This is a genomic window from Nostoc sp. CCY 9925 (assembly GCF_963920935.1).
GTDB lineage: Bacteria > Cyanobacteriota > Cyanobacteriia > Cyanobacteriales > Nostocaceae > Nostoc.
On the sequence record NZ_CAWUDO010000007.1, the window covers coordinates 57,672 to 113,208 of the forward strand.

60 protein-coding genes and 1 pseudogene (2 of these 61 only partly in view) are annotated in these 55,537 nt (G+C 40.6%); 37 read left to right on the forward strand and 24 right to left on the reverse strand.

Annotated elements, in window-relative coordinates; translation table 11 throughout:
• The 4 genes from ACM0OY_RS05795 to ACM0OY_RS05810 all read right to left on the reverse strand — a co-directional run.
• Positions 1–324 carry the start of a hypothetical protein gene (locus ACM0OY_RS05795; RefSeq protein ID WP_414567937.1) on the reverse strand. Its footprint begins 435 nt before the window's first position, so the window shows 324 of its 759 coding nt (coding positions 1–324); it begins with the start codon at positions 322–324; the stop codon falls past the left edge of the window.
• Positions 297–1,121 (reverse strand): hypothetical protein, encoded by an 825-nt coding sequence (locus tag ACM0OY_RS05800; protein WP_414567938.1) that lies wholly within the window; start codon positions 1,119–1,121, stop codon positions 297–299. Before ACM0OY_RS05800 ends, ACM0OY_RS05795 begins: the two co-directional genes overlap by 28 nt.
• A gap of 152 nt (positions 1,122–1,273) precedes the next feature.
• On the reverse strand, positions 1,274–1,711 hold the full coding sequence (locus ACM0OY_RS05805; protein ID WP_414567939.1) for a hypothetical protein: 438 nt from the start codon (positions 1,709–1,711) through the stop codon (positions 1,274–1,276).
• A 5-nt stretch (positions 1,712–1,716) separates the two neighbouring features.
• Entirely contained in the window at positions 1,717–2,361 is a 645-nt protein-coding gene (locus tag ACM0OY_RS05810; RefSeq protein WP_414567940.1) for a hypothetical protein, read from the reverse strand.
• 124 nt (positions 2,362–2,485) lie between these two features.
• Between ACM0OY_RS05810 and ACM0OY_RS05815 the strand changes: the two genes are divergently transcribed.
• Positions 2,486–3,049: a Uma2 family endonuclease gene (locus tag ACM0OY_RS05815; protein WP_414567941.1), complete on the forward strand. Its 564-nt coding sequence runs from the start codon at positions 2,486–2,488 to the stop codon at positions 3,047–3,049.
• Between the two features lie 172 nt (positions 3,050–3,221).
• On the opposite strand, the gene ACM0OY_RS05820 is transcribed toward ACM0OY_RS05815, so the two are convergent.
• Together ACM0OY_RS05820 and ACM0OY_RS05825 are read right to left on the reverse strand one after the other, a co-directional pair.
• The gene (locus ACM0OY_RS05820) at positions 3,222–3,800 is read right to left on the reverse strand and encodes a siphovirus Gp157 family protein (RefSeq protein WP_414567942.1); all 579 of its coding nucleotides are present in this window, start codon (positions 3,798–3,800) and stop codon (positions 3,222–3,224) included.
• 2 nt (positions 3,801–3,802) lie between these two features.
• A complete protein-coding gene (locus ACM0OY_RS05825) occupies positions 3,803–3,994 on the reverse strand; it encodes a hypothetical protein (RefSeq protein ID WP_414567943.1) in 192 nt (63 codons plus the stop codon).
• Positions 3,995–4,134: 140 nt separating this feature from the next.
• Between ACM0OY_RS05825 and ACM0OY_RS05830 the strand changes: the two genes are divergently transcribed.
• Together ACM0OY_RS05830 and ACM0OY_RS05835 are read left to right on the forward strand one after the other, a co-directional pair.
• Positions 4,135–4,386 carry a hypothetical protein gene (locus ACM0OY_RS05830; RefSeq protein ID WP_414567944.1) on the forward strand — a complete coding sequence of 84 codons (252 nt, stop codon included), beginning with the start codon at positions 4,135–4,137 and terminating at the stop codon, positions 4,384–4,386.
• 55 nt (positions 4,387–4,441) lie between these two features.
• Entirely contained in the window at positions 4,442–5,065 is a 624-nt protein-coding gene (locus tag ACM0OY_RS05835) for a hypothetical protein (RefSeq protein WP_414567945.1), read from the forward strand.
• A gap of 162 nt (positions 5,066–5,227) precedes the next feature.
• Here ACM0OY_RS05835 and ACM0OY_RS05840 read toward each other — a convergent pair whose 3' ends face one another.
• From ACM0OY_RS05840 to ACM0OY_RS05855, 4 genes are all read right to left on the reverse strand, one after another.
• Positions 5,228–6,583, reverse strand: a complete 1,356-nt coding sequence (locus ACM0OY_RS05840; protein WP_414567946.1) for a hypothetical protein — start codon at positions 6,581–6,583, stop codon at positions 5,228–5,230.
• 90 nt (positions 6,584–6,673) lie between these two features.
• A complete protein-coding gene (locus ACM0OY_RS05845; protein ID WP_414567947.1) occupies positions 6,674–8,179 on the reverse strand; it encodes a relaxase/mobilization nuclease domain-containing protein in 1,506 nt (501 codons plus the stop codon).
• Positions 8,176–8,550 (reverse strand): plasmid mobilization protein, encoded by a 375-nt coding sequence (locus tag ACM0OY_RS05850; protein WP_223265518.1) that lies wholly within the window; start codon positions 8,548–8,550, stop codon positions 8,176–8,178. The genes ACM0OY_RS05845 and ACM0OY_RS05850 overlap by 4 nt, the downstream gene beginning before the upstream one ends.
• Positions 8,551–8,579: 29 nt before the next feature.
• The gene (locus ACM0OY_RS05855; protein ID WP_414567948.1) at positions 8,580–8,756 is read right to left on the reverse strand and encodes a hypothetical protein; all 177 of its coding nucleotides are present in this window, start codon (positions 8,754–8,756) and stop codon (positions 8,580–8,582) included.
• A gap of 629 nt (positions 8,757–9,385) precedes the next feature.
• Between ACM0OY_RS05855 and ACM0OY_RS05860 the strand changes: the two genes are divergently transcribed.
• From ACM0OY_RS05860 to ACM0OY_RS05880, 5 genes are all read left to right on the forward strand, one after another.
• Positions 9,386–10,534: a ParM/StbA family protein gene (locus ACM0OY_RS05860; protein ID WP_414567949.1), complete on the forward strand. Its 1,149-nt coding sequence runs from the start codon at positions 9,386–9,388 to the stop codon at positions 10,532–10,534.
• A gap of 2 nt (positions 10,535–10,536) precedes the next feature.
• Complete coding sequence (locus tag ACM0OY_RS05865; protein ID WP_414567950.1) at positions 10,537–11,079, forward strand: hypothetical protein; 543 nt, start codon at positions 10,537–10,539, stop codon at positions 11,077–11,079.
• Between the two features lie 45 nt (positions 11,080–11,124).
• Positions 11,125–11,895, forward strand: coding sequence for a mobilization protein (locus ACM0OY_RS05870; protein WP_414567951.1), 771 nt, complete (start codon positions 11,125–11,127; stop codon positions 11,893–11,895).
• A gap of 184 nt (positions 11,896–12,079) precedes the next feature.
• Positions 12,080–12,865, forward strand: coding sequence for a DUF6753 family protein (locus ACM0OY_RS05875; protein WP_414567952.1), 786 nt, complete (start codon positions 12,080–12,082; stop codon positions 12,863–12,865).
• A gap of 152 nt (positions 12,866–13,017) precedes the next feature.
• A complete protein-coding gene (locus ACM0OY_RS05880) occupies positions 13,018–13,563 on the forward strand; it encodes a hypothetical protein (RefSeq protein WP_414567953.1) in 546 nt (181 codons plus the stop codon).
• A gap of 78 nt (positions 13,564–13,641) precedes the next feature.
• Here the strand turns inward: ACM0OY_RS05880 and ACM0OY_RS05885 are convergent, their stop codons facing one another.
• The 3 genes from ACM0OY_RS05885 to ACM0OY_RS05895 all read right to left on the reverse strand — a co-directional run bounded on the left by ACM0OY_RS05885 (position 13,642) and on the right by ACM0OY_RS05895 (position 15,382).
• Positions 13,642–13,965: a hypothetical protein gene (locus tag ACM0OY_RS05885; protein ID WP_094353315.1), complete on the reverse strand. Its 324-nt coding sequence runs from the start codon at positions 13,963–13,965 to the stop codon at positions 13,642–13,644.
• Positions 13,966–14,150: 185 nt separating this feature from the next.
• The gene (locus ACM0OY_RS05890) at positions 14,151–14,582 is read right to left on the reverse strand and encodes a hypothetical protein (protein ID WP_069069520.1); all 432 of its coding nucleotides are present in this window, start codon (positions 14,580–14,582) and stop codon (positions 14,151–14,153) included.
• A gap of 173 nt (positions 14,583–14,755) precedes the next feature.
• Positions 14,756–15,382 (reverse strand): primosomal protein, encoded by a 627-nt coding sequence (locus ACM0OY_RS05895; protein ID WP_414567954.1) that lies wholly within the window; start codon positions 15,380–15,382, stop codon positions 14,756–14,758.
• A 306-nt stretch (positions 15,383–15,688) separates the two neighbouring features.
• Here ACM0OY_RS05895 and ACM0OY_RS05900 point away from each other — a divergent pair, with 306 nt between their 5' ends.
• Positions 15,689–17,353 carry an AAA family ATPase gene (locus tag ACM0OY_RS05900; protein WP_414567955.1) on the forward strand — a complete coding sequence of 555 codons (1,665 nt, stop codon included), beginning with the start codon at positions 15,689–15,691 and terminating at the stop codon, positions 17,351–17,353.
• Position 17,354: 1 nt separating this feature from the next.
• Positions 17,355–17,489, forward strand: coding sequence for a hypothetical protein (locus tag ACM0OY_RS05905; RefSeq protein WP_414567956.1), 135 nt, complete (start codon positions 17,355–17,357; stop codon positions 17,487–17,489).
• A 93-nt stretch (positions 17,490–17,582) separates the two neighbouring features.
• Here the strand turns inward: ACM0OY_RS05905 and ACM0OY_RS05910 are convergent, their stop codons facing one another.
• Both ACM0OY_RS05910 and ACM0OY_RS05915 read right to left on the reverse strand, forming a co-directional pair.
• The gene (locus ACM0OY_RS05910; protein ID WP_104902259.1) at positions 17,583–17,873 is read right to left on the reverse strand and encodes a hypothetical protein; all 291 of its coding nucleotides are present in this window, start codon (positions 17,871–17,873) and stop codon (positions 17,583–17,585) included.
• A 2-nt stretch (positions 17,874–17,875) separates the two neighbouring features.
• Positions 17,876–18,838: a ParM/StbA family protein gene (locus ACM0OY_RS05915; protein ID WP_414567957.1), complete on the reverse strand. Its 963-nt coding sequence runs from the start codon at positions 18,836–18,838 to the stop codon at positions 17,876–17,878.
• Between the two features lie 585 nt (positions 18,839–19,423).
• Here ACM0OY_RS05915 and ACM0OY_RS05920 point away from each other — a divergent pair.
• The 3 genes from ACM0OY_RS05920 to ACM0OY_RS05930 all read left to right on the forward strand — a co-directional run bounded on the left by ACM0OY_RS05920 (position 19,424) and on the right by ACM0OY_RS05930 (position 21,012).
• The gene (locus ACM0OY_RS05920; protein WP_104902300.1) at positions 19,424–20,188 is read left to right on the forward strand and encodes a ParA family protein; all 765 of its coding nucleotides are present in this window, start codon (positions 19,424–19,426) and stop codon (positions 20,186–20,188) included.
• Positions 20,181–20,639 (forward strand): hypothetical protein, encoded by a 459-nt coding sequence (locus tag ACM0OY_RS05925; protein WP_104902257.1) that lies wholly within the window; start codon positions 20,181–20,183, stop codon positions 20,637–20,639. Before ACM0OY_RS05920 ends, ACM0OY_RS05925 begins: the two co-directional genes overlap by 8 nt.
• A 244-nt stretch (positions 20,640–20,883) precedes the next feature.
• Positions 20,884–21,012: a hypothetical protein gene (locus ACM0OY_RS05930; RefSeq protein WP_292841474.1), complete on the forward strand. Its 129-nt coding sequence runs from the start codon at positions 20,884–20,886 to the stop codon at positions 21,010–21,012.
• A 76-nt stretch (positions 21,013–21,088) separates the two neighbouring features.
• Here the strand turns inward: ACM0OY_RS05930 and ACM0OY_RS05935 are convergent, their stop codons facing one another.
• Complete coding sequence (locus tag ACM0OY_RS05935; RefSeq protein ID WP_414567958.1) at positions 21,089–21,745, reverse strand: hypothetical protein; 657 nt, start codon at positions 21,743–21,745, stop codon at positions 21,089–21,091.
• A gap of 379 nt (positions 21,746–22,124) precedes the next feature.
• Here ACM0OY_RS05935 and ACM0OY_RS05940 point away from each other — a divergent pair, with 379 nt between their 5' ends.
• Genes ACM0OY_RS05940 through ACM0OY_RS05950 form a run of 3 tightly spaced genes read left to right on the forward strand, consistent with a single transcriptional unit; the run spans position 22,125 to position 27,407 of the window.
• Positions 22,125–24,707, forward strand: coding sequence for a Mu transposase C-terminal domain-containing protein (locus ACM0OY_RS05940; protein ID WP_414567959.1), 2,583 nt, complete (start codon positions 22,125–22,127; stop codon positions 24,705–24,707).
• Complete coding sequence (locus ACM0OY_RS05945) at positions 24,701–25,840, forward strand: AAA family ATPase (RefSeq protein ID WP_414567960.1); 1,140 nt, start codon at positions 24,701–24,703, stop codon at positions 25,838–25,840. Before ACM0OY_RS05940 ends, ACM0OY_RS05945 begins: the two co-directional genes overlap by 7 nt.
• The gene (locus tag ACM0OY_RS05950) at positions 25,830–27,407 is read left to right on the forward strand and encodes a TniQ family protein (protein WP_414567961.1); all 1,578 of its coding nucleotides are present in this window, start codon (positions 25,830–25,832) and stop codon (positions 27,405–27,407) included. The genes ACM0OY_RS05945 and ACM0OY_RS05950 overlap by 11 nt, the downstream gene beginning before the upstream one ends.
• Before the next feature lie 558 nt (positions 27,408–27,965).
• On the opposite strand, the gene ACM0OY_RS05955 is transcribed toward ACM0OY_RS05950, so the two are convergent.
• Positions 27,966–30,944 carry a Tn3 family transposase gene (locus ACM0OY_RS05955; protein WP_414567962.1) on the reverse strand — a complete coding sequence of 993 codons (2,979 nt, stop codon included), beginning with the start codon at positions 30,942–30,944 and terminating at the stop codon, positions 27,966–27,968.
• Positions 30,945–30,967: 23 nt separating this feature from the next.
• Positions 30,968–31,435 (reverse strand): double zinc ribbon domain-containing protein, encoded by a 468-nt coding sequence (locus ACM0OY_RS05960; RefSeq protein ID WP_414567963.1) that lies wholly within the window; start codon positions 31,433–31,435, stop codon positions 30,968–30,970.
• 87 nt (positions 31,436–31,522) lie between these two features.
• On the opposite strand from ACM0OY_RS05960, the gene ACM0OY_RS05965 reads away from it, so the two are divergent.
• From ACM0OY_RS05965 to ACM0OY_RS06000, 8 genes are all read left to right on the forward strand, one after another.
• Positions 31,523–32,416, forward strand: coding sequence for a tyrosine-type recombinase/integrase (locus ACM0OY_RS05965; protein WP_414567964.1), 894 nt, complete (start codon positions 31,523–31,525; stop codon positions 32,414–32,416).
• 195 nt (positions 32,417–32,611) lie between these two features.
• Positions 32,612–32,827 carry a hypothetical protein gene (locus ACM0OY_RS05970; protein WP_414567965.1) on the forward strand — a complete coding sequence of 72 codons (216 nt, stop codon included), beginning with the start codon at positions 32,612–32,614 and terminating at the stop codon, positions 32,825–32,827.
• 7 nt (positions 32,828–32,834) lie between these two features.
• A complete protein-coding gene (locus ACM0OY_RS05975) occupies positions 32,835–33,371 on the forward strand; it encodes a hypothetical protein (RefSeq protein ID WP_414567966.1) in 537 nt (178 codons plus the stop codon).
• Complete coding sequence (locus ACM0OY_RS05980; protein ID WP_414516046.1) at positions 33,358–33,687, forward strand: hypothetical protein; 330 nt, start codon at positions 33,358–33,360, stop codon at positions 33,685–33,687. The genes ACM0OY_RS05975 and ACM0OY_RS05980 overlap by 14 nt, the downstream gene beginning before the upstream one ends.
• A gap of 18 nt (positions 33,688–33,705) precedes the next feature.
• The gene (locus ACM0OY_RS05985; RefSeq protein WP_414567967.1) at positions 33,706–33,912 is read left to right on the forward strand and encodes a hypothetical protein; all 207 of its coding nucleotides are present in this window, start codon (positions 33,706–33,708) and stop codon (positions 33,910–33,912) included.
• 13 nt (positions 33,913–33,925) lie between these two features.
• Positions 33,926–34,159: a hypothetical protein gene (locus ACM0OY_RS05990; protein WP_414567968.1), complete on the forward strand. Its 234-nt coding sequence runs from the start codon at positions 33,926–33,928 to the stop codon at positions 34,157–34,159.
• A gap of 161 nt (positions 34,160–34,320) precedes the next feature.
• Complete coding sequence (locus ACM0OY_RS05995; protein WP_414567969.1) at positions 34,321–34,692, forward strand: hypothetical protein; 372 nt, start codon at positions 34,321–34,323, stop codon at positions 34,690–34,692.
• 109 nt (positions 34,693–34,801) lie between these two features.
• Positions 34,802–34,933 carry a hypothetical protein gene (locus tag ACM0OY_RS06000; RefSeq protein ID WP_414568022.1) on the forward strand — a complete coding sequence of 44 codons (132 nt, stop codon included), beginning with the start codon at positions 34,802–34,804 and terminating at the stop codon, positions 34,931–34,933.
• A gap of 142 nt (positions 34,934–35,075) precedes the next feature.
• Here ACM0OY_RS06000 and ACM0OY_RS06005 read toward each other — a convergent pair whose 3' ends face one another.
• From ACM0OY_RS06005 to ACM0OY_RS06020, 4 genes are read right to left on the reverse strand one after another with little or no spacing between them, the layout of a single operon-like run.
• Positions 35,076–35,837 (reverse strand): TniQ family protein, encoded by a 762-nt coding sequence (locus ACM0OY_RS06005; protein ID WP_414567970.1) that lies wholly within the window; start codon positions 35,835–35,837, stop codon positions 35,076–35,078.
• Positions 35,827–36,129 (reverse strand): hypothetical protein, encoded by a 303-nt coding sequence (locus tag ACM0OY_RS06010; RefSeq protein ID WP_322690394.1) that lies wholly within the window; start codon positions 36,127–36,129, stop codon positions 35,827–35,829. The genes ACM0OY_RS06005 and ACM0OY_RS06010 overlap by 11 nt, the downstream gene beginning before the upstream one ends.
• Positions 36,078–36,938 (reverse strand): ATP-binding protein, encoded by an 861-nt coding sequence (locus ACM0OY_RS06015; protein ID WP_414567971.1) that lies wholly within the window; start codon positions 36,936–36,938, stop codon positions 36,078–36,080. Before ACM0OY_RS06015 ends, ACM0OY_RS06010 begins: the two co-directional genes overlap by 52 nt.
• A complete protein-coding gene (locus ACM0OY_RS06020; protein ID WP_414567972.1) occupies positions 36,938–39,706 on the reverse strand; it encodes a DDE-type integrase/transposase/recombinase in 2,769 nt (922 codons plus the stop codon). Before ACM0OY_RS06020 ends, ACM0OY_RS06015 begins: the two co-directional genes overlap by 1 nt.
• A gap of 396 nt (positions 39,707–40,102) precedes the next feature.
• Between ACM0OY_RS06020 and ACM0OY_RS06025 the strand changes: the two genes are divergently transcribed.
• The 5 genes from ACM0OY_RS06025 (at position 40,103) to ACM0OY_RS06045 (ending at position 43,266) form a co-directional block, all read left to right on the forward strand.
• Positions 40,103–40,522, forward strand: coding sequence for a four helix bundle protein (locus ACM0OY_RS06025; protein ID WP_414567973.1), 420 nt, complete (start codon positions 40,103–40,105; stop codon positions 40,520–40,522).
• A 169-nt stretch (positions 40,523–40,691) separates the two neighbouring features.
• A complete protein-coding gene (locus ACM0OY_RS06030) occupies positions 40,692–41,027 on the forward strand; it encodes a XisI protein (RefSeq protein WP_414567974.1) in 336 nt (111 codons plus the stop codon).
• A gap of 56 nt (positions 41,028–41,083) precedes the next feature.
• Positions 41,084–42,106 (forward strand): tyrosine-type recombinase/integrase, encoded by a 1,023-nt coding sequence (locus ACM0OY_RS06035; RefSeq protein ID WP_414567975.1) that lies wholly within the window; start codon positions 41,084–41,086, stop codon positions 42,104–42,106.
• 3 nt (positions 42,107–42,109) lie between these two features.
• The gene (locus ACM0OY_RS06040) at positions 42,110–42,577 is read left to right on the forward strand and encodes a hypothetical protein (RefSeq protein WP_414567976.1); all 468 of its coding nucleotides are present in this window, start codon (positions 42,110–42,112) and stop codon (positions 42,575–42,577) included.
• A 2-nt stretch (positions 42,578–42,579) separates the two neighbouring features.
• A complete protein-coding gene (locus ACM0OY_RS06045) occupies positions 42,580–43,266 on the forward strand; it encodes a hypothetical protein (RefSeq protein WP_235116378.1) in 687 nt (228 codons plus the stop codon).
• An 84-nt stretch (positions 43,267–43,350) separates the two neighbouring features.
• On the opposite strand, the gene ACM0OY_RS06050 is transcribed toward ACM0OY_RS06045, so the two are convergent.
• Positions 43,351–44,277, reverse strand: coding sequence for a hypothetical protein (locus ACM0OY_RS06050; protein ID WP_414567977.1), 927 nt, complete (start codon positions 44,275–44,277; stop codon positions 43,351–43,353).
• Between the two features lie 269 nt (positions 44,278–44,546).
• Here ACM0OY_RS06050 and ACM0OY_RS06055 point away from each other — a divergent pair, with 269 nt between their 5' ends.
• The 5 genes and pseudogenes from ACM0OY_RS06055 to ACM0OY_RS06075 form a co-directional block, all read left to right on the forward strand.
• Complete coding sequence (locus ACM0OY_RS06055; protein ID WP_414567978.1) at positions 44,547–44,816, forward strand: anthrone oxygenase family protein; 270 nt, start codon at positions 44,547–44,549, stop codon at positions 44,814–44,816.
• Between the two features lie 635 nt (positions 44,817–45,451).
• The gene (locus ACM0OY_RS06060; protein WP_414567979.1) at positions 45,452–46,546 is read left to right on the forward strand and encodes a cysteine synthase family protein; all 1,095 of its coding nucleotides are present in this window, start codon (positions 45,452–45,454) and stop codon (positions 46,544–46,546) included.
• 29 nt (positions 46,547–46,575) lie between these two features.
• Positions 46,576–47,901: a hypothetical protein gene (locus ACM0OY_RS06065; protein WP_414567980.1), complete on the forward strand. Its 1,326-nt coding sequence runs from the start codon at positions 46,576–46,578 to the stop codon at positions 47,899–47,901.
• A 177-nt stretch (positions 47,902–48,078) separates the two neighbouring features.
• Positions 48,079–48,723 carry an acetyltransferase gene (locus ACM0OY_RS06070; RefSeq protein ID WP_289794644.1) on the forward strand — a complete coding sequence of 215 codons (645 nt, stop codon included), beginning with the start codon at positions 48,079–48,081 and terminating at the stop codon, positions 48,721–48,723.
• A gap of 88 nt (positions 48,724–48,811) precedes the next feature.
• A pseudogene (locus tag ACM0OY_RS06075) lies at positions 48,812–48,958 on the forward strand (IS5/IS1182 family transposase); the annotation flags it as partial.
• A gap of 17 nt (positions 48,959–48,975) precedes the next feature.
• Here the strand turns inward: ACM0OY_RS06075 and ACM0OY_RS06080 are convergent.
• Entirely contained in the window at positions 48,976–49,197 is a 222-nt protein-coding gene (locus ACM0OY_RS06080; RefSeq protein WP_414567981.1) for a hypothetical protein, read from the reverse strand.
• 178 nt (positions 49,198–49,375) lie between these two features.
• Between ACM0OY_RS06080 and ACM0OY_RS06085 the strand changes: the two genes are divergently transcribed.
• The 3 genes from ACM0OY_RS06085 to sigB all read left to right on the forward strand — a co-directional run.
• A complete protein-coding gene (locus ACM0OY_RS06085; protein WP_414567982.1) occupies positions 49,376–51,073 on the forward strand; it encodes an efflux RND transporter periplasmic adaptor subunit in 1,698 nt (565 codons plus the stop codon).
• Positions 51,074–51,360: 287 nt separating this feature from the next.
• Entirely contained in the window at positions 51,361–54,516 is a 3,156-nt protein-coding gene (locus ACM0OY_RS06090) for an efflux RND transporter permease subunit (protein ID WP_414567983.1), read from the forward strand.
• 520 nt (positions 54,517–55,036) lie between these two features.
• Positions 55,037–55,537, forward strand: partial view of a sigma-70 family RNA polymerase sigma factor SigB gene (gene sigB, locus ACM0OY_RS06095; protein WP_069068044.1) — the beginning only. 504 nt of this gene lie beyond the right edge of the window; 501 of the gene's 1,005 nt are visible here — the first part of the coding sequence; it begins with the start codon at positions 55,037–55,039; its stop codon lies beyond the right edge, outside the window.

Consider the following 55,537-nt stretch of genomic DNA (forward strand, 5'->3'; position numbering starts at 1 on the left):
GCTTGGTGCTATGAATTTTACCAAATATGTGTCTGTACTGCCCGTACCCCAGCGCACAATTCCTGGTTCCATCCAACCAGTATCAATTGGTTCATTGCTAAAAGCAATTCTCAGGGCTGCCGGTGAGATACATTTGTAAATATGAGCATCGGCAATTTCTTTGTCTCGGTGATGGAAGATGTAAATGCCATCCAAAAACAGCAATTCTGCTTGAATTACTGGAGATTTTCGGGGAGGGTCTGCCAAAATTGCTCGTAGAATCTGGCTGGATAGAATTGCTGTAGATGTAACGTCGATTAACGTGGTTTCAATGCTTGTTTCCATAGTTTTAATAGGATTTGAGCATGAGGTTTTAAGTCTGCTTCTAGCCAATCAATTAAGTTGGCTGCACAGTTTAGCATTCGGTCGGCTTGCTGCCATTTTCTGGTGAGTAAATCAATAGATGCTTTTGACCAAGGTAGAGAGGCGCAGTAAGGTTGGTAGTAATAATCTTCCGCGTACTCATCCAACCAAAGGTTTTTAGTTTCATGGTCTAGCAGCTTTAAAGTTAAAGGCAGAAACTTTAAAGGATTATCTAAGTGATGACACTGCCGTTTTAGTTTTTTGTGGTCAATTTTGTCTGGGTGGTCGATGTCACTGTACGTAATTTCGTAAATTCCAAATTCACTATCAAACCAATCGCTAGCTTCTGGGTGTATGTCATCAAGCCAACGGCGACTGTCATGGCTAAAAGGTAAAAGTAGCTGCCAACCATCTTTGAGATGTTCAATTTCTCCATCCATTGTCCAGTCAATACCCATTGGGGTAATAGGAATGCTATGCAATCTTTGTTCGTAGGCTGTTTCTACAGTCCAGTGAGATAACGGAAACAGATGAGTGTAAATCAGTACAATGAATTCCAGTTCTCTGGGACTATGGCAATCTACATCTGTAGGTGGGTAAATAGTGGCTTGGCTGGCTTTCCATTCGGTGGGAAAGTAGTGCTGATACAGTGCTAGTAAGGAGTAAATGTTGAGTTGGGTTTCCAGATAATCGAGTGATTCTTTGGCATCTAAGGTAAACTGGCACTGATAAAGACTATAAATTGCCTCTGCCATAGTGAGGGGTACGAGGTGAGACATATTTTAGTGCAACTCGTTATTTATGGGGGTCGGAATTGAATAAGAAAGAGACAGAGGTAGGATGTGGGGTCTACTTCAATCGAAATGCAAACTGCTGTAATTTGGACAATCATTTATCCCTCAAGTCAATTTCCAATCCCTTTTGTCAGCATTCAAAAACCTTCAGGGATAACGCTAGATGTCGGAGTGCAGGCTATTAGGGATTTTAGGGTTTGGTTGAGTGACTCAGAAAATTCTGTTCCAGCTGCGATCGCCTCTTCAATTTGGACTGATAGCTGTCCTGCATTTTGCCAGTCAATTCCAGTGATGACCTGACGTTGACGCATTTGGTAGCACATTTGGACTGCGGGGTTGATTTCTTCAGGAGCCACTATCAGGCAATCTAGAGGAGAAGTACCTTTTTTACCGGGCTTCTTGATGATATGAATGGGTTCTCCTGGTTGACGCTCAATGTCTGCGTTTGCCAGTTCAGCACAAAGAGGAGTAAAGGCATCCCGTAGTAATTGGTCGTCAACCGCGATCGCTTCTGGAATCCAGTGCTGTTGACCTTCGTAGATAACAAGTAATTTGTTACTATTTCTAGTAGTCATGGCATTTAAAACAGGGAAATTTGCGTAGTATTACTGGCTAGTTTAGTAATATCTGAGCTAGCAGTTTCAGTGCGAATTGAAGTTTGGGTAGTGGGCGGTTTATTGGTTTTGACAGCTTTAGTCTGGGCTATATTCCGGCGAATTTGGCGATTAGGAAAATCGGCTTTCAGTTCGTCCAATAGTTGAACAATTGCAGGTGGTAAATCACCGAGTTCTTCTTGATTGAGCATGGTAACTACAGGGAAATCACCGTGACTGCTGGCAGCAATCATTACAGGTCTATCTCCTATTTGTTCTGTAGGTAGTAAAGTGATGACAATTTGAACTTTGCATTGCTCGAAAATAAATGGTTCTAGTTGATTTACCTTGTTGCTAGCAGATATTTCTATGTCATCGTCGTCTAACTGATGAGAGTCGATTTCATCTTCGGCATAGCTATTTTCTTCATTTACGGGTTCTAAAAGTTGCAAGAAGTTAGGTTTACCTGCACGCAAGCGTTCCCTGTCAAATAGCAATCCTAAAGCTTGGAATTGTTCTTCAGCAGTGGTTTTTCCCTGTTGTTCTGAAATGTAAGATTTTAAAGTTTCAGATGTAACAGTGAGGTTTGCTTTGACAATGGCCTGTTCTAGTGTTAGCCATTTTGCGGTCATAGCTTTTTTGGCCTTGTTAACTGGTGTGCAAGCGGTTGTGGCGGTAGCCAGAAGTAGAAACTGTTTTTGAGAGTAGGGTACTGCTAGACTAAAACATATCCCCTTTGCTTTTCTCGACTGAGCCATGTCTACGGTAATTACCCAATCCCTGACTCTGGAGGAGTTTCTCAAGCTACCAGAAACAAAGCCTGCAAGCGTTTACATTAATGGTGACATTATTCAAAAACCAATGCCAAAAGGGAAGCATAGGCGATTACAGTTAAGGTTGTGCAACAGTATCAACGATGTTGCCGAAAGCCTTCATGTTGCTTATGCCTTTCCAGAACTGCGCTGTAGTTTTGGTATCCGTTCAATAGTACCTGATGTAGCGGTTTTCAACTGGTCGCGTATTCCCTTTGCTGCTGATGGGGAGGCACCTAATGATTTTTTGCTTTCTCCAGACTGGACAATTGAAATTCTTTCTCCCGAACAAAGTTCAAATCGAGTTACAGGCAATATTCTCTATTGCTTAGATCATGGTTGCCAATTAGGTTGGTTAATAGACCCAGAAGATCGTTCCATTTTGGTCTTCCGTCCAAATCAACAACCAGAACTTTTACAGGGTGATGAGCGTTTGCCAGTGTTAGCCGGGATCAACTTAGAGTTAACTGTAGCTCAGGTGTTTGGTTGGCTAAAAATGAGCAGTTAGAGAAACGAATGAAACACTATTTATTTTAGAAACCAGGCTTAATTCAGTTACGTTTGAACATATTTGACTTTCATAGTGCCAACCTACTTAAGTATCAAAAAATAGTTATAAGTAGCAGCCAACAAAACAGTAAAATCCCTGCTGTTGGCTGATAAATCAGTTAAAGCTATTGTTAAGTTAAAAGCGAGTCTTTGAAGTCGTGAATTGCCGTTGCTGTCAAAGCATAGATAACTCGGCGCTTACGCATGATGTGAGTGCCATCTACAGGAATACCTTTCTTCCAAGCAGCAATAATAGCTTTCTTGTCTGCTGAGTAAACAGTCTTTTCTCTGCGGTATTTTGGAGACAATTGTTCTGCATCTATCAGCACCTCACAACTTGGCGGATTTTCTTGAATCGTGATGCGAAGTGAATTACCAATCATTTGCTCAGGTAGAATTCCTGCGGCGGTTTGTTCTAAAATAGTTTCATCTAATTTTTGTCGCCAGCGTTCTAGTCTTAATAGTGCTGATTGATGTACAGCTTTTAGATGTTCTAGTCGTTGCTTAATAGCCGCTATTTCAGCATCCAGTTGCAATGCTAATTCTGCTTGGATATCAACAACTTCTTCCTGAACTTCCTGAGTTTCCCAAATAGCGGTGATGATCTCAGCTTCTTCTTCAGGAGTCTGGCAATTAGTTAGCTGTTCCCAGAGATGAGCAGCAGTTTGGGAAAGTCCTGCTAAGGATTGTTGAGCGAGTGCTAAATTCATGACTACCACTCCTCACAAGCTTGGTAATATTCATATTCAGCTTCAATCTGTTCTAAGATAGCTATAGTGCCTGAATCTAAATTAGTATTGAAAGATAAATTGGAAGCATTTTCTTGTGTAGGCTGAAAATTTAAAATCGGAGGAGCAACAAATTTAGGTTTAAGTTTCGTTAAAATGGCTATTAATTGTTGCATTGTTTTGGTTGTGTAACGCCATCAATTTTGGCGCGATAGCGCACCTATCTGTGTTGGTATTCTCCCAAATTTTTAGGAATTAACTTAATTTCAGATTATTGTTATTTTGTCAATGTCAAGCGTTAAAACTACAAATAGATATGAAACTCATCAAAAAATCGGAAAAGCTACTGCAAGAAACAAAAATCACAGAGGAAACACAAGAACAGAATTGTCAAATTGATATTATTAATGTACAAGAATCAATGCTTGAAGAACAGCCACAAATAGGTGGAAGTAATAAGGAAGCTAACTATATTCCAGCGCATGATAATCCTATAGTCCTTTCTGTTGGTAAGACGGGATGGCAAGTTTCTGATATTTGGAAGGATATTAGATTAGATAATTTCTAGTTATTGTCTTAATTTTGTTCTTCTTGATTGCTAAAAGTTTAACAAACGTGTGGTTATGTTTACTGGGTACTATCCAATTATTCTTTATCCACCACTAGTGAGACGTTTATACACTAAAGATTCTACAAGTCAGGAGCATTTGAAAGCTTCGTTTCAAGGATGCGTTCAATTACCAAATGGAAATGGTACGGCCAAGCAAGGTGTCAGTGAAAAGCAATTTTTTCGCCATTTACTGTGTGCTTTTCTAGAGAATCTTATCTGTCAAGCGGTGGAATTTGAAATTCCTGGTTCGTCTCGACGTTACTCGGCTGATTTTATCCTTTACCATCGGTTTTCTGGGTTAACTCTTGATATTGAGATTGATGAACCTTATGCTGGAGATACAGGTAAACCTCACCACTGCATTGATGTTGATGACGATAAAATCCGTAACCGTTTTTTCTTAGAGCGCAATTGGGGTGTGGTGAGATTTGCAGAAGTTCAGGTGGTGCGTCATCCTTGGAGTTGTTGTAAGGCGATCGCTCAAATCATCGCTCGGTTGACTGGAGATGATAGTGTATTCATATTATTACAAAGATTGGCTGATGTCCCTTTACAAAAACAGTGGACAAAGCGTGAGGCTAGGCTGATGGCCAAGAACAATTATCGTCAGTCTTATTTACCAAAAATGGCAAAGTAAAACTAGAGATAGTACTTTCAATACTCATCTTTAATAGTCATATAGTCTCCCTGGAATAGGGCTACCGTGTACACACAAGTATTTTGGAGTTGTCCCACACCGTTTTAATCCTGTACAAAGATATGTGTACACGGTAAATTATGGGTAGAAATTGGAAGGGTATTACATCGATTTTGTCAATCTCTCGTTAATTAATCTTTTTGGTTTTCTTACGCATTGCTTTTTTGATTTGCGGTGTAACTTCCACTTACGAATGCTCATGACAATTGAGCCAAAGTCCCGACTGGCAAAGGCTGTTGTTTTATTTGCACTGTGCCAAATTGTATCTGCCTCAGTTGATTCAAGTGGAGGTGTACAGCGATCGCAATATCGATCAAATAGCTGGCGTGGGTCAGGATGATAAACTATTCGGTGTCTGGTAAGTAAATTAGATGTACCTAGTAGATTACGAGCTAATTTGTAGCCAGAATTGTTTCTGTTTCCCTCAGATTCGCCATAAGTTAGTAAAATGCGATCGCTCAAAGTTAAACAAATAGACAAAGGAACAGACACTCCGCTAGCGCGTAGTTGTTTAAGAGATGAGCAATTATCTCTGGTTGTAGCTTGTGTTACTGCCCCTCGTCGGCAATGCAAGGTTGAGCGAGGGACGGTCACAGAAGGTTGCAGTAGCGCTGCTTGTGGGTCGATAACTTCTCCATTTTTCGCTCTTGTGACAAGTTCCACCCACTTACGCCAACGTTGCTCAGAAAGTTCGTAGGGAAATAAGGCTGTAGAATCAAATGCGGTTTCTAGTTCTTCCACATTGTACTGACAGTTTGACCAATGCTCTAGGGTAATGGGGATGGTTGCACTCAATATTCCATCCACTACCCGTCTGCGAACCATACCCGGCAATCTCATGGAACGAGCTAAGTTGCAAATGGCTGGATCTGCGTTTTGGATAATCGTCAGTTGGCGATTGAGATACAGCCATTTAGCAGGATTTAAGGAATGGCTGCATTTAAAGTAAACGTGCAGGGATTTCCCACCTGTGTAAACTACGGCGGCTGGTTCCAAGTTGATTTCATCCTTTAGCCAATCTACAGCTTGTCGCTGCTCATTCAACGCCAAATCATCAATTTCGTAGAACAAGCACCGACATTGACTAACGTGGTGATTGCTGATTCCCTTGTCTGGTTGGTTGGGGTAAAAGCTGACTGTAGCACCAAGATATGACATTTTAAATGCCAATGCCCAGCCATCAGCATAGCGTTTAGGTGTCAGCCGCCAGCAGGTGTTGCCCTGTTTGTCTCGACCTCCGTAAGTACAGCAGTAGAGTTGAAATCCTTGCTGGGTGATTTTACCGCAGAGAACGTAGTGGGAGTAGACAAATTGACCATTGCGGCAGTAGTGATTCCAGTTTTTAGGTATCATTTCTGTAGGCAAGTCCCAAGAAATCCTCAGCCAAATTTTGGTTCCGGTGGTAAAGCCTATTTGTCTAAGAAATTTAATGGTTGTTTGTCTGGAATTGAAGGTCATGGCAGTTACGCCTAAAGGTTCATTTCCCAGTGGCGCAATCGCGCTCTTGTTTACAAAATCTCAGTTAAAGCCTAACTCTGGTTACTAATATTAAAGTTCCCAACCTTGAGACTCTGCTATTCGACTTTGGTTGGGTTGCAGTTTGCTCAGGGTTAGCATCCCGTTACAGCCTGCTTTACCTGGAGAAACTTGTTTGGCTTGAGGTAGTTCAGCCAGTATCTCAGCTATCAAGTCCTCAACTTTCTCATTATCTTTAAAAGCGATGACTACTGTATCAAGCGATCGCAAAAGTTCTAAAGGTAATTGCTCGCTATCATCTACACTCCAATACAACGTAGGTTTGCGCTGTTTTTTGTCAATGGTTGATTCTAAGGCAATGACAGAGAGAACTTCAATCGGGTCACTCACCAATACTGCTCTTTCTACTGTGGCATCTGTAGCAATCCAAAAACTACCTTTTTTTGTCGGTTCAGAGTTCAGGGGAATGGCAGTGAAGTTACCTGTTGGTTCTAGCTGCTTGGCAAGAGTTGGAAGATCATCGAGCGTGCGTTCCACAAATATTGCTTGACCTGTTTGACTTGCATAGAGCCAACCCTTTTCATACAGTTCTGTGAGCAGAGAATTGGGTAAATTGTACTGCTGGCTTAACTTTAGGCGTATTTGCTCCCAGTTTGTTGGTTCTGGTATAGGCAAGGAGTTTGTTTGAGTAACTGCTGGTATGGGATTTTCAACAGTTTGCTCCATAAGTTTCTGGATACGTTTGTCATCCTGTTTTGGAGGTACTGCTGGTGTGGGATTTTCAACTGCTTGTTCCATGAGTTTCTGAATGCGTTTGTCATCCCGCTTGGGACTGTAGTTTACACCTCGATGCTTTTGTAAACCAGGAAAGGTATATGCTTTACCGAGATGCGTACCACTAAAAGCCACACCATCAAGTTGATAACTAATGCCTTTGACAATGCCTGTGCGAGTATAACCAACACGGACATTAATACCTTGTTGTTGCTCTCGCTCTATTAACTCTGGCATAGTGGGATGGTCGTGGGTTGCTTGGTCGAGCGATCGCTGAAGTCTCACTCTAACGCTCTCCTCTCCAGTTCTGGCAAGTTGCCTACGTTCACCAGTAGTTGGACTGTGCTTATCTTTTTCCCAACTTGGTTGCACTGATTGTAAATTGTATTCCTGCTCCAACTTGCGAATTACCGCTTCACTTCTGCGATCGTCCCAGCTATCAGAAACTGTAGTGCCATCTAATTGAATGCGACTGGCAGCAATATGTATGTGTTCATGAGTCCGGTCAGTATGCCGCACTACGACATATTGGTTCATATCAAAACCCATTGCTTGGAGATACTTCTGGGCGATTTCATCCCAAGTATCATCATCTAAACTCTCTTTGTGGGCCAAACTGAGAGAAGCGTGATAAACAGCCCTGCTCACCTTTGGGTTTAATCTTCGAGATATACCAAATTCAGCTGCTAGTTCGCGTGGGTTTGTTCCTTCCATATTCCCACCGATTTGTCTTGCTCCATCTTTGCCAAAGAGGTAGTTTAGCAGTCCCCGAAAACTTTTACCTTTGATGTGCTTGCCAATCATCCTTCATCTTGTAAATCAGTGATTAAATCAATTTCAGCAATCTCTCGCCGCACCTGTTTCACCAAATCTCTTACCTGTGACAACAATGCTCTATCTACGACCACAGGTTCTCCCATAAGTACTGAAGTATTGATTGCTTTAGCTATTTGGTTGAGGTTATTGCCTATTTTCCCCAACTCCCAGTAAGTTTGGCCTGCTACTTTGGTGACACGCCTGGGCAATCTATTTTTCAGAGTCTTGGCACGAAACAACTCACTCATAGTGAGATTATTTTCATCTGCCATTAACTGTGCTTTCTCGTATTCTGCCAAAGTCAGTCTAATGTCTATCCTGTGTGAGCGTTTTTGTCGCATTATTGATGCATTAGTCATTAGCTGTTTTAAGTTTGACGACTGCACTATCATTTGTCATTGACCAAGCGGTTACTTCCGATTCTGGTTCGATGCCAAGATGCGATGCGAGATAATGAAATGCGCTGCAATAAATAGCTTTGCTTGAGTACTAAGAAAGTCAAGATAGCGCTAGGGATATTTTGATATAGCGAAAGTAAGCGATCGCCTACGGCAAGGCGTAGCACATCGCGCAATTAAAAAGCTAATCCGCCCAAACCTTGCAGCAATTTTCTAGGCTAAACTCCCAGAGAGAATTTTCGTATCATCTTCCCTCTGTCACGGTGGTTGACCTACTTAGGTAGGGGAACCGTGAAAGGAGGGCAAGTTTGTTGCCGCACCTGGGGGGTGCGTTTTTTCTCCCCAGAAAAAATGTCCGGACAGCAACATAGCTTGCTACTCACCAAAGGTTTTTTTGGGCTACTCGAATCAACTGCTGGATGAATATGTGATGGATCTCTAATGGATTTGTATTGGATCTTTCATCGCATAATTTTTTTCAATAGCCAAGTATTGTTGCAAATAAAAATTATACATAGAATATGTATCTCAGACAAATGGATCTCTATTGGATCAACATTGTCACTGTAATGGATCTGCAATGGCTCGTTCGTGGATCTGGCATGGATCTGTAATGACGCACTTTTCTAAATTGAATTTTTTAGCAGAAAAGTAACGACTTAATTAATAGCAGCGAAAAAAAAATAACCAATTGGCTAAAATTTGGCTCCAACAAATGGTCAGTAGAGTGATGTTCACAGCCAATATTTGCATTTAAGTTAAAAACAGCTTTTATGGATAATCAGAACCACAGTCAATGTCAAACTTGATAGTCAGTTTTGACCCTGGTGCTTCCTTGACCAAGATTGTTTACGAACTAGCAACTGAAGGCAAACCATGTTTGATGACAATGGAACCAGAGATGCTGAAGTTGCCTCAAAGTTCAATTGACGCTTATATGTCGAGTCGCAAGGGTTTGGAATCTCCTAAACCAGCAGATGAAGCCTGGGTGTCAAGTCCTGCGGATGGTGATACACAATGTACGGTAGTTGGATTCCTGGCACGGCAGTTTTCAGCATCTGCCAGACTCGATAAGCTCAAGTACGAAACCTCAATTCACAAAGCCTTGGCGGTTATTGGTGCGATCGCTCAACACAACAAATTGCCTAACAGGTTTTCACTATCACTGACCTCACTACTGCCCTATGGTGAATATCAAAATCGCCAAGCATTTGAGCAACAATTGCAGTCTGCACTCAAGGATTTTAGATTTCGGGGTCAAAGGTTGCGAGTGAAACTGGAGCGATTCGAGTGCTTACCCGAAGGTGCGGGATTAGCAATGATTCGCCAACGCCAGAATGGTAAAGAATGGTTTAACGCCCAAACCATCGCAGTGCTAATGTTCGGGCATCGCAATACCAGCCTTCTATTATTTGAACGGGGTAAGATGACGGCGGGTTACACTAATGGGCTGGGCTTTCACCAAATGGTAAAGCGAGTAATTGAGCGCACATCTGGACAGAATGCCACTGCTTTGACCTCTGCCATCTATGCAGTCGGTTCAGATATCACGACTGATAACCAAGCAATTCGCGCTCTAGTCAAAAGCAGAGAACCTAAAAATATTGATTATGAATTACAGATGATTGTTAATGCCATTGCTACTGCTAAAGCTGAGTATTGGTCTAGGCTTTACGATTGGCTGGAATCAACTTTACCTGCGGTGAACGAGGTAATTTTGAGCGGTGGCGCAGCATTGTACTTAGAGCAAGAATTACAAGACTGTTTTCAAGAAATTTCAACTTATTGGGGTGCTGACTTACAGCAACAGGTACAAGAAGTATTCAAGGATAAAAGTAATGATTATTACCGTACTTTCCGAGAGCAGGAAGCTTTGTCGTTTAGGTTGATTGATGCGTTTGGTTTATTTATGCGGTTTAGAGCGCAAATTGAGAAGGTGGCATAACTATGACTAATAATAGATTACGTAAAAATCATGACACTAATAGACAGCGCAAAATTTTTAGATTTTCTTACCATCCTTACTCAAATACAGTAGACGGCCAGTTAATCACATATTTGCAACAGGGAGATGAAGCGCGTTCTAGCAAAGAGATGGTATTGCAGGCATTACGAATGTGCTGGTTGCCTTTAGCATACAAAGCACAAGCAGATGCAGGTGTAGATATTAGCGATCAAGAACTGCGTCGGGTAGGGTTGATTTGTTGTCATGCCCTGGAACAACATCTGGCATATTTGCGAATGGAACTAGGATTACCGCATAAATCAAGTGATGTTTTGCCTATGCCTATAAGCTCTATGACTAATCCTCAAACACTTGCTACTATGTTCGGTCTAGATGCAGGTAATTATAGTCACAGTAATCCTGATGATAGTAATAACAATAACAATAGTAGCAGCAAGTCAAAACACAAAATAGATTCTGATTCCTTCATTCCTGGTGAGGGGTCTTTCTATGATGAAATAGACGATATGTTTGAGAATATTTAAGTATTTATTAATGCACATTTAGTCAAATTACAAAGGAGATTTAAGATGGCAGCAATTCACTTCATTGATGGTGAAAAAGGTGGAGTTGGCAAGTCTTTGTTTGCACGGGTGATGGTGCAATACTGCATTGACAATAAACTCTCTTATGAATTGGTAGAAGCAGACCAAAGTAATCCAGATGTGGGCGCATTTTACCCAGATAATCATAAAAGAGCAGTTTTTAGCGAATCAGAGCGTAAAGCTTACGATGCTGATGAAATTTTTAATTTAGCACTAACAACTTCTGTAATTGTCAATTTACCTGCTCAAGTATACCCAGCAGTAACTGATTGGATCGAGCGTAATCAAATCTTAGAACTTACTGGGAAAAATAAGGTCAAAATATATAAGTGGTTTGTTTGTAGTGGTGGATATGACAGCGTTCAATTATTTATGCAATCTCTCGAACGCTTTGAGAACAAGATTAAGCATATCTTTGTACGCAATTATGGTTTATGCGATGACTGGAAACATGTAGATGGACGTAAGAATTTACAGGATTTAATCAAAGCTCATAAAGTAGCTGTCATCAATTTTCCCAAGTTCAGCTATCGAGAACGAGATATCCTCGATGCCAATCAAATAAATTTTTCTGCGGCTAGAGATTATGGAGAGTTAGGTGTATTGGGTAAGCAGCGATTACACAATTTTATCAAAAAAGCTTCTGAGGAAATTGAGAAAGCTAAAATTTGGAACCTTCCAGCAGCTTCAATTACTTCCCCAACAGAAAAAGTTGATGATGCTAATGTCAACGGCAAGGTTGCTACCAAGAAGTAATTTAATTCAGGAGTGCTGTACATGGATAGCGGGGCGTTTAGCCCATGCAATTAATTTTACTTTTTTACTCAGGACTCGTTACTCAGCACTCAGCACTATTTCAGTGACATCTCCCACCATCAAATCAAATTACCAAATGAGCGTGGGGGACGAAAACGCGAATTAGCTAAAAGCAAATACAGATATGAGTAATTCTCACACTGAAGAACTCGATTTAGACGATGAGTTTTTGGATTCAGTAGCTGCTAGAGGCAAAGGACTGAGCCAAATTCCTTACCCAACTTTACTAGATTTAGCCATTCGAGGTAAAGATGATTCATTTAAAGCTAGGGTTTGGGAAATTGTAGTTCAAACCGGACTAGACCCTGATGACCCAGCATTTCTGATGATGATTGCTACTGGCAGGCTACAAGTGCTGTTGGAAGACAATCCCAAAGAAATGGAAGCAATGTTTGACCTATGGCAAACGCAGCTTTATGACCATCTCCAGACATATGAAAAGGCAGCAGTAAAAGGTCAACAAAAAGCGATCGCTCAGTCAGTGGCGGCATTAATTAGGCGTACTGAATTTGAGCGTGCTATTCATTCAGTTCCCTCTTTAATTGCTGCGGGAATACTGCTATTAATTGCAGCTGGAGTGGGTGGACTAGTAAGTGTAGGTGGAATGTCCTGGTATCAATCTAGTCATCTAGATCCTGCTGGGCCACGCCAACTCACACAAGCCCAAGCCAATGCTTTGGAATGGGCAACCAGTAATGAAGGTAAGTTTGCTCACAACCTAATGCAATGGAACCAAGATTTGCTGAGTCGTGACCAAAACGGTCAACTTACTTGTGCTAAGGATGTCAAGCGTTTGGGGGTAACACTGGAAATTGGAGCAAGTAGCAGAAAAGCCTCGTCCGGGTTCTGCACGTTATGGATATCACCTAGTAATCAGCGCCAGTTTGTATCTAAACCGCGTCAACCTTGAAAGCCATAGTTTTTTGGAATTAGAGTAAAGCTCAAAACTCAAGCGACGAACGAATAATACACTCTCCTTGAAAACTCTAGGTTTCAAAATGGACGGGGTTTAAGTTAAAAAATTAGTTGTCAATTTCTCAATCGTAGAAGAGGATTCAGCAGATGTTTACCTGCAAAGTTAACTGGCTTTGGCTGCTGGTAATAGGAGGTATAGTTACAGCTTGTACCCCTACTACTGTAAATGTCAGTGGCAAGGATGAGAAGAATACGACTCAAGCGCAAGCTCAAACTGTGCCTGATTATCCGCCGATGTATGAAGTAGATGTTAAAGTTTGTGGCAACATCATTGCCCCTCTCAAGGATGGAAAACGTTGTGTCAATCAACAATTACGTTTGTGGGGCCCAGTAGGAGAGGCAAAATTAGTTCGTGCTGGTATTTCTCTGCCATCAGTTTCTAGCGTAGAACATAAATTAGCGATCGCCTCGAAAGGCTGTTATCCTGTTTATTCCCAACCTGACCAGCAGCAGTTTTATTGGGCTAATTCCATTATTCAAGTCAACAGGGGAGAAACTGCACCCACAGTCGAAGTCAAGCCAACTCAACTTTCAAACCAGCAAATTTATGAATTAATGACTAGTAAACTTTCCAGTCGGACAATTACAACATTTGGTGGGGTGGGGTGCGAAGCTGCATCGTCGGTAAAATAAAGCTTTTACGGTTGAGGGTGGGTGGGCAAAAAAGTTACCCCACTAAAATGTGGGGCTACTGTGAGAGCCAGCAGGTAATTATGAAGCTTCAGCCCATCTAGCTGTACGTTGTTGTTTATGAGCTTTACGCCGCTCCCGTACTGCATCCAAATCTTTCAGTCCATACAGACGTTTGGCGTATGCTAGTAGTTCATTGATGGGAGTTTCGCTATAATCCTGGCGAAACTGAATGTTATGTTCATTCCAATCAAATTCTTGCTGATTAAAACGTGCTTGAGCAGCAAGTTCTCTACCTGATTCCTCACGTAAAACTTCCAGTACCATTAATCGCACTTTATCCTGATATCCTATTACTTGATCCAACGCTTTTGTTTGTTCCTGATTACGAGTCATTTGAGTCATTTGATTATCCTTTGATTAACGAATTGCTACATCTCACCTAAATAGCATCGACAGATGCCTTCTGAGTTAGAGTTCACTTTTAACTCTCTTGAATTCAGCAGTAATCGCTGCATTCAATTCTATTTTTTGGATGCGGGTGGGTGGGAAATAGAATGCCCTGAATTAGATAATTCAGGGCATTGTAATTAATCGTCAATTTCTATATCTTCGTCATCTTCATCTTGTTCAAAATCGTCATTTATCAAGTCATCAGAGTTGCTACTTAAACCATTGAGTCCGTCCATGCGTTTAGACCGAGCAGCTTTATGAGAAGCACGTCTATCTCGTATTTCATCAAGATTATTCAAGCCGTAAAGTTTGCGGGCATAATTCACCAGTTCTTTTAATGGTGTATTTACATAGTCCTTACGGAATTGGGAATTGTGTTTGTCCCAATCAAACTCTTGTCCGTTAAATCTGGCTGCTGCTGCTAATTCTCTTCCTGATTCTTCCCGCAATACTTCAATTACCATCAGGTGTACTTTTTCCTGATAAGTCATTACTCGTTCTAAAGCAGGAATATGCCTTTCAATTTTGCGTGATGCTTTAGCAGTTTTGCGAACGTTAGCGTTAACCATGAGAATTACTCCTTGGTATTTAGTATTTTTCTCATAGAAACAGCATCGAAAGATGCAATTCGCTCCCTTTTAAATTCTTTATTCAGCAAAAAAATAACCATGTATTGCCTCAAACAATACATGGTTATTTTGGGTTATTATTCTGTCAATTACTGAGAATAAGTCAGAATTATTTACTCGTCTTCATCTTCTTCATCTAATTCGTCATCTTCGTCTAAATCTTCGTCTAGTTCATCTTCGATATCCTCCTCATCTTCATCCAGGTCTTCGTCCAGTTCGTCATCTAAATCGTCAAGTTCTTCCTCTTCTTGTTCTTGGAAAGAATTACGACGTTCTAGAGATGCGCGGTTGAATTCAACTAAATCTGCTATTGCTTGCTCTGGGTCAGTGCTGATAGTGTCATACAGCATACTCATGAAAATTGCCACTACTTGTGGTGCATATTTGAGTGCATCTGGTTGTCCAAACAATTTAGTAAATAATTTGGTATTCCATTTTTGCCAATCAAACTTTTTGTTACCACCTTTCTTTTTGACCTGAGCAGCAATATCAAGTCCGAGTTTTTCACGCGCTGCATGACCGATTTTAGTTGAAACACGAGAATCCCGTAGTTGTAATTTAACGCCGTATTCCTTGAAAATTAGGTTCCGTAATTCCTTCAACAATGCTAATGCCTCTTCTTGTGGTGAAGCATTCGCTACCTTTGATTTAGTTGTAGCGGATGTGCCATTGGTTTTGGCAGATGTTTTAGCATTAGCTGCGTTGCGATTGTTATTGGTTCTAGCTTTAGCGATAGCCATTTTACAGCTTCCTTTAATGAAGTTAATTTTTCACCTCCTTGCCGCAATCGCGGCTTTTACATCCATTCCCCTTCAATTTCAAACCTATTTTTTTAGATGAACCGGAATTTTGGCGGAGTAGTTTCTGAAATTGACGCTGTGCTAGAGGCGATCGCTCTTTTTCATCAAAATCCTCACGCTGTGTAAGCCGTGGGGTTTCTGACGTAAAAAATATAGCCAACCCGTTAGTGATAATTATCCGCGTGGCTAAAGCATCAGTAAGAAATTTGCTCTAAAAGGGGAAAGTAAGTTGTTGAAGTCAAGTTTATGAAATTGATAACAGACTGGCCTGCCGTAGCTAACCACAACACTCCAATTGTGGCTGTGGAGTATCATACGCCTGACAGAATGCAGATATTACAGCAGTTTTATTATTGGGGTGAGGAGCGGTCTTTGTCAGTCTTTGTCTGGAATCCTGGTTATTGTGGACTACAGCAATTAATTCAGCATCAAGGTCAGTACATCTTGCAGTCAACTGACAGGGGTAAAGACGGGGACATTATTCAGTATCTTCTGGAGGAATATCAACCAGGCATTTATTTACTGGAGGGAGTGCTAAATGAGGATGATGGTAGCAAAATAAGTCAAAAACGTAGCTATCAATTACTCAATGGCTGTCATCAAACTCTCTGGAGTCAGCAACATCATTACTGGGTGTTATTGGAAACTTACGTTCAACTACCTCTAGAATTACAGCCTTTTATTCCTGTACTGTCAAATCCACTTCCAGACCAACAGCAGGTGCAGATAGTTGTGGAGCAGTTTTGTGATACCTGGGTTGGGCGTAGTCATCCTTGGCTTCAGCAGTTTGCGGAGTGCGATAGCGAAGCGCTGCTGCGAAGCGCAGATCGCGATTACCTCGCCGTAGCCGATCGCAATTCTTGGTTAAAGACAACACAAAAAACATCAGCACTGCAATTGCTCTTTCTTGCCTGTCAGGGTTTACCCATAGGCGAGATAAATATGCTACTACACCAATGTCTGGGTTTTACACAGCAGCTTGAGGAAATCGCCCAATTAGTGCTAGAGCATAAAGTTAGTAAATTGCGGGGTCGGGGTTTAGAATACATTGCTCAACCGGATGTACCTTCAGCCGGGGGATTAGATTTGCTGGAGAAAAGGTTGGAAACTATTACCTGTCTACTTCAACCTAAAGCAAAGCAATATGGATTAAAGTTTCCCACTGGGATGCTCTTATGGGGGCCACCGGGTACTGGTAAAAGTCTTTCTGCCAAGTTAGCAGCTAAGAAAATGGGATTGCCACTGTTAGCAGCTAATTGGGGTGTACTACTGGGCGATCCTCATCCCGACAGAGCATTAAAGGAGTTTATTGCTTTGGTAACTTCCCTTTCTCCCTGCGTACTTTATTGGGATGACTTTGATAAAGGCTTTGCTGGCTGGGATTCCAATGCAGATGGAGGTGTAGCACGGCGGCTATCTGCGGCTTTGTTGACTTGGATGCAAGAGCATCAAGAGCCAGTTTATACCATTGCTACTGTCAATCGCTTGTCAATGCTACCTGCGGAATTAGTTCGCCGTTTTGATGATATCTTTTTTGTGGACTTACCCCATGAAGGGGCAAGATATGAAGTTTTCAATCTACATCTAGCTAAGTATTTTCCAGCGTTTCGAGACAATAACTCACCTTGGAGCGATGAGCAATGGCGTAGACTGTTGGCTGAATATCGCATTTGTAGTCCGGCAGAAATTGGTAATGCAGTCCTTCGTTGTGCAGAAGAGGCTTTTTATCAAGGTAGACCAGGGGAAATTGAGTTTGAAGATTTGCTGAAACAGCGACAAGAATTCACACCAGCTATGGAACGAGAGTCAGAACAGATGCAGGCAATTCGCAATCAGGCTATTTATGCTAAACCTGTAGCTAGTCTGGATGTCTCTCGATTTGCTTATCAGCATCGGGAGTTATTTGGGTGATATGAGTGGAATTTTTGAAATTCAGCTGGTGTCGGATTTTAAAATGCCGATGGTAGAAGTATGGTTGGGATTATTGCTGGGTGGGTTTACATTAGAACAACGTGGTAATTTTATCACAACCAAAATGTTTGGGTGAAAAGCTCAGAAACTACGACTGGTGACATCCTTGGGCGCTGACTCTGAGACTACAGCACCGGCTGACCGACCTCACGGAAGCCCTGTATTTCCCTTACAAATCAAAATCAAGGCTGAAGGTTTGGTCATCAGAATCCTCTGGTTTAGAGTCTGTAGATAGCTCTTTAGTCGGCTGAATAAGTTGGTTTGACTCAGTATTAATCGGAGTGAAAGCTACTTGTTGAGTAGGGAATGTACCCTTTCTGAAAGCAAAATAACAATCAATGATAAAGTAAAGCGTCTCCAGGTAACTTTTACCTAATTGCTGTGATTCGGCAAATATCCGCTCACGATAGCTATCTTTGATCCGAACTTTTTCCGGTGTCAAGTCTTGTTTGTCTGTCATTGTTATAGCTTCCCAGATGTGTTTGGTGAATTCTTGCTCATAATGGTTTTTGCCATTTCTAGAAGCCCAAAAACATTAGCTTCCACTGGATTATCCAGAATTTTGAAACCGTTCTTTTCTAAGAGCTTCTTAAATCCAGGTAAGAGGCAACCTCCACCTATAGCCCAGATTTCATCCCCTTGGTGCTTGGCATCAAGTGTCAAATTCACCACTTTCTTCAAGTATTTTTCATACCAATCTTTCAAACAAGCACTGTATATATCTTTGATATCGATGTCACGGCTGTACTTGGTATGTCCCATTTCCAGACAAAATCGAATCTTGGATGCATCCCCGATTTTTCCCCCATTTAGATGTTTCATTTTTTGGGAAATATCATCAATGAGAACTTCTACACCGATGGGGTAGGCGGTGTGAACTTCTCGCTTCCCCTGGTTGTAACGAGAATACAGAGTCGTTCCATTGCCAAAGTCTAAAATGGTTAATTTTTTCGGTAGTTGATGCCCAAACAATGCACCCATCCCCTCTAGCACAATTTTCAGCACTTCTACTTTCACCTCTGATTGTTTACCAGCAAGTATTGGCTGATATTCCCCACTTAGTACTTTTTGCAATTCGTCAGCCAGACCTACATCATGTAAGCTGACGACTAATTTTAAGTGCCAAGCCTTACGGTGTGGTAGATGTGCCAATGCACCCAATAATGTCAACAACGCATTATTGACTTTGTTTTCATTGTTATCCGTGTTCCGGTCAAAATGATAACCTGTACGGAAAGCTGATTCTCCGACTGTGTAAGCAGTGCCGTTAAAAACTACTCGTCCGGGTACATCTTCCATCTCGGCATTGGTTATATAGCTGGGGACACGAACTACTTCAAAGCCATCGACTAAAAGTTTTAGGCTTCCATAACCGTTATCAAAGCCAGCAGGAAAAATTTTTTGTAAGGTATGAATGTTCGACATTGGGGGAAAGGTAATACGGTTCAATTTGTAAAAGTTATCAGTTGAGAAGATATGAGGGAGCAAAGGAGAGAAGAATAAAATAACTACCTCTTTTTTCTCCAGCCTCAAGAGCTTATCATACCCCCTTGGGGGCTAAGTGGGGTATAAAGTGTCAAACAGTCAAATATACCCCACAAAACACCCATATATACCCTATACAGGGGTCAAATACTCATCGAAGTCCTGAATCATTTTTGGGGTACATATAGCCCCTATAAAGCCCCCATGAGCATTTGTGAAGTTTTATTTTCTGAATAAAATAAAACTGGTTTACTAGATTGCACTATTATGCAATTTAGTTATTGCTGAATGACTAAATTCAGTCTTGACTAAAATTACCAACAAACAAATAGGACAAAAATCTATCTTTACATCTATCTTCTCGAAGAGTAGGACTTTTTGAGAGCTAAAGTAATGACTAAATAGCGTTAATTACAATTTAGTCATTTGTAAATGACTAAATTACATAATGACTAAATAACTTAAAAACAACATTATGCATTATGATATTGACTAATTTACACAATGCTGCTGGTAGTCAGTAAAATGTTAATTCTTACTTGTGCATCCTTGTCAGGTGGCCAGGGAAAAACAACTGTTGCAATCTTGTTGGGTAGAATGCTTGCTCAAACAGGACAGCGTGTACTGATGATTGATGCCGATCCCCAAGCGAACCTAACTTTTTACCTGGGGCACGAAGTTCAGCAGAATCAACCCACGCTTCTAGAAGTTCTCAAAAAACAGATCAATACTGAAGACGGTATTTATGAAATCGGAGAAAACCTATGGTTAATTCCTGCTGATGATGGATTAGATAATGCTCAAGAATTTTTGTCTGGGAGCGGTATGGGAGCTATTGTTCTGAGCAAACGCTTAAAAGAGGTATCAGATCTATTCCAATACTGCATTATCGATGCACCACCTCAGCGATCGCAAATCTGCCTTACATCGTTGGGGGCAGCTGACCATATCATCATTCCTGTAGAAGCATCATCCAAAGGTGTAAATTCTCTCATCCGAACTCTAAGTTTAGTTGAAGAACTTCAAGAAATTGATGCTTTTTCAGGGATAGTGCTTGGCATCTTGCCATTCAGAGATAAATGGGTAGGTAATAACCAAGTCGCACAAAGTAAGGCGAGTATCAGTGCAATGCGAACAATTGCCGAAGAAATAGTCGTTTTACCTTCAATTTTAGAATCTGAACAATTTAAAAAGGCCATAGATAAAGGTGTAAGTTTGTCCTCTCTAGGCTTTGAACAACTCGAAACTCCCTTCCAACAAATTATCGAGAGGTTACAAAAGAATGTCTGATGTTTTTGAGCGCCTTAAGAAAAAGACACGTCCAAGTGTCCCAGCACGGGATACAACACTTGTAAAAGTACAACACGATAACTTACTAAATGACCAAATTACTGAATTTAGTCATTTACCTGAAAAACCAAAACCGGATTTAGATAGTGAGGAAGTAATAAACGATAAGGTAAGCACTTCTAATCAAGAAGAGCAGTTAGAGTTACCGCAGATCATCAGGCGAACAATCAGGTTAGAACAGGACATTGATACCAAACTAGATACGTTTTGCAATGTAAATAAAATTACTAGAGATACTTTCCTAGAAGGTGCATTTATCGTCTGCTCAGAAAATGAGGAATTATTGCAAGAGGTATTAAACCAAGCTAGAAAACGTTATCAACAGCGTAAACAAGCTGGTGAACAACGCAAATTTCAGACATTGGCTAAGAAAATTAACGTTAACGATTAAGTTAACCCTAAGTAGAACGGTGTGAAAAATTCAATGTTTGTAGTAAGGACTTTAGTCCTAAGAAAAGTGCTAAAGCCCTTACTACGAGCCAATTTTAGCTAACGTTATATTAGTTGACATAGTTTGATTTATTCTCACCGACTTACTTAATCCATCCGTGAGAGGTTGTGACTTTGATTATAAATTAAGCAAAAAGTTCAATTTATGGTTTCTTATCAGCTTTTGGTGATAGTGATAGAAAAGGGTGGTCAGCTACTTCGCTTACCGCGTTGGCGATGGGCTACGCCCCACAGTAGGTGACATAGATGTCAGTTTCCATTTTGGAGTAGCGATCGCTCATCGGGCTGTGTTAATCCGGTCGTTGCAAGACTAAAGCCGTTACTCGACTGGGGGTGAGAGCACGTTGGGAAGAAGAGCTTACTTTGGGGGAAGCGTCTTTTGTTAAACCTTCAAACTGAGCGCTCCTCATCAGAAGGCTGTTCAGTGAGAGTATTGGCTGCCTCAAGTAAAAGTTCCACAGTTGTTGCCAAGAGCGTTCGTACACGAGTTAACTGATTTCGGCGCTCAATCCCCAGCCGTGCTTCAGTGTTTCGCGGATCGTCATCATGGCTTAAATGAACAACTTTCACTTTCTGCTGTTTTTCAGATGGTTCAAATATTGGCTCAGGAGCAGTGAGTTTATTGTATCCATAAACTCCACTTGGGCGCTTCACATTATAATGATGTACTTCACAGCCACCAGGAGCAATGTAGCATCCTTCTAGATTATTTAAGAAGTGAAGCAATTGTTCTACACAGGCGGCGATCGCTTCCATTTGTGCAGCAACGCCCAGCGATTGTGCACTTTGAGGACAACCTCTTGACATCAGCATCATCACTGCCGCTTCGCGGCGCGTGGTTCTAAAGGTTTCCTCTCTGCGTTCCCACTCCTGTTGCCGTTGGCAAGACGCAATCTCCCGCACGCGAATTAGTTCGATTTCCTCATCTGGAGTCAATTTAATAGCTGCTCCACAGGTTGTATAATTGAAGCATTCTCCAGGGTCAATACCCGGTTGCAACATCATTGAGGCACAGTCAAAGCCAAGTCCACATATCTTACGCGGCATGATTTCAAATTAGTTCTAGCTTAATAAACTTATTTTAATAGCTAGAACAAAAGGCTATGTGAAGGCAAATGGTATTAATCGGAGTTTATGTCGGATAAAAGATAAGGGTAGCTTATTTTATATTGTAGTCTTGTATTACGATTGTGACTTACACCATAAGTTGTCCGCGACGGACAGCTTATGGTTGAAAATGGTGTGACTTAAAGGAAAAGATTGCCGAAAATTAAAGGATAAGCTTGCCGCATCAAAGCCTGAAAGCCTGATTATTACGATTTGTGCCAAGTAGGTGTTGGACTCCAGTTAAATGATAAAGTTGCCACCAGTCCAAAGAATTTAAGTCAAAGCCTGCCGTGAGTCCAAGCCATTTTTTTAAGTAAAAATGCTCAACGCACAAGAGTTTGATAATTGGTGTCACCGCCTCAAGATATCAGGACAAGCGCGTTCTGTGATTGAACAAATTCGGTCATCAGAACCTGTGCGGCGAGTCAGAAGCAATGGAATCAACGTTGTTGGCAGTTACTCCAGTATGAAAATGGGCAGAACAATTCAGTTCGAGTCCCATAAAGTGGAATTACCAGCAAGCGAAGAATATGAGCAAGACAATGATGTTTTGGAATACTATGATCAACCCTACCGTCTGTGCCTAAAAGTCAAAGCCAAAAATGGCAGAACAGTAACAGTGACTCATGTTCCAGATTTTTTTGTCATCCGAAAATCGAGTGCAGGTTTTGAAGAATGGAAGTCCTCTGTTCGATTAGAAAAACTAGCAACCAAGCAACCAGAACGCTATGTTTTTTCAATAGATGTGGGATGGCTAAGTCCACCAGTAGCGGAAGTCGTTGAAGAATTAGGTCTGTATTACCGCCTCCGTACTGATAAGGAAATCAATTGGGTCAAGTACAGAAATCGTCAATTTCTCAAAGCCTACACCATCAAAACCTATCAAATAAATGTGGAAGTTGGGAACCGCATTAGAGAGCAGGTTGCCCTGACACCAGGAATAACCTACTCTGACCTGATTCAAACCCTAACAGCGACATCAGATGAGGTGAATGCCTTAATAGCTAATGGGGAAATTTATACTGACCTGAGTGTTGCTTCTTTAACTGAACCAGAGAGAGTACATTTATTTGTTAATCAAGCAGCAGCTGATGCTTACAATCACTGGTTATTAGAGCAAAAAATTACCGAAGAGAACTCGCTTTTTGCAGCGATTAGTAACCAAAAATCCACAAATTTTACATCTTCTATCCACCCAGAAGCAATAGAACGCTATTTAAAAGCCAGCCCATGTGATTTAGCACAAGCAAACCATCGCTATCAAATTATTACTCAACAAGCAGCAGGTAAACCAACAGATAACGCTACTATATCTGAGCGTACTATTCGTTATTGGAAAGCTAAATTTATCCTGGCTCAAAAGAAATATAACTGGGGATATATTGGGCTGCTCGATAATCATGCAAGCAAAGGTAATAGAAAACCAAAAATATCACAACACACGCAGGACTTCATTGACAAAATTATTGCTGACCACTACGAAACGCTCAAACAAAAAGGGAGAATGGCAGTTTACGGAGTTTTGAAACACGAATGGGAAAAAACCAAGAATCCAGAGGAACTACCAAGCTATGTGACTTTCTGCAACAGAATCAAGCAACGTTCCGGTTATGAACAAACTAAAAAACGGCTTGGTTCTCGTGCAGCTTATCAGCAATCAGCCTTCTACTGGGAATTAGACTTAACCACTCCGCCTCATGGAGATCGTCCCTGGGAAATCGCTCACATTGACCATACACAGGTAGATGTGGAATTAGTCTGCTCCCGTACAGGGCGTAATCTAGGCAGACCTTGGGCTACTTTGCTGATGGATGCTTACAGTAGAAGAATTTTAGCGGTCTATTTAACCTTTGACGAACCAAGCTACCGCTCAATTATGATGGTGCTGCGAATTTGTGTGCAGAGATATTCACGCCTACCTGAGACGATTGTTGTCGATGGCGGGGCTGAGTTCAGTAGCATCTATTTTGAAACACTTTTAGCTGCCTTTGGCTGCACTAAAAAACAACGTCCGCCAGCCAAAGCTCGATTTGGGTCAGTGATTGAACGTCTTTTTGGTACAACCAATACAGAATTTTTTCATAATCTTCAAGGAAACACGCAAATAACCAAACAAGTTCGTTTAGTAACTAAATCAAATAATCCGAAAAAACAAGCAGTTTGGACATTAGATGAACTGTATGCTTTCTTTTGCATTTACAGTTATGAATTTTACGATAATAAGGAACATCCAACTCTGGGGAAAAGTCCGCATCAAGCCTTCACAGAAGGAATAGAGAAGAGTGGACAAAGAAAGATGCAAGAAATTATTTATGACGAGAACTTTAAAATATTTACTCTACCATCTACTCCTAAAGGAACAGCCAAGGTGCAACCATCCCGTGGAATCAAAATCAATTACCTTTACTATTGGTCAATAGATGATTCGTTTATCCAACCAGAAATAGAAGGAACAGATGTCCCAGTGCGTTATGACCCCTTTGATATGGGAACAGCTTATGCTTATGTCAAAGGGCAGTGGATTCGCTGCATTTCCCAATATTATAAATCTTTCCAGAATCGTTCAGAGCGAGAAGTTAAATTAGCCACAGTTGAATTACGTCGCACTCGACAGAAATCTAGTAAAAGAATCAATTTAACAGCTAAGGAAAGAGCAGCTTACCTTGAAGAAGCAGAAGCAAAAGAAGCAATATTAGAACAACGATTACATGATTTAGCTAGTCAAGACGTTCGCTCGATTATTGAAAGCAGAATAACTCAGCCAACAGGTGAAGACCAGAAAAGAAATCAATCACAAAAAGTTAAGAAAGTTGCTAAAAGCAATCTGAAGTCAGAAAAAAGTTTAGAACCAAAAATAGATTTTAATACAATTAATCCATATACGAATGAGGAGTTATGGTAAATACTAATGCACGAGCATTTACGCAAGAAGTCCTAAATAAATCTAGTGAAGATAAGACTTGTTATTTCAAAAGTATTACAGTTCCTCACCGCAAACTTAAAGAAGCTTTAGACAGGCTATTAATTAATATTCTTGAACCTGCGGATACCCTAGTATTTTTAGTTTTTGGTGTAACTGGCGTGGGTAAAACGACCTTGCGACTGCGCCTAGAGAAACTCTTATTGGAACGATTTCTTCCGGAATTACAAGTAAACCCTGGTAAAATTGCTGTCGCTAGCGTTGAAGCTATTCCAGCCGAACGAGGAAATTTTAGTCATAAGGATTACTATATTCGGGCCTTAGAATCTCTCAATGAGGTTTTAATCGAGTATAAGTCTAATTATAAACTCTCTTGGACTGATAACAAAGATTTAGGATTGATTAATCAATCCAATCGTAAAGACGTACCTACTTTGCGACGAGCAATGGAGAAGGTGTTTCGGTATCGCCAGTTAAGATGTTTCCTAGTAGATGAAGCTCAACATTTGTTAATGATGTCCGGTGGACACCAAATGCTGCATCAAATGAATTGGATTAAATCAATTGCGAATCTGACGGGAACAGTACATATCTTATTTGGAACTTATGAGCTTCTTAATTGTTCAACTCTCAATGGACAAGTAGGAAGACGTAGTGAAGATATTCATTTAACTCCTTACCAACTTGATAAGACTGAAGATGTTACTGAATTTATTAGAGTTATTAGAACGTTGGAGAAGCATCTTCCCTTAGAAGAAGAACCTTATTTAGAAAATTATTACGAATATCTATTTTCTGGTTCAGTCGGTTGTGTAGGAATTCTTAAAAATTGGTTGACTCGTTCATTGCGATTTGCTTATGAAGAAGATGCAGCAACATTAACTATTAAACATTTGGAGCAAGGAGCTTTCAGCCAAGGACGAATTAACCAGATTTTTCAAGAATCAGAGCAGGGTCAATTACGCCTCAAGCAAGAGTCTAGTTATTACTTCATAGGAAATTTAACTACTTCTGTTACTCCTGATGTAGTACAGGGAGCTTCTCTTAAGAAAGGACGTGTTGGGAAACGAAAACCAAAACGAGATCCTGTAGGGACACAAGATAATGAAAGTTGATGTTAACAAAACTGATGAATTATGGGACTTAGAACGCCCTAAGATTCCACCGCGTAGTTCTTTATTCCATCTTGAACCGATAGGAATCGGAACGCCTTATGTGGAGAGTTTAACTAGCTACGTTGCTCGTTTAGCCGAAGCTCATAGTGTGGCTGTGGGAACTTTAATCGCTGCTGAAATTCAAAAAAAATTCTCTAAATCAGATAATATACAACAGTATTATTACCCTAGTTTAGTGAAAGTATATGGACAATATTATATTAAATCTTTAAATGGAACTTCTGTAAAAGCCAAGCAATTCGTAGCCACTTTGAATCAACTTACTCTGCGCGATGATTTGGAGTTTTTAACACTGCTGACTTGGGCAGAAGTTTTGCCATCTCAAGAGTTACTTAGGACTGATTTTGCATGGTGTCCCCAGTGTTATCAAGAATGGCGTGATAGCTCAAAAGTGATTTACTCTCCTTTATTATGGTCGCTTCAATCTGTCAACATTTGTTTGGAACATCATCGACCTTTGCAATCTATTTGTCCTCAGTGCCATCAAAAATTTGTACCTCTTTGGCAGACGACTCGTCCAGGGTTTTGCTTAAAATGTGATGCTTGGTTGGGTGGACATTATCCTTCTGTTCCACAGCATTGTCCAGATATAGCTCAATCTTTTGAATGGGACATTTGGGTTGCTAGTGCTTTAGGAGAATTGCTTTCAAAAGCTGTTTTATTTAACTCTATACCTCCAAGAGATAGTATTAATAAAGCTATCAAGCTTTATGCTAATCAATTAACCAATGGTAATATTTCAGCTTTAGGTCGTTTCTTGGGAGTCAATCATTATAAATTTCTTCATTGGCATCAAGGTTCAACAATTCCTATTATTTCTGAGTTGCTGAAAATCTGTTACACACTCTCTACTTCTGTTGCTGATTTTCTCCAAGCCAAGGTTAATCCCGTAACTCTTGATAAACTAGCTATTTTAGCTTCTAAAACTAGCCAACGCCGAAGGAAATCTTCTGTTATTTATAGCAGTAAACAAGACATTGAAGCTACAAGAGCAGCAATGCAACAAGCATTATTTGAAGAACCTCCCCCAACTCTTACCCAGTTAGCTTATCGTCTTAGATATAAAAGTTACAGCCCTTTAACTCATATTTCAAAATCTTTAGCCACTGCTATTAAGAAAAGAGCTACTGATTATGCAACTTTAAAGCGTCAGGAGCATATCCGAGAGCTTTTACAGGGGGTTATTGACAATAACATTTCTCCTCCACCGTCCCTCAGCGAAGTAGCCAGATGTCATCATAATGGTTTAGCTACTTTTTACCTCTATTGCCCAGACCTTTGCCAAATTATTGTTGAGCGATACAAACATTACCATTTATTACGTCGCTTGGAAGTGATTCAACAAGGTTGTTTAGAAGTTCAACAAATTGTTCCACAACTTTATGCTCAGGGTATTAATCCTACACTTAAAAATATTCGCCAGTTTATGGCTAAACCCTCTGCTTTATGGAAGAAGGAAGTCGTAGATGCTTTCTGGGAAGCTCGACGTTCAGTTGAAAATGCTTAAAGCCAGTCTATATCAGGGTTCGGCAAGCTTATCCTTTAATTTCCGGCAATCTTTTCCTTTAAGTCACAAATGGAGCTTTAAAACCTGCTCTTTTTGGGCTTTGATACGTAAATTTAGTAGTTTCAAGTTTTTCAAGCTGCAAAAATATAGATATTTTCGGTCACTTTATGCTTTATTTTTGAACTTTCGGTCACGTTATGGTTTCAAAACCTATATTCGCAGAGCGATCGCACTACGACAAATCAAGTATTTCAGCCTTCGTTGCGGACAGTTTATGGGGGAAAAAACGGTCACTTTATGGTGTAAGTCACAACGATTGTCACTGAAAGCATATGTAGAGGAATAAAAAAGTTCAACAATAAATAATAAAGTCCAACAATAAATAAAAAAGTTCTACAATTTCTGGATGTGCATGGTCTGGGCAGATCCAGAAAGGTAAGCTTTATGGCGAGAGGTAGGCAGGAGTGGACTCAAGCCAAGTTTGAGCGCTACATGGCATCACCGTGCCAAAACGGGAAAATTGTACGCTAAGGCTGGAACTTATATCACATAAGCATTTCAGCGATACTTATTTTCTTTAACCCGCAAAGGACGCAATTGATCAAAACTGGTCGCCTGCTTCAAATTCCAGACATAATCACCAGTGAGATTGATATGCTCCCAACCCAACGGTGACAAATGTTGCAAATGTTCTTCAGGAATATTCATCCCCTGTTCCTGCAAATAATCCACGGCTTTTTCTAAGTACACCGTATTCCACAGAACAATAGCAGCAATCACCAAATTCAACCCACTGGCCCGATAGAACTGGTCTTCATAAGAGCGATCGCGCAATTCCCCCAACCGATTAAAAAACACCGCCCTTTTCAGGGTATGTTTCGCCTCACCCTTGTTTAGACCAGCTGTCGCCCGTCGCCGCAGTTCTGGACTCTGCAACCAGGAGAGAGTAAACAAAGTCCGCTCAATCCTCCCTAACTCCCGCAAAGCTAAAGCTAAACGATTCTGCCGAGGATAAGAAGCTAATTTCCTCAACATCAAAGAAGCAGTCACCGTCCCCGTCCGAATTGAACTAGCAAGGCGTAGAATCTCATCCCAAGATTCCTGAATCAATTTCACATTAATCTTGTCACCTAGCAGGGGTGCTAAAACCGAACCAGGGGAACTAGGTTCAAAAGTATACAATTTCTTATCAGGTAAATCTCGCATTCGAGGAGCAAATCTAAATCCCAGTAAATGGCACATCGCAAACACATGCTCGGTATAACCGCTTGTATCTGTATAATGCTCTTGAATCTGTAAATCACTCTCGTGATACAACAAACCATCCAAAACGTGTGTTGCATCCCTAATCGTGGCGTTAATTACCTTAACGTGAAATGGAGCATACTGGTCGGAAATATGCGTGTAAAAAATCACGCTTCTATCCTTACCATACTTGGCATTGATCTCTTCATTAAAACTGCGATGTCCGCCTGCTTTAAACCGTTGACCGTCAGAAGAAGATGTTGTCCCATCACCCCAATAAGCAGCAAATGGTATCTGTGCGTGAAAATTCACTACCTCAGCTAAAGCCTTGGAATAAGTTTCATCCCGAATATACCAATCCGCCACCCAAGCTAAACGCTCAAAGGACATTCCTTGAGTTGCGTCAGCCATCCGCGTTAAACCTAAATTAATACCATCAGCAAGCAAGGCACTTAACAAAACAACTTTATCAGAAACTTGTTCTCCCGAATGTAAATGCGTAAAATGTTTAGTAAATTGTGTCCAAGAATCAACTTCTACCAACAAATCAGTCAACTTAATTCTTGGCAGTAAACTATGAATTTTTCTGCTGAATTCATCAACCTCCTTTGGGACAGTATTGGTGAGAGGAGTGATAATTAATAGCTCGTTTTCTATCCTGACATCAACCAGCTTATTCTCTACAATCATTGAAGAAACAAGCGCTAATTGTTCCGCCAATTCGATTGAGCGTTGTTTAATATAGGTAGTAAAATCCGTTGTTACTGCCACAGGTATAGTGTTAGAAGAACGCATTGACTGCCATGAGCTATCCGGTAACAGATAATCCTCAAAATCTTGGAACTGCTTCGAGCCTGCTACCCAAATATCCCCAGAACGCAAACCACTGCGTAACTCAGTTAAAGCACACATCTCATAGTAGTGACGGTCAATAGTATCGTCCTTAATTACGTGTTTTAACCAACGAGGTTTAACGAAACTAGTGTCCGTAGATTCCGGCACTTTTCGACCTCCTGATATATTTAATTCTTTAATAACCTCCAAAGCTTTTATCACTGCTAGACTGGCAGATGTAGCTTTAAATTCAAAGGTTTCCAACAATTTAGGCGTATACCGTCGTAACTGTGAATAACGGTTATCAAGCAGTTCAAGATAATCAAAATCTGCGGGTCTGGCTAATTTTTCAGCTTCAGCAACAGTACTGATAAATTTCTCCCAATCCAATACAGATTCAATCGCTTGATAGGCATCATTGGACTCATCTCTAGCTGCAATTAATGCCTTGCCCACTTGAGCATACAATCGGACTTTTTCATTAATCGCTTTGCCATCACGTTGAAACTTATCGCCGTGCTGATGCTCACTCTTGTTAAACAATTTACCCATCATTTTATCGTGCATTCCAATGGCATAATCAATCAATGAAGCACTCCATTCAATGAGAAAAGCAACTAAAATAGCATAGCGTCTCAATTCATCTAACCTAGATAGGTGAGCAGGTGTAGACTTCGCGCCAGTTCTAGTAAATTGCAGCAGACGATTTTGGTGTACTCGTTTCAAACATCCAGAGTCGAGATTGAGATGACGAATAAACTCCAGTCGTTCCACGACTTTTAAAAAGTTTCTTGGATTAGCCTGACCTGGTGGTTGACGTAGCCAAATTAAATCAGTCAGTTTTTTATCAGGCTGTACAACTAATAACTTATCTAGCGTCGTCTTTTGTAATGTTGTCAAACTTTTAGTCAACTCAAGACATACTAATTTTTGAGCGCGATGTCTGACCTCCCAGGCTAAACGTTCTACCGTAGAAATAGCTGGAATAATAATTTGGCGCAAGCGCATCTCATCAATCAACGCTCCCACAAGTGCCATCCCTTTATCTGACGATATTGCAAAAGGTAATAACCATTTTGAGAATTGCTTGTATGTAGATGTATTAAAAGTATGAAATCCGAAATTGTTTTGAATTTCTGCCAGATGTTCGCGTCGAGTTGTATCCCTTTGGGAATATTCAGTGATGATTGTCGGGTCAAGTTTTAATTGAGATGCAATATAAAACAGTACAGATTCCGGTACTATTTCTCCTAAACTCCAAACACGACCTGGAAAGCGTAGGTAAGATAACTGTACAGCGAAACCAAGGCGATTGTGTGGTCTACGACGCTCTTTGATAACTTTGAGTTCGTCATTACTAAAAGTATAGTAGCGAGCTATATCTCTTGTCGTGATAGAATCGGGGATTTCAGTAAATTGAAGTCGTTGTGTCGGAGATAAAAGTTCGCGCGTTGCCAATTAGATACCTGGATATTCAGTTTTTAAGAAGTAGTTTGATTTTGTTTATAATTCGCGCCACAGTAAGGGCAGAATTTAAATTTCAATGACATAATTGGTTCATTGCAACTAACACAGCGATTCCGTAAAGCTGTACCACAAGCAAAGCAATACTTCGACCGTAAGTCTGTCCACATTGGGTCAGGAGTAGTTCCTGGAGTCCAACATTTAGGACAAAATTTTAACGTAGTTATTGTTTCTGGGGAGACTTTCTTCGCTGCCGCATCTAGGTACTCCGGTGGTATTGCCAACGCAGCAGCTAGACCGCCTTTAGCCTTTTGATTGAGTCTATTAGTTTGTCCACCCTCAATTTTGCGGATGGTCTGGATATGTATTCCCGCTTTGAAACTCAACTCTTTTTGGGTTAAAGAAAGCTGACCTCGCAATCTCTGGACGTAATTAGCAAGCCCTTCTTCTCCCAATGGTCGCGTTGAATGTTCTGTTACAATCATCAAAATATATCTGAAAATATATTTGTTAATGATAAGTTAATATCTAAACCTTTATTTAAATAAATTGTAAAAAGCTCTTCTAAAGTGATGATGACTTTAGCAGCTTTAGCCACCAAGTTTTTAGAACGTCCAGGACTAGCCAAAAGTACTCTGCGTTCATATCAGTCTACGATTATCCCCTTGCTCAAGGAGTACGGTCGATGGTCAATAGAAATCATCGACAGACAAGTTTTGATGGAATATCTCAATCATTTAACTGATGTTTCCTATACGACCCACCACCGTCATCAAGCTGTAATCACGGCTTTGTTCAGTTTTGCTGTTGATATGGGATATCTCAAATCCAATCCGGTTGCGGGTCTCACAAGACGTAAACCCAGTCGAGAACAAGGAGAACACGCTACTGATGAGGCTGTGCGTTACCTTACTCCATATCAATTAAGTATCCTGTATGGTGTCATCAAAAAAGATATTCGTTTGTCTGCATTGGTGCGTTTGTTGCATACCAGTGGCGCTAGGATTGCTGAGGTACTGGCTCTAAATTTAGATGACATAGACCTCGAAGCTCGGAAATTTCAGGTTGTTGGGAAAGGCAACAAGCAACGGTGGTGTTTTTACAGTGAAGTAGCACTCAAGAGTCTAAATCACTACATTGAATATTATAGACATCCTAAGCATCCAGCCCTGTTTACTGCTCAACAGCCAAAGACTTTGGAAGTATCCCGGCTTTCTTACCGCATGGCGCATAAATCTTGGACTAAGTTCATTGGAGATAGTCCTGAACTCCAAGAAATTCGTATTCACGACCTACGGCACACTTTTGCTACAGAGCGAGTGGGATTAATGGGGATTGAAGAACTCAGGGCGCTTATGGGACATGAAAGCATTCAGACAACATTACGGTATCAAAAAGTAACGTCACAACGTGCAGAAGTTGTGGCACAATTGGCGTTAAAAAACCTACCAAATTTTTCTGAATAATTTCAGCATACAACCGACTAAGTGTGATAATAAAAAAATACTTTTGCCAAAACATACCATTCTTGGTGCAGGGAATACATACTACTCTGCACCAATAAAATTAGGGTAATCAGCCACTTAGGTAAAGCATCAGCCATAGCATTGAAAAACAATAAAACAAGATTATCCATCAAGTGACGAAAAGGGAATTTTGTAATGGAAAAAAATCATTCAGATCGCACTCAAGAAATAGCTCTAGGAATTCCAGATTTCGCCGATGATCCTGATAGTATTTCTACGCCTGAATTATTTTTTGAAAATGATGGGATATACGTAAATTGCTGCCACTGCGGAGGCTCAGGCTATTTGTATGGTGATAGTGGCTGGATTTGCCCTGAGTGCGATGGTTCTGGAATTGGGGGGATGAGATAAATTCAAAATGGAAAATGGCGAATTATACAAGGATGGAATCATTGAAGTAACAGAAGTCGAAGATGAGGACGAAGATTTCTTTGAAGTTGCAGTGCATTTTGATGGCGATATTTTTCTACCCAGCGTCATTTTCAAAGGCGCAGATCACGCATTGCAGCAAGCCAAAAAGCTCTACGATTGGCTAGAAGCTAACCCAAAGGAAATCAAGGGGGAGCAACTACATTGGCGATCGTACACAGTTAACCGTGAAATCCTAAGAGAGTATCCAGCTTGCTATTTACCCTACTGCTACTCAAAATACGAGCAGAGTTTAGAAGTCTTTGTTTTTGATCGGGATAAAGAAGCAATCTATTCTGGTTGGCTGAGTGCCGATCCATTACCTTACTATGTTGATAAAGAAGACGGGCTAGTAGTTCTTGGAGATATTTCAGATGATGCTGTGTTAGCCGGATGGTGCAAATCTACTGATATACGCATTCACATTTACTCTTCTCTCTACCAATCAGATCACCAAAGCATGGATTTATACAATGAGAATTACTGAGATTTACGTTAGGAATAATTGTTTAGTATTTTGTACCGATGATGGATGTAAATCAATTTATCATTTATCAAATATTGTTGTAGATACAGGCTTATCAATAGATTCGCTCTCTCCCGAAAACCTACCAGAATCAAGAGTAAAAACAATTATTGAAGCTGAAGGTGAACAAATAGCAATAATTGAAATCAAAGGCCCAGTTGGTAGATTAGAAAATGCGGAGAATTGCCTTGAGGCTAATTATAATGATGCTACCCACAGTTGCTCTTATTGCTTTTCCGGGCAAATAAACAATATTTTAAATCAACTTTTTAGTTAACTTTATGAGGAAATTGACATGAGAAAATTGACAACAAAATCATCAAAAAAAATTGAGTATTATACTTTACAACCAATGCAGTTGCATGGTTGCACAAACCAATCTGGTAATCATTGGTTTCGCGGTGGATTGGTTTTTTACTTAAATGGTGGAAGCACAACTTTGTGTTCTAAGTGCTTTCAAAGAAATTATCCAAATTTATTCCAACCATTGCTGGATAGTTGATAAAAACGGAATTATGACTACTAGGCTATACAAGATTGAATATGTGGAACTGAACCCAGTAGAGGCGGAAGAGTCGGAAGACGGGCTAGAAATTTTAGAAATTATTGCAGAAGTTGACGGTGATGTAGATGACGCTATTACTTTCTGGGCGAAAGACATGGACTGGACTATTGTCAATTACTCTGAATTAATCTCCAAAAAAGAACCGAAAATATATATGGCATCAACAAATTATTTAGAGTTGTAGCCCACAAAGTGACGAAATGGAGATTTTGACCAATTTAGTTTTTTGGATACTGGCATTACTTGAATCTGGCTTGGTTTCATGTCAAATAGTAACAATTAGCAAGCAAAGATAAATGAATAATAGACTGTCTAAATCTTATAGCAAGGGAATAAAAATAAAAAATGAATATCAAGAATGAAAATTATGCTGGTTTTCAAACTTGGTCAAAGCAAGTTGCATCTTGGCGATGTATTACTCCGATACTTTCGATTGACATTGAACGAGAACGTAGTTGCGTGTGGTTTAATGTAGGTGGCGAAAATCGTCCTCTTGTTAGGTACGAAATTTTTTCCAATATGGGTGGTTGGCAAAGTGGTCATGAAGCTAATGCTGCTGCTAATCTATCCGCTTTTTCATTAGAAGAAGCCAAATATTTATACAACCAACTTATTACTGGCAAGATGAATAATGAAGTCAAGTCAATTTTGACTATTGTTGCAATTGCTAAAAAACATGAAAACAGTCCTCAAAATAAAATGGGATACCAGAAATAGGGTTAGATATAGCGGAGCTGACACATTGTTTGGTTTAAATAGCAGTCTAGAAATAAAGTGATTAAACCAAGCAGTGCCTAAGTTTTAGTGACAGGAACACTTTTTTAATATGGATGAAGTTTATGAAGTTTATAAGTTGGAGGATTTGCGGGCGCTTTCGCCTTTAATTTGGGGTCATATTAATCCCTATGGTACTTTTCGTCTGGATCTCAATGTCAGGTTGCCAATTGAGACAGGGTAAATGTGTCTAAAAATACTAATACTAGTATTTTTGAGAATATTATAGCCTGAAGTGATTCATAGCAGTACTTTCAGCCTATCTTGCCTCTGCTGAAAGCTTCGCTGTATCTACGTATCTACGCCAAATTACACCTATAGGAGGCTCAATTTAACTTACGGGTGTTATTGAAAAATGGGTGGCTAAGATGCTTATGGGGGAAGGCTTTTAGCCTTAGCGTACAATTTTCCCGTTTTGGCACGGTGATGCCTGCATTACACACACAACAATAACCAAGAGAATTGCAGTCCAGATTGAGAAACTGTTGAAAACAACCACAGTACAAGCACCGCAGTTGTAGGTAACGTTGATGAACTGGACAAACACTGACAGGTTCTATTGTCCACAACAAAGGGTTATAAATAGGTTTTCCAGCTTCACGCCAGTCTTGATAACAGCCAGAACACCAACGTTGTTCAGTATGGAAAATATGACTGAAGTTAAGCCGCCAGGAGTGCCATTGAAGTAAAGTCAGAAAACTCAGATCAAGCCTAGCAGTTAATTTCTCAACGATGGCAACTACCTTTGAAACATGTTGCGTTCGGTCTAACCAAAATTTAGCAGACTGCTGTTGTAAAAGTGCAGGCTCTCGATGCCAAGCATTGATGAGCATTTTGATAGCATCATCAGCTTTCAAGAAATCGGGTGATTGGTTGTTCTGAATAAATAACGGCGTAATTTTATAGCGAATTAAACTAGCAATCGAGACACCATGTGCAGCAGCCAAGCGCTGTAAGTAACTAGTAAAACTTTCAACTGTGGGTGTACCAAAACCTATTGGTTTAAGAGAATAAAGATGGCTGCGTTTTGGAAGTTGGTTCATCGTTAAGTCCCACGACTCATAATTAGCCAAACTTTCAACCGACATTTTCACCACCTCCAACAGGACGACGTTGAGGTTTAGTATTACCAGTAGTAGAGCGACGAGATTTAGTATTGGTTGTATTGGTTGTCTGGGACGTGCTATGTGTAGCTGACCCATGATGAGATTCTAAACCTAAAGCAATTCTCAAAGCCGAACTATCTGGGGTAAACTCAAGTTGCTTTTCTCCTAATCGTGTTTCGTTGAAGATAATCATGCATTGTTCATGAGAGTAAGCAGAAGATTTTAAATGCGACAGAGTGAGAGTTTTAGCTCCATCCAGTAACGCTGTTGCCAATGCTTGAGATAACCTTTGAGAATACCGACACAACCGAAACTGCGTTCGTAGCAAAAATCCCAGTATTTAAGTAAATCAGGCTCTTCTTCAAAAGGTAAATGACGTTGAAAAGTTTGAACAACACCTCTGAAAGCTTTTAAATCTTCTTCATTCTCGACTTTGTATCGCTCAAAATGAATATCCAGGCTGCGCCTGCACAACTGGGCACTCAAGTTACGAAGTATCAACAAGTCATAAGTACCTGCCAGTACGAATTTGACTTGAGTAAGGTTTGCTAGGGACTTAATACAGTCTGTCTGGTCGCGTAATTTTCGACCACTGGCAACTTTACTGAGATTTTGTGCTTCATCAAGGCAAAAAACTTTCAGACGACGATGTTTAAGAGCAGCTTCTAAGGATGTTTTCAACTTCAAATTAGTAATTCGACCATAACTAGGTAACTGAATGCAAGGGTCTTGGAGAACGCCCAAAGCACGTAGATAAAAATCTTTCCAATCAAAATTACTAAATTCCGGGGTAGCAACTTCGATATTAGCAATAGGAATAAAACCTTTATCTAGTTCCATTTCTTTGTGAAAAGAAGCTAGTAACCTTTGTGTGATGCGACGTAATAAGGTGGTTTTCCCTACACCTGTTGGCCCAAATAAAAAGATTAAAGAAAAGAATCCTGGGTCATCAATTGCATTTTTGAGTTTCTCTGCTGCTATTAATAATTTGGGGTGCGCCATTGTATATTGCTGGAAATAAGAAATTCTGTCAGCAATAGGTAGAGTTAGTAATTCTTGAGGAAAGCTATAATCATGTGCCATTAAAACTCTCCATAATATTCAAGGGTTTCCGTGATATATGCAGTCAAATTGCTGATAGTTTCACAATTTTTACCTTCATTGGTCGAGTCATCTCCTAGACAATCATTATTTTCCTCTGCCGCAAATTCTGCCAAATTTAACTTTGGTTCCGTGATCAAATTATTTTGAATAATTTTGTGAACTTTGTCATGTTCAGTATCGCGCAAGCGTTGTTTGAGGATAGCGCCTTCTTGAGCAAATTTTGAGTTTAAAAATTCTACTAATTCCCGATCATTTATTGTTAACTTACGTCCGTAATTGCGTTGGCGCTGATTAAGTTCTGCACTCGCAAGCCGAATTTCTTTTTCGGAACGTCCTTGGAAGTATTGATAGTAAGAAGAAATGCATTTTACCCACTGTCCTTGTGCTAGTGCATAAGCAATTCCTGCATTCCAAGGGTCGTAACGAACCCACAGCATTGATTTTTCGATTTCTGGATCACGGAATACATCTGCCCAGTAATAAATATTGTGTATTTTGACACCCTTTCCTGGTTGAACTTTACGCTTTCGTTGATCTGGTGCTGGTAGAGTCAGAATCTGGAATAATTCGTCATATGCTACTCTTCGGTGTAAGCGACTTCCACCTGTTGCTAATCCGGTGACAAAAGCATCGCACGGACTAGTACCTAATGCCGGATGCAATCGTTGGTCATAAACCGAATATGCCCATTCACAAAAGGCAGAGTACAGTTCTTCTAATGTCCAAATTGCTAATATTTCTGGACTGACAGATTTGGTAACTTTACGGTGAAGGCGTTTAATTTGGGTGTTACCTTGCAACTCATGAATAAACTGCGTGTTCGCGGTGCCAAATAGTCTTTCAACAATTGAACCAAACCGAGCATGTGCTGGAGGGCGATACTTCAGCGTGCAAGTATAAGATGCTAATAATTGTTCAAAATAGTGACTGTGAAATTCTTTTCCATTATCTACAACAATATTTTGCGGAAACCGTCCAAATCTAGCAACGCATATGCGAATTACCATCATACAATCACGGTAGCTTGGCTCATCGAAGGTCAGATAAACTGATAAAATTCTTCGACTATATGCATCAACCATGAAGGTTGCCCAAGGACGACCTAAATTCTGATGAATTGAGTTATTTGTAGCAATATGACAATTAGTTAGAGATTCGAGTGAACTGACTAATTCAATGTCAATTTGAGTATGGTCAATGTGAACAATCTCAAAAGGGCGACTGCCATGCCGTGGAGTAGTTTGCTTTAATTCCCAATAAAATGGTTCTTCGGAAATAGCCGCTCGATTACCAAGACGTTTTCTGGTTTGATGATGTCCGCTTCGCTGTTTGATAGCTTGGCAAAATGTGATTCTCGATGGTGGTTTGAATGGGGGGTCATGGGTTTGGCAAGCTAAAACAAATGATTCATAAACCCGTATTTTTCTGCGTTGTTTGGGTGTTTCATAATGCTCTAGTATAAAATCGAGCATAAATTCTTGGGTTTGAGAATCAATTTTTGGAGTCCGATTGCCTTTATTGTTATGTTTAGGCAGTAATCCCAGGTATCCCTGTCCATAAATGAGTAAAGCTTTTTGGTACTGAGTGCGCCAACGACGGATTGTGCTGCTTGGATATGCTTTCAGAGCATCTTCTAAGTATGGTTGTATTAAATTGTAGCGACGGTTGGCTTCGATAATATCTTCACAAGTTGCGTGTTTAATAATTTCTGCCGCTGCTGTTTTAATATTTGAGGTTTGTGTTGTCTTATCTCCCACAACTTTCCCTGTATCAATCAATGCTGTAAATGCTAAATTTGGTAGTTCTATAAGTTTGCCATCTGCACGTAATAATCCAGTAGTGGTCGTCCCAGTATTTACTATCTCCCATGACTCTCCATCCCAATAAATATTAGTACCTACTGCTATTTGGAGTAATATTTGATTACTAGTTTGGGTTGTAGATTCTATTGAGTTAAGATGCTCATAAGATAAAGCAACATCTTGGTTAATAAATACGAATACTGTTTCCGGTTGCGAAAGTTTAACTTTATTAAGTTCTACGTAAAGTTTATCTGTAGCAATTAACCAATAAAGTGCATCAGGATTTATTTCTTCATTTTGTAACAGTTCTGTCAGGGTGATTCCTAGATGATTGTTTACTGTGTTTACAATCAAACTTTGCTCGGTTTCGTCTATAATTTCTGATGAGTATCCGAAATAATCTAACAGCCAAATTAGATTTTGTTGGAAGTTCCAATTAATTAGAGCATCTGACCATACATGAAAGTCCAAACCATGACCATGAGCGTATTCTTCACCTGGGGGACAATGCCATTTGCCATCTGAGTTTTTGCAATAGCGATTTGGATTCAATTCGTTCAGCTTGTTAAGTTCAAGTTCTGTTTTGCATTCCTCCCAAAAAGCTGAATCTGTCCGAATTATAAAGAAATCGGGTGTATACTGGTGTCTATTTTTTCGCCCGCTTTTGCTTTGATAGACTAATTCTATTGCTGGCGGTTGGTCGTAATATTCGAGTACGCATGGGTCATGTTCTAGTTCATAAATACGTGCTAATTCGTTATGATGGCTCTCGAATTGAATAGTACATCCCATTTTTCGACTGGGGTAACTGCCACAAACGTTTTTCCTTGCCCCTGTTACTCGACGAGATGGATTGCTGCTGCGAATCTCCTCAATGATTGCCTGCCCTGCTTGACTGAGGTCTTGTTGACGGCACCAGTTGTTAAACTCAAGGTTGTCAAGCATAATTCTTGGTTAGGAGAGAGTGTTGCGATCATTAGTCTCTCCTACTCTTTATCTCAGCACAAGGCTGTATATTTATGAACAAAGTGTTGAAAATGTTTGCTCAACTTATACTTTCTAAATCATATTTTTGCTCAACTTATGCTTTCAAAACTCCTATATTTATTTTTTCCTTCTGACATGGTTAATACGGTTTCAAGCAATCTGTTGCTCAACTTATGCTTTCAAAGTTGCTCATTTTATCCTTACAGTGACAATGGTTGAAGTCGCAAGTCGGAGGTCGCAAGTCGCAAGTAAGAATGAAGAGTCCTGAGTTGAAAGACTGCCCACAAGGGACGGGACATTTACCGAGTGTGGAAGTACTGAGTATGGTAAACAGAAGTAAAAAAGGTAAAGGCAGTGAGTGAAAATGGAGACAAAAGCATTAGGATCACTGACAGAACAAAAGCTTTTGCAATTAGAATTATCAAAGCTTGTAGCTTTCTTGATGAAAAACCGGGTGTTTGCCGTACCCTTTCTAAGCAACTGTTACGTTCTGGTACCAGTATTGGTGCTAATGTACACGAATCTCGTTCGGCTCAGTCCGATAAAGACTTCTTGCACAAAATGGAAATTGCTTTGAAAGAGGCACGTGAAACTGAATATTGGTTAGAAATTTTAATTGAATCTGAGGTTGTTGAAAAAGATAAGTTCGCTCAATTGCTAAAAGAAGCCAATGAAATAGCGAAAATACTCATTGCCTCTACCCGCACAGTTAAAGATAGATTAAGTGGCAGCAAATCCAACGGCAGGAGGATGAAGGCGGCAAGCGAGAATTAATAGTTTAACTCCGAATAAAGAATAAATATATTTTCATTACTTGCGACCTGCGACTTGCGACTTAAAAAAGATGCTTTATTACAAATTAGTAGGACATACACCCGTTGCTGTTAATTCATTGTCAGAGTGGCAAGATTATTTACAATCTGGAAACTGAGTCAATAGAACAATGGACAAATTAAATGAATACCGGACAAAAGTTAGGCAACTGTTAACTAAATATCTTCAGTACAAGCCTAGTTACGGAGATGTAGAAGTCGAACAGATTTTTGATACAGAACATGACCATTATCAAATTATTAGTGTTGGATGGAATAATCAAAAGCGGATTTATGGGCCAATAATGCATTTAGATATCAAAAATAATAAGATTTGGATTCAACAAAATACAACGGAAGCGGATATTGCTTTAGAATTAATGGAAATGGGTATAGATAAACAAGATATTGTCATCGGTTTCCATACTCCAAAAATGCGTCAAATCTCAGGATTTGCTGTGGAATAAAAGCGAAAATAATCTGATGAAAATATTTTTTTATAATAAAAACTATCTGATTTAAAATGAATTATAGTGCAGATTTTTTACCACCCATTAAATTAATTTCGATTGAGGATGCCGCACTCACTAGAGAGATAGGAAGTAGTAAAAGACTCACAAAAACAACTCCACCAACCGATATCCGATGGGTAAAGGTGCTAGAGTTTTTACGCAGCAACAACCTTGCACTCAATAGCCGCAAGCTTTATGAGCGCGAACTCAAACGATTTTTGGCTTGGAGTGAGCTTCACTATCATGAACTGCGTCCACGTCACCTTGCGCTATATAAAGAATATCTCCGTGATGAAATACTGACTGATGCAGGTAAACCCCTTTCAAAAAGCAGCATCAATGCCGGAATTGCTGCCCTTAAAAGCTTTTTTAAATGGATGTGCTATACGTATCCTGAAATTATTGCTACTAATCCTACACTGGGGATTAAACTGGAAAAAGTACCACTGCCACCAGCCCAGAGTTTAACCCCAGAACAGATGGAACAGGTTTGGTCAGCCTTAGAGTTATTGGGAGAAACAAAGCAACGGGATACAGCACTCGTTCACATTCTCAGTCATGGACTCCGGGCAGGGGAAGTTGTACAGCTAAATGTTGGGTCATTTGATGGCAAGCTGCTGTTTTTACCAGACACCAAAACCAATGAACCACGCTTAGTTCCATTGCGAAAAGAGAGTCGGGAAGTTTTAGCAGAGTATTTGCTTACGCGCGAACAGCAAGGAGAGGTGTTAAACAGCCTTAGCCCATTGATGGTTTCACACCATGCTTCATACAAAGGTGAACGCTTGAGTTATCACGGCATTTACTTCGCTGTAGAAAAAATTGGTGAAATAGCTCACATTGAGGATTTGCACCCTCACTCCTTTCGCCACACCTATGCCACTTACTTATTGCTATTGGGAGTTGACCCCAGCCATGCACGAAAATTAACAGGGCATCAAAGCGAGAAAGCGTTTCGGCGGTATACCCTTCGCAGCGAACAAGAAGCGGCGATCGCTGCTTACTATCGTGCAATCGGAGAGGAAGTGGAGTAAAGTATGCCCAAGCCACTCGATCCCAAGTGTCAGTTATGTTCCAAACTACCAACTGCCCAAGCCAAGGTTTTACATGGAACAGCAGGGGACGGGTGTTGGAATCCCAAAGTCTGCCACAATCGCCGTTCGTTTTACCGCCACCGCTCCCAGAAGAATTCAGCAGAAATTGATTCAGTAACAGTCGAACCACCAGCAACATATTTTGCAGTGCTGTATTTGTATAAAGAGCCGGGGGATAAACCACTACACGCTATGTCGGCAGAACTCTGGCTTGGGCAAAAACCTGTTTGTCGCCTGGAACCAATTCACTGTTTTGGGCTAACGGCTGGTAAAATACGCGCCTATACAGATCAGGTGTTGCAGGCTTTTGCAAAACAATACAGTGTTTCACTATATCAATATAAGGATATGTTTGAGATTACCTCAAGCTACTGCCCAGTGCGGCCTTGCCCCTTGCATCCAGAATCGTAGAGATGACCACATACCGCCAATTAACAATCTGGGATGTGCTTGATGAGTTGTCCGAATCTCCACCAACTTCTTCCCTTGATGCTGTATGGGAGTGCTTGGATACAGAACTTCATGATTTACCTGTTGAAACACAATTATCAACCGCAGGTATTGCTTTCAATCAAATTGCGGATATTCTTAAGTCTCGTGCCGAAGTGCTGTTGCAAGATACCCACGATCGCAATAGTCTTTTGGGGCCAATTGTTAGCGCCGATCTCTTTGTTGGTCTAGTGCGGACAACAATGCACCTAGATTTAGATGATTTGATTGAACCGGAAACACCACAAACCTTTAAACCACACGGCCCACACCAATTTTCATATCCTAACCAGGAGGGTGATTCTGTAGCAGCACCTGTTGAAAAAGCGAATGTTTTGGTAATGCTCGATGAGGTGACGAGTTTAGAAGATGTCCACAAGCTGGCGGGTGATGAACATGTGGAAAAATGGCTTAGTGCGATCGCTAACTACCTTGCACATATTAAAGGTGAGATTTCTTTAACTCAACTCCAAGGTGGATTAAAAATGCCTTTGGTAGAGGTTTGGCTGGGACTGTTGCTGGGTAATTTTACATTAGAGCAACGTGGAGATTTTTATAGCAGCCAGGATATTTGGGTAATTACAAACGCTGATAAACTTGTTATAAAATAGGCTTATAGCTAGGATAAAGTGGATAAAAATAGTCTATAAATTAATTTTTGGCTATTAAGTAGTAGAAATTTTTGTATGAACAATTCAATTATTTGCTGACAAAATTAAATTGAGAAGATTTAGAGAGCGAGAGTTAAGAAAGTAATTTGCTTTAAACAAACTACGACGAATTTGTGCCAAATCGTAACTTTTAAAAATTACCCAAGGAAAATCAGGGTAGCCATTACCAATAGGAAGAAAATCATTAGCAGGGTATAAAGCTTTAATATAACGCTCTAGTAAAATACGAAAATCAGAACTCATAGGAGAATTTGCATCTCCTATGAATGAGGATTGAAGAATTTCATCCTTTAACAAAAAATGTAGGGGAATAGCTAAGTACTGATCGCTAAAATTACTAGAATCGCTTATTTGCTGAGTGTTACCCTCATTTTGGAGCAGGTGTTCTATAAAATCGATGGCAAACAAAATTTCATTTTTGATATTTTCTGAATAATCACCTTGACTGATATTTTTTAGTGCATTCCTAAAGTTTGTTGTTATATAAGAGCGAATTTGAGAATAAGGATCTATACTATAACGTGATGTTACAGTATGATTATTCATTGGGATAATCAATAATGAACCGTCCATGTAAACCTGCGGACTAATTTCTATTTCTAACAATTCAGCCATACAGGAACATTGGTCAAATAAAAAATCCACTCCTAGCTCCAATAAGGACAGCAAGCTAATTTTTTTTCTAGCTGGTTGCTGGACAACAGAAGAATTGGATATGCGAGGAGATTGAATTAGAAACTCGGATGACTTAAATAAAGTAAACAGATTTTCACAAACAAGTTTAATATCCTGGTCATCTGGATGTAGCCGCTGGTGACTTCGTAGTAACTGCATCAAAGATTTAATCCGAGTGCTGAAAGTCTCACCGCTTGAATATATCGCTTTACCACCGACGGGAATCATGGCTACGTTGTGTCCACCTAAATTCCCAGCACCCAAAATTCGCGTCATTATCGCCGCCCGTAAGACGAGTAAAGAACCTATTAAATTCGCGGCGCGGGTACTTTTACTTTGTTGATTATTAGCCCGGATTTCTCACAAGTTTACTGGTTCAAATTTCAACTGTTCCGGTATACAATCTGTTTTATTGGGGGTCATGGCTTAAAACTGCTGAAATTCATGTGCAATAGACATTTTGGCAGTTTTTGACCCCTATTTTTTTCGGCTTGTGAGAAATCCGGGCTAGTGTAGATGCAGAAGCAATAGTATTGCTAACCCGTATGCAGACCATTTTGATTCGCCGTCAGCGAAAGTCTTTCTGGCTCACCTTAGTTGGGTTAGTTTGCATGATTCTGATGTGGCTTATCTGGGCATTATTTATTCAACCGATTAATCAGCAAATTGATACCTGGACTCCAGTTAATGCTCCAAGTAACTGGGCTGACCTTCGTTATCAGTGGCCTTTTTACCATTTGGTTCATCTCGGAATTGCATCGCTGGGGATGCTGGCACTAACCTTATCATTGTTACTCGCAAAAAGAGTGAAATGAGCAGTAGAGTAGAAAGTTACATTAATAACTTAATGACCCAGGTTTAATATTTTTATCACCCTAATTGAATCGTCTGAAATTTAGGAGTCTCAGACCCTTGCTGTGTTGTATCAAATCACTGTACCAAATAGAGTTTAGACTATGACCTGTCTGCAACTCACAATTTTGTACATCGAAAGTGGCAGTGGTACTAAACAGTTTTTTAGGGGTATAAACCATATCATAACTACTGCTATTTGAAAAAAATTAAGATTTTGTTTAAAATTTCATCCTGTTTTCATCGTCAGCGTTCAACATAGAAATATAAGTTCTACTCAACTATGAATAGAACTTATATTTTTTGTAATAGGCTTGAATGAATGACTTTATTAAACATAAATTCCTCCCTAAGAGTGATATTTTGTCATTCTGACACACCATTTGCTACAGCACAAAAGCCAATTTACAAATAACGACGGTGGCTGATGTAATTAGACATTGCAATAGAGCTATACACAACATCCTCTTTATTTGCAATCTCACTAAAATTAGGCTGTAAGCATAACAGAAAATAAGCCTTATTGAGTGAGCGAGTTCATGAAGCAGTACTTACGGTAATTTTGCCAAATTACTCATTCTTTTAGTAGATGTTAAATATGAATTATCTCACCCAATCTTCATCGTTCAAGAACTTTTCTAGCTCTGAATGTAACAATCGTAATAGATACAAAAAGATTGGCTCTGTAGATGTTACCCAAGCACTGGGAAATGTACCGATTGTACGGCTGGGAAACATCTCTCGTGTATGTCTTGAATCAGAATGTTTATTAAAGCTTGAGAGCTGCAATCCTGGAGGATCAATTAAGGAGAAAAATGCGGTTTACCTCGTTACGCGTGCGGAGGAGGAGGGACTTCTTACACCTGGTGGTACGATTATCGAGTCAAGTTCAGGCAATTTTGGCGTTGGGCTGGCAATGGTGGGAGCGGCACGAGGATATCGAGTCATTATTGTAGTTGATGCAAAAACTGCTCCACCGTTTCGGCGAATGCTTGCAGCATACGGTGCAGAACTTGTGGATGTACCTCTTCACGAAGCAGACGAATCAGGCTCGATGCAAAAGGCACGAATGAAACGGGCGAAAGAGCTTGCAGCAACTATTCCTCATGCTTGGTATCCGTGTCAGCACTTAAATCCTCTAAATCTTGAGGCACATTCATACTACACGGCGCGTGAGATTGAAGCTCACTTTCCTTCTGACCTCGATGCTGTGGTGGTTGGTGTTAGCACTGCGGGGCAGATAATGGGAATTGCCCGCTATCTTTTACCCCGGTTTCCTGGACTGCAAGTTGTTGGTGTCGATGTGGAGGGGTCAGTGATTATGGGAACACCAGCAAAACCATACAAGATGACAGGTATTGGGTTATCATTTTTTCCACCTAATCTCGATCTCTCGCTCCTAAGTCGTGCTTATGTAGTGCCTGAAGCGATCGCCTACTCGGTGTGCCATGCACTTGCACGTCGTGAGGGATTACTTCTAGGTGCTTCAACTGGGGCAATTGTGGCTGGTGGTTTGCATCTGGCGCGTGAGCTTGGCCCCGATGCACGTATTCTCATGATCAACCCCGATAGAGGCGATCGCTATCTTGAAACTGTGTATGATGCCAATTGGCTTGACCATCATGGGTTTGCACTGATCGAAGGAGAGCATCTTGATCAGGCGATCGCCTCACTGAGTCCCGTGTATTTTTAGTATCTCATCGGATAGCATTAAAAAATTTCATGAATACCCCACCCCAGCTTGAGGAAGGTAAGAACGCACTTCAAGAGCGATCGCTCCTGACGCTACTTACCCAATTTATCCCTCTTTCTCTGTCCGATGTAGCCATGACTCTTGGCGATCCGCTTCAGACAGCAGCACTCAGTCGCCTTGCATTCCCTCAAGAAACCTTAGCAGGAGTAGGTGTCGTCAAGGCAGTTGCTGTATTTCTGGAAAGCCCCATTATTATGATCCTTCATGCCTCAACCGCACTGGGGAACTATAACGCGTCTCGGCGGGCGCTTTGGAAGTTTACAATGATTGCAGGACTCTCCCTCAGTGGGATCTTTCTGGTACTCACCTGGGAGCCTCTATATAACTGGCTTCTTATTGATGTATTTGGAGTCAGTTCTTTCATCGCCACACGAGGCAGAACTCCCTTTCTTTTGATGTTCCTGTGGCCGTTCGTCATTGCTTGGCGACGATTCTTTCAAGGGCTTCTGATCCGCGCTCGAAAAAGTGTTCCTGTAGGATGGGCAAGTGTTGCACGATTTACTTGGGTAATTGTAGCCCTGGCAATAGGAGTGAATCTTAAAAGTGATGGGGCAGTGCTTGCGGGTATTACTATGATGGGAGCAATACTTATTGAAGCAATGCTAGTCACATGGTTCTGTTCGCGTCTTAGTATTACCTCTATTCTTGACCAGCAGACACACCAGGATATTAAGAAGCTTCCTAAAACCTTTCAAGGTGTCACATTTTACTATTTTCCCCTTGCCTCAACAATGCTGCTAATCTGGGGTGCGAGGGCAATACTCTTGAGTTTCGTTGCTCGCTCATTCGATGGTAGTCTTGCTCTTGCCGTATGGCCTGCTGCCTGGGGACTGGTTCTTTCTATTGCCAACGGTACACGAATGGTTCAGCAAGTAGTAATTTCCTCTTATGAAGAGACTTCAAAGCAGACACTTGCTACTTTCGTAGTTCTTGTCGGTTTGGGTTTTACCTCAATACCGTTTTTTCTAGGGTTTACCAGCCAAGGATTCTCGCTGCTTCGCCAGTTTTTTGGTGATAATCCATCTCTTGTAAAAGCAGCAATTCCAGTCATACAAGTGCTTTCGTGCTTACCCCTCCTCCTTGCACTCCAAAATACATTTCAAGGGCTTTTGATTCACCGCGCAAAGAACTGGTTCATTAATCTGGCAACGTTAATTGCGGCTGCTCTTACCTTGATAGTATGTGGAAGTCTCATTTTTACCGGACATAGTGGAGCTACTTCAGCAGCCTATGGAATGATTGCCGGAATTGTGAGTGAAATTCTGGTACTTATTTTCGCACTGCAACGTCAATAATTCAGTGCAAAAATGGCGTTGCCGAATTGAATGATGAAATTCCAAATACAGGAGCGATCGCACTAGACAAACTACTATGGTGTATGGGTTATAGATGTTTGCGTAGGTGCGATCGCTCCCTATTTCTAATTTACAGTTTTCCACAGACAAGAGACTTAACTATTTAGATAAACCTTTATGCTTCCAAAATTGTTGGTATGGGGTGCTTCGGGACATGCCTTAGTAGTGGCAGATATAATCCGATTACAAGAAAACTATGAAATTGTCGGCTTTATTGACGATCTGAATCCACAGCGTCGTGGCGAAAAATTTTGCGGAGCGCCAATTCTTGGGGGACAGGAACAATTAGATATTTATAATAAAAGCATTAAGTACATAATTTTTGGATTTGGTAATTGTCAGGCACGATTAAATTTATCTCAATTAGTTGAGATAAAAGGTTTTACTTTAGCAAATGCTATCCATCCAAAAGCAACAATTGCTGCTGATGTATCTATAGGAGCGGGAGCCGTCATAGCAGCAGGAGCAATAGTTAATTCTCAAGCAAAGATTGGTCAAAATGTGATTATTAATAGTTGTGCGAGTGTTGACCATGAGTGCGTAATAGAAGATGGAGTTCATATTTCCCCAGGTGTTCATTTAGGAGGAAGAGTAACTGTGGGAAGTGGAACTTGGGTAGGAATTGGAGCGACAGTCATAAACAATGTGCGGATAGGTAGAAATACGCTGATTGGAGCTGGTGCGGTTGTCGTCAATGATCTAGTTGATGGTGTCCTGGCATACGGTGTCCCGGCTAAAGTAATAAGAAAAATCGAGTTATAAGAGCTGATTCGTAAACAAAATCTAAAGAGAACTAAATCTGCCTTGACTAAGGTTATAGGCTAAATCGAGTGTAGTTATGTTGTTGTCGATGAGCCGTCTACCTACAATTGAGAATCCGTATCGCAAACCCTACCCAAGCGATTTAAGCGATGCTGAATGGTTAATTCTCAAGCCTCTTCTACCTACACCTAAGGGGTTTGGGCATCCTGTAGAAGTAGATTTACGAGAAATCCTAAGAGGTAATTTAAAGTATTAAATACTACAAATGCTCTTTGAGCAAAGATATAATAGCGTTTTTTGTCGTATTTCTCGTTGCTTTTCCAGTGTTGATGGGTATTGCGATCGCTTCAGGAGTTTTTCGGCTCGTGGTTTGGTGACAGAAATACTTGGTGGAGTGGTTGTTGGGGATATTTCTGGATTAGCATTGCAAGTTAGTGGGTGAGCTTCATTGCTAATCTCTTGTCCTAATTTCATCCCAATTTCATATCTGTGTGAAAAACTATTAAGTTAAGTGGTTAAGTTGGCTTCGTGAACAAATTACAAGAGTGAAACCGCTTGCTTGCCAAAAGCAGTTCTCGAAATCCCGCTTAAAAAGTCAACCAACGTCTAAGCACAAATCCAGACCATAGTAACTCAAGGACACAAAATAGCGATGGGAATCTCTAACAGTCTCCAACCACCTACAGTAATTCGTTGTGTTTCCGGCACACTCCTGAGCCTTTTATTACTGACAACTCCCACGGCTGTATTAGCTGGTGCTGGACATGACCATAGCGGTGCAAGTTCATTTCAGGGTGGTGGAAGCGAAGCAAGTGGTTCTGTCGAAGTTGATGCCGAAACTGCCCAGAGGCTAGGAATTAAAGTCGAGCCAGTGAAACGACAACGGCTGGCTTTGGGTATTAAAAGCACTGGACAAATTGAAACCTTACCTAGCCAAAAAGTGGAAGTAAATACCCCAATTACAGGGGCAAAAGTGGTTGAATTGTTGGTGGAACCCGGTGCTGTAGTGAAAAAAGGTCAACCCCTTGCTGTTGTCACCAGTCCTGACTTGGTAGAGTTACGGGTTAGTTCCCAAGAAAAACGAGCGGAAGCTATAGCTTCTTTGCAGCAAGCGCAAGCCGATTCCAGATTAGCTCAACAAAATTATCAAAGATATTGGCAAATATCTAACGCCGACATTGCCCAAGCCCAAAGCCAGGTAGCATTTGCTGAAGAAAAATATAATAAGGATTTACAGTTAGCTAATGAAGGCGCTTTACCACGTCGCAACGCGCTCGAATCTCAGACACAATTAGCGGAAGCAAAAGCCAAACTCACCTCAGCCAACAGCAGACGAGATATCATTGAAAGCGAAGCCCAAATGAAACGCGCTGAGTCTGCTGTTCAAGTAGCACAAGAGCGTTTACGTCTTAGTGATTCTGCTTATAATACTAGACTGCAACAAATAGGGAACCGTCCTAACGCCAAGGGATTGGTAACAGTGACTGCTCCCATCTCCGGTAAAGTTGCCGATCGCCAAGTTACCCTTGGTCAAACTTTTAATGATGCAGGTGGCACACTCATGACTATTGTCAATGATAGTCGGGTTTTTGCCACAGCCAATATTTATGAAAAAGATTTAGACAAAGTAAAAGTAGGTCAAAGAGTAAGTCTAAAAGTTGCTAGCTTACCAGACCGTACCTTTTCTGGAAAGATTACACAGATTGGTGCGGTAGTACAAGGGGAAACACGGGTTGTCTCAGTACAAGCTGAAGTAAATAACCCAGGCGGACAACTCAAACCTGGAATGTTCGCCGAATTAGAGGTACTAACAAACCAATCATCCGCACCTATTTTGGCGGTTCCTAGCTCGGCTGTAGTCGATGCGAATGGGAAAAAAATGGTCTACGTCCAAAATGGGAATGCTTTCCAATCTGCGGAAGTGACCTTGGGTCAAACCTCTGGGGACATGGTTGAGGTGAAGACGGGTTTGTTTGAGGGAGATGCGATCGTCACCCAACGTGCACCCCAACTTTACGCTCAATCATTGCGGGGTGATAGTAAACCAGAAGAAGAACACAACGAAGAAAGTGGTTCTCATGCAGAAGAAACTGAAGTTAAAACTAACAGTTTCCCACTACCTTTGTGGTTAACAGCAGGTGGAGGAGTAGCACTTGTAGTAGCTGCTTTCATGGGAGGTGCTTTCTGGTCTAATCGTCGTACCCGTTTAGTACCAGCAGGTAATTTAGAGTACGACGGGTTCAATTATGAAACAGAGGTTTATCTCGACAACCACAAGCAACCAACCCTGTCTACTTCTGATAAAAATCTTGAGGAGCATGATCGTCCTCGACATTCAGATGGTGGTTAGTGATTAGCGAAGTTGCAGATAATACCTGAAGTTTGGTTCTGTTAAATTTTCTAACATCAAACCAACCTACAGCAAGACTATTTAGATTGTGAACAGACAGTTTATAAATCTCACGCTCCAGACGTAAAGAGTATAAGAATGTAGTTTGTTCATATCCTATTTAGGAATAGTTCGCTTTGGGCTGATTTGGGGCTTAATGCTAGCAACAGCCACACCTAATATTTAAATTTACTTACTCGTTTATCACGAATAAATAAACCTTTCGTCATTTCTTAACCAAAAACCAAATGATTAGTACAGTTGCTAGATGGGTAATTTCTCGACGCTGGCTCGTAGTAATTGCTGCGCTCATTTCCACATTAGTCATCATCTTTAATACCATCCCCAAAATGCCGCTGGATGTTTTTCCAGCCTTTGCACCTCCCCAAGTCGAAATTGAGACAGCAGCCCCTGGACTAGCACCAGAAGAAATCGAATCTTTAGTGACATTACCAATTGAAAGTGCCATTAATGGAACTCCAGGCTTAACTACCGTTCGTTCCTCTTCTTCAGCCGGACTTTCTGTAGTCAGAGTTGTTTTTGGCTGGGGAACAGATATCTTTCAAGCCCGCCAGTTGATACAAGAACGACTGCAACAAGCCGTAAGCAAGCTACCAGAAGGAGTCGAAACCCCACGAATTGCTCCCACTAGCTCTCCCATCGGTACTGTATTAAAGTACGCCTTGACTGTGGAAGGCTACGGCAATAATCAATCTGCCACTAAAATCGACCTCATGGAAGTCCGCAGAATTGTTGATTGGCAAGTGACGAATCGCCTTTTAGCAGTTCCCGGTGTCAGTCAAGTACTTGTGTATGGCGGTGATGTGCGTCAGTATCAAGTGTTAGTAGACCTCAACAAACTACAAGCTTTTAATGTATCTTTACAACAGGTAAGTGAAGCTGTACAGGCGGCAAATGTCAATGCTCCTGGTGGCTTTTTAACTACTCCTGATAAACAAACTTTAATTCGGGGAATTGGGCGGATTGAATCCCTTGATGATCTTCAACAATCCGTCATTGTCGCCCGTCAAGGAACGCCCGTCCGCCTGGGAGATGTCGCCCAAGTGCAAATTGGTGGTGCTGTGAAAATCGGCGATGGTAGTTTAAATGGGAAAGATGCTGTTGTGGTGATGGTGAATAAACAACCCCTAGCTGATACTCCCACCGTCACCCGCGCTATTGAAGCCGCAATATCTGAGCTAAAAGCAGGTTTACCGAAAGAAATTAAAGTAAATCAAACCTTCCGCCAAGCAGATTATATCGATACTTCGGTGGAAAATGTCAGGTCAGCCTTGGTGGAAGGTAGTATCATTGCAGCAGTTATCCTCATCCCTTTTTTAATGAATTGGCGGACTCTTGGAGTTGTGCTGTTGAATTTTGCCCTAACCTTTATATTTTCATTGCAAGTATTATCTTTTTTGGGCTTAGGGCTGAATACAATGACTTTGGGAGGATTAGCGATCGCCATTGGTACAGCGATCGATGATGCCATTGTCTATGCAGAAAATGTTTTTCGTTTATTACGACAAAATAAATACTCTCCCAACCCTAGTCCAGTACTGGAAATTGTTTTTGAAGGAGTACAGGAAGTCCAGGAATCTCTGATTGGGGCAACTTTAATTACTATTGTCGTCTTTTCTCCAATATTTGCCCTTGCTGGTGTGGAAGGTCGGATTTTTGGCCCGATGGGTCTTAGTTATCTGGTGGTAGTTGTAGTTTCTAGCTTAGAAGCGCTGCTTGTAAGTCCGGCTTTATGTGCAATTTTATTACCTCACAATAAAATGTCAGTCAGGGAACCCTTTGTACCAAGAGTTTGCAAAAGGATTTATTACCTTTTTCTCGATTTTGCTATCAGAAATTCGGTAATTGTTATTACTGTGGCTGCGGCGGGAATGATAGCAGCAATTATAATTTTCCCAACTTTAGGACGAGCATTTTTACCTGAATTCCAAGAAACAACTTTGGTAAATACTTTAGCACTTTACCCAGGTACATCTTTAGAAGCTACCAATAGTGCTGCTTTTGCTTTGGAAGATAAACTCAAAGACGACCCTAGATTAAAGTATATTCAATTACGCGCCGGACGCGCCCCCAATGATCCGGATGCTGCACCTGTGAATTTGGCTCACCTTGATATTGGGTTGAGTGACAAAGGAATGAAAAATCGCGGAGCTACCGTAGAATGGTTGCGGGAAGAGTTTAACAAAATACCAGGGGCTGCATCCAATATTGGTGGATTTATTGCTCACCGTATTGATGAAATTTTGTCTGGGGTCAGGAGTCAAATCGCGGTCAAAATTTTTGGTTCCGACTTGGAAGAACTTCGCAAGCTTGGAAAGCAAGTTGAAGACGCAATAAAATCTATTCCGGGAATTGTAGATTTACAACTCGAACCACAAATTCCTATTGAACAAATTCAAATTAAGTTTGACCGTGTTGCTGCATCTCGCTACGGTTTAACTATTGGACAATTATCTAATATTATTGAAACTGCGCTCAATGGAAGAGTAGTCTCTCAAGTTTTAGAGAAGCAACAAAGCTTTGATTTGGTTGTGTGGTTGCAACCACAGTATCGCAAAAATCTACAAACAATTGAGAATTTGTTAGTTGATACCCCTGATGGTAATAAAATTCCCTTAGCTAAAGTTGCTACGGTTGCCTATGGCACTGGGCCTAATACTATCAATCGGGAAAATGTTTCGCGTTTAATTGTGGTGTCTGCTAATGCTAAAGGTAGAGATTTGCGCTCTGTAGTGACAGATATTCAAAATAAAGTTAAGGCACAAGTTCAACTTCCTTCAGGTTATTTTATCCAATATGGAGGTCAATTTGAAGCAGAAGAACGAGCTTCACAAAATATTCTGGTTTTCGGTGCTATTTCCTTTGTTGTGATTACAGTACTAATGTATCTTTCTGTGAAATCAATCGCTTCAACAGCAATGATTATGATTAACTTGCCCATTGCATTAGTGGGTGGAGTAATTGCGGTAGCTTTTACAGGTGGAGTTGTTTCTGTAGCCTCATTGGTGGGGTTTGTAACTTTGTTTGGTGTGGCTACTCGAAACGGATTATTATTAGTAGATAATTACACGACAAAAGTTGCGTTAGGGATGTCTTTAAAAGAAGTATTAATTGCTGGGTCAATGGAACGACTCAACGCTATTTTGATGACATCTTTAACTTCAGCTTTGGGTTTAGTTCCGTTGATAATTTCAGTGGGGCCAGGGAAGGAAATTTTGCAACCTCTTTCGATTGTGGTGTTGGGTGGGTTGTTTACTTCTACGGCGTTAACTTTGTTGGTTTTACCTGCTTTGTACTCGAAGTTTGGTAGGTTTTTGTTACCTAAGCGAAGTGCGACTGTTGTGGAAAATGGGAAGGTCGCGGAATCTGTGTTGGAAAATTGATTTTGGGGATAGGGATGAAATGCGAATTTTACAGCTTTCATCTCCTGAAACAATAAACTGCCAAAAATATTCACCCTTCCTTTGATTTGTGAAAATTAAAAATATTAAAAGCTTTGATAACTATGTCTCTTGTTTAATGAGTAACTTTACACTTTTTTAAATTTTATTCAGGAGGCATAAGCCAGGAGGAACCCACCTTTAAAAAAGTGAGATTCCAATAAGGACGTTTTATACTTCTCTGCGAGACGCTGCGCGAACGCTGCAAGCAGTTTCAGTATAATTATTGCTTTTTACTGGGCTTTAAACCAGAACTAAGTTTTAATTGATACTCATAACCTCCTGCCCCCTGCCTCCTAACTCCTGCCTTTTAGTAAACTCTGGAAAATGTCACGATAATTACTTTAGATAGAGCTAACGAGGAAGTTTACAATCTTTTCATCCTTTCGATTAATTTATATTTATTTATGATTTTTTGAACATTTGTTTATTCAAGATTTATTCAATGGAGGCTAACCTATTCATGCCTAACTCAGCATCCCAATTAACTAAAGTTAAGAGTAAGAATAACGAATTTTCATCTACAGCAGATACAGTGCGTATCTATCTTCGTCAAATTGGACGTGTACCTCTGTTAACCCATGAGCAAGAAATTTTTTTTGCTAAACAAGTTCAGCAAATGATGGCAATTATTACTGCGAAGGAAGAACTATCTGAAAAATTACAGCGTGAACCCACTCTGCAAGAATGGGCTGACAAGATGCAGTTGAAAGAAGATGTGCTGCTGCAACAACTAAGTCAAGGACAAATTGCCAAGCAGAAGATGATTCAGGCTAATCTGCGGCTGGTAGTGTCTATTGCTAAAAAATACCAAAAACGCAATGTTGAGTTTCTAGACTTAATTCAAGAAGGTACATTGGGGCTAGAACGAGGGGTAGAGAAATTTGATCCAACTCTTGGATACAAGTTTTCTACTTATGCTTACTGGTGGATTCGTCAGGAAATTACACGAGCGATTGCACAA

What these genes read in the sequence shown, in the direction of transcription:
- ACM0OY_RS06005 (WP_414567970.1), bottom strand. Translation starts at nt 35,837, where the DNA reads ATGTCGGTTGAAAGTTTGGCTAATTATGAGTCGTGGGACTTAACGATG.
- ACM0OY_RS06060 (WP_414567979.1), top strand. Translation starts at nt 45,452, where the DNA reads ATGAATTATCTCACCCAATCTTCATCGTTCAAGAACTTTTCTAGCTCT.
- ACM0OY_RS06045 (WP_235116378.1), top strand. Translation starts at nt 42,580, where the DNA reads ATGACCACATACCGCCAATTAACAATCTGGGATGTGCTTGATGAGTTG.
- ACM0OY_RS05885 (WP_094353315.1), bottom strand. Translation starts at nt 13,965, where the DNA reads ATGACTCAAATGACTCGTAATCAGGAACAAACAAAAGCGTTGGATCAA.
- ACM0OY_RS05945 (WP_414567960.1), top strand. Translation starts at nt 24,701, where the DNA reads ATGGTAAATACTAATGCACGAGCATTTACGCAAGAAGTCCTAAATAAA.
- ACM0OY_RS05815 (WP_414567941.1), top strand. Translation starts at nt 2,486, where the DNA reads ATGTCTACGGTAATTACCCAATCCCTGACTCTGGAGGAGTTTCTCAAG.
- ACM0OY_RS05860 (WP_414567949.1), top strand. Translation starts at nt 9,386, where the DNA reads ATGTCAAACTTGATAGTCAGTTTTGACCCTGGTGCTTCCTTGACCAAG.
- ACM0OY_RS06055 (WP_414567978.1), top strand. Translation starts at nt 44,547, where the DNA reads ATGCAGACCATTTTGATTCGCCGTCAGCGAAAGTCTTTCTGGCTCACC.
- ACM0OY_RS05830 (WP_414567944.1), top strand. Translation starts at nt 4,135, where the DNA reads ATGAAACTCATCAAAAAATCGGAAAAGCTACTGCAAGAAACAAAAATC.
- ACM0OY_RS05970 (WP_414567965.1), top strand. Translation starts at nt 32,612, where the DNA reads ATGGAAAAAAATCATTCAGATCGCACTCAAGAAATAGCTCTAGGAATT.
- ACM0OY_RS05900 (WP_414567955.1), top strand. Translation starts at nt 15,689, where the DNA reads ATGAAATTGATAACAGACTGGCCTGCCGTAGCTAACCACAACACTCCA.
- ACM0OY_RS05940 (WP_414567959.1), top strand. Translation starts at nt 22,125, where the DNA reads ATGCTCAACGCACAAGAGTTTGATAATTGGTGTCACCGCCTCAAGATA.
- ACM0OY_RS06090 (WP_414567983.1), top strand. Translation starts at nt 51,361, where the DNA reads ATGATTAGTACAGTTGCTAGATGGGTAATTTCTCGACGCTGGCTCGTA.
- ACM0OY_RS05965 (WP_414567964.1), top strand. Translation starts at nt 31,523, where the DNA reads ATGATGACTTTAGCAGCTTTAGCCACCAAGTTTTTAGAACGTCCAGGA.
- ACM0OY_RS06050 (WP_414567977.1), bottom strand. Translation starts at nt 44,277, where the DNA reads ATGACGCGAATTTTGGGTGCTGGGAATTTAGGTGGACACAACGTAGCC.
- ACM0OY_RS05950 (WP_414567961.1), top strand. Translation starts at nt 25,830, where the DNA reads ATGAAAGTTGATGTTAACAAAACTGATGAATTATGGGACTTAGAACGC.
- ACM0OY_RS05960 (WP_414567963.1), bottom strand. Translation starts at nt 31,435, where the DNA reads ATGATTGTAACAGAACATTCAACGCGACCATTGGGAGAAGAAGGGCTT.
- ACM0OY_RS05910 (WP_104902259.1), bottom strand. Translation starts at nt 17,873, where the DNA reads ATGACAGACAAACAAGACTTGACACCGGAAAAAGTTCGGATCAAAGAT.
- ACM0OY_RS05890 (WP_069069520.1), bottom strand. Translation starts at nt 14,582, where the DNA reads ATGGTTAACGCTAACGTTCGCAAAACTGCTAAAGCATCACGCAAAATT.
- ACM0OY_RS05915 (WP_414567957.1), bottom strand. Translation starts at nt 18,838, where the DNA reads ATGTCGAACATTCATACCTTACAAAAAATTTTTCCTGCTGGCTTTGAT.
- ACM0OY_RS06030 (WP_414567974.1), top strand. Translation starts at nt 40,692, where the DNA reads ATGGACAAATTAAATGAATACCGGACAAAAGTTAGGCAACTGTTAACT.
- ACM0OY_RS05980 (WP_414516046.1), top strand. Translation starts at nt 33,358, where the DNA reads ATGAGAATTACTGAGATTTACGTTAGGAATAATTGTTTAGTATTTTGT.
- ACM0OY_RS05865 (WP_414567950.1), top strand. Translation starts at nt 10,537, where the DNA reads ATGACTAATAATAGATTACGTAAAAATCATGACACTAATAGACAGCGC.
- ACM0OY_RS06035 (WP_414567975.1), top strand. Translation starts at nt 41,084, where the DNA reads ATGAATTATAGTGCAGATTTTTTACCACCCATTAAATTAATTTCGATT.
- ACM0OY_RS05935 (WP_414567958.1), bottom strand. Translation starts at nt 21,745, where the DNA reads ATGCCGCGTAAGATATGTGGACTTGGCTTTGACTGTGCCTCAATGATG.
- ACM0OY_RS05805 (WP_414567939.1), bottom strand. Translation starts at nt 1,711, where the DNA reads ATGACTACTAGAAATAGTAACAAATTACTTGTTATCTACGAAGGTCAA.
- ACM0OY_RS05905 (WP_414567956.1), top strand. Translation starts at nt 17,355, where the DNA reads ATGAGTGGAATTTTTGAAATTCAGCTGGTGTCGGATTTTAAAATGCCG.
- ACM0OY_RS05990 (WP_414567968.1), top strand. Translation starts at nt 33,926, where the DNA reads ATGACTACTAGGCTATACAAGATTGAATATGTGGAACTGAACCCAGTA.
- ACM0OY_RS05975 (WP_414567966.1), top strand. Translation starts at nt 32,835, where the DNA reads ATGGAAAATGGCGAATTATACAAGGATGGAATCATTGAAGTAACAGAA.
- ACM0OY_RS05835 (WP_414567945.1), top strand. Translation starts at nt 4,442, where the DNA reads ATGTTTACTGGGTACTATCCAATTATTCTTTATCCACCACTAGTGAGA.
- ACM0OY_RS06015 (WP_414567971.1), bottom strand. Translation starts at nt 36,938, where the DNA reads ATGGCACATGATTATAGCTTTCCTCAAGAATTACTAACTCTACCTATT.
- ACM0OY_RS05925 (WP_104902257.1), top strand. Translation starts at nt 20,181, where the DNA reads ATGTCTGATGTTTTTGAGCGCCTTAAGAAAAAGACACGTCCAAGTGTC.
- ACM0OY_RS05895 (WP_414567954.1), bottom strand. Translation starts at nt 15,382, where the DNA reads ATGGCTATCGCTAAAGCTAGAACCAATAACAATCGCAACGCAGCTAAT.
- ACM0OY_RS05840 (WP_414567946.1), bottom strand. Translation starts at nt 6,583, where the DNA reads ATGACCTTCAATTCCAGACAAACAACCATTAAATTTCTTAGACAAATA.
- ACM0OY_RS05985 (WP_414567967.1), top strand. Translation starts at nt 33,706, where the DNA reads ATGAGAAAATTGACAACAAAATCATCAAAAAAAATTGAGTATTATACT.
- ACM0OY_RS06070 (WP_289794644.1), top strand. Translation starts at nt 48,079, where the DNA reads ATGCTTCCAAAATTGTTGGTATGGGGTGCTTCGGGACATGCCTTAGTA.
- ACM0OY_RS05845 (WP_414567947.1), bottom strand. Translation starts at nt 8,179, where the DNA reads ATGATTGGCAAGCACATCAAAGGTAAAAGTTTTCGGGGACTGCTAAAC.
- ACM0OY_RS06080 (WP_414567981.1), bottom strand. Translation starts at nt 49,197, where the DNA reads ATGAAATTAGGACAAGAGATTAGCAATGAAGCTCACCCACTAACTTGC.
- ACM0OY_RS05850 (WP_223265518.1), bottom strand. Translation starts at nt 8,550, where the DNA reads ATGACTAATGCATCAATAATGCGACAAAAACGCTCACACAGGATAGAC.
- ACM0OY_RS05820 (WP_414567942.1), bottom strand. Translation starts at nt 3,800, where the DNA reads ATGAATTTAGCACTCGCTCAACAATCCTTAGCAGGACTTTCCCAAACT.
- ACM0OY_RS05995 (WP_414567969.1), top strand. Translation starts at nt 34,321, where the DNA reads ATGAATATCAAGAATGAAAATTATGCTGGTTTTCAAACTTGGTCAAAG.
- ACM0OY_RS05810 (WP_414567940.1), bottom strand. Translation starts at nt 2,361, where the DNA reads ATGACCGCAAAATGGCTAACACTAGAACAGGCCATTGTCAAAGCAAAC.
- ACM0OY_RS06020 (WP_414567972.1), bottom strand. Translation starts at nt 39,706, where the DNA reads ATGCTTGACAACCTTGAGTTTAACAACTGGTGCCGTCAACAAGACCTC.
- ACM0OY_RS06065 (WP_414567980.1), top strand. Translation starts at nt 46,576, where the DNA reads ATGAATACCCCACCCCAGCTTGAGGAAGGTAAGAACGCACTTCAAGAG.
- ACM0OY_RS05880 (WP_414567953.1), top strand. Translation starts at nt 13,018, where the DNA reads ATGTTTACCTGCAAAGTTAACTGGCTTTGGCTGCTGGTAATAGGAGGT.
- ACM0OY_RS06000 (WP_414568022.1), top strand. Translation starts at nt 34,802, where the DNA reads ATGGATGAAGTTTATGAAGTTTATAAGTTGGAGGATTTGCGGGCGCTT.
- ACM0OY_RS05825 (WP_414567943.1), bottom strand. Translation starts at nt 3,994, where the DNA reads ATGCAACAATTAATAGCCATTTTAACGAAACTTAAACCTAAATTTGTT.
- ACM0OY_RS05875 (WP_414567952.1), top strand. Translation starts at nt 12,080, where the DNA reads ATGAGTAATTCTCACACTGAAGAACTCGATTTAGACGATGAGTTTTTG.
- ACM0OY_RS05870 (WP_414567951.1), top strand. Translation starts at nt 11,125, where the DNA reads ATGGCAGCAATTCACTTCATTGATGGTGAAAAAGGTGGAGTTGGCAAG.
- ACM0OY_RS06085 (WP_414567982.1), top strand. Translation starts at nt 49,376, where the DNA reads ATGGGAATCTCTAACAGTCTCCAACCACCTACAGTAATTCGTTGTGTT.
- ACM0OY_RS05920 (WP_104902300.1), top strand. Translation starts at nt 19,424, where the DNA reads ATGTTAATTCTTACTTGTGCATCCTTGTCAGGTGGCCAGGGAAAAACA.
- ACM0OY_RS05800 (WP_414567938.1), bottom strand. Translation starts at nt 1,121, where the DNA reads ATGTCTCACCTCGTACCCCTCACTATGGCAGAGGCAATTTATAGTCTT.
- ACM0OY_RS06040 (WP_414567976.1), top strand. Translation starts at nt 42,110, where the DNA reads ATGCCCAAGCCACTCGATCCCAAGTGTCAGTTATGTTCCAAACTACCA.